Annotated in this window: 47 protein-coding genes and 1 pseudogene (1 of these 48 cut by a window edge); 18 read left to right on the forward strand and 30 right to left on the reverse strand. The window is 63.3% G+C overall.

Going from position 1 to position 57309, the window contains the following annotated elements:
• Positions 1–1786, forward strand: the 3' portion of a protein-coding gene (locus tag LOY45_RS24570; RefSeq protein WP_258578498.1) for a malate synthase G. The gene continues 392 nt to the left of window position 1, outside the view; only the last 1786 of its 2178 coding nucleotides appear in the window; its start codon lies beyond the left edge, outside the window; the stop codon is at positions 1784–1786.
• Between the two features lie 109 nt (positions 1787–1895).
• Here LOY45_RS24570 and LOY45_RS24575 read toward each other — a convergent pair whose 3' ends face one another.
• Positions 1896–2339: a response regulator gene (locus LOY45_RS24575; RefSeq protein WP_115085005.1), complete on the reverse strand. Its 444-nt coding sequence runs from the start codon at positions 2337–2339 to the stop codon at positions 1896–1898.
• A gap of 234 nt (positions 2340–2573) precedes the next feature.
• Between LOY45_RS24575 and LOY45_RS24580 the strand changes: the two genes are divergently transcribed.
• The 7 genes from LOY45_RS24580 (at position 2574) to LOY45_RS24610 (ending at position 10681) form a co-directional block, all read left to right on the forward strand.
• A complete protein-coding gene (locus LOY45_RS24580) occupies positions 2574–4511 on the forward strand; it encodes a DUF294 nucleotidyltransferase-like domain-containing protein (protein WP_258579324.1) in 1938 nt (645 codons plus the stop codon).
• Entirely contained in the window at positions 4508–5218 is a 711-nt protein-coding gene (locus tag LOY45_RS24585) for a 3'-5' exonuclease (protein ID WP_115084971.1), read from the forward strand. The genes LOY45_RS24580 and LOY45_RS24585 overlap by 4 nt, the downstream gene beginning before the upstream one ends.
• Positions 5219–5313: 95 nt before the next feature.
• Positions 5314–5832 carry an RNA polymerase sigma factor gene (locus LOY45_RS24590; RefSeq protein WP_115084970.1) on the forward strand — a complete coding sequence of 173 codons (519 nt, stop codon included), beginning with the start codon at positions 5314–5316 and terminating at the stop codon, positions 5830–5832.
• Positions 5829–6794 carry a FecR domain-containing protein gene (locus LOY45_RS24595; protein ID WP_233674743.1) on the forward strand — a complete coding sequence of 322 codons (966 nt, stop codon included), beginning with the start codon at positions 5829–5831 and terminating at the stop codon, positions 6792–6794. The genes LOY45_RS24590 and LOY45_RS24595 overlap by 4 nt, the downstream gene beginning before the upstream one ends.
• 148 nt (positions 6795–6942) lie before the next feature.
• Positions 6943–9369: a TonB-dependent siderophore receptor gene (locus LOY45_RS24600; RefSeq protein ID WP_258578499.1), complete on the forward strand. Its 2427-nt coding sequence runs from the start codon at positions 6943–6945 to the stop codon at positions 9367–9369.
• Positions 9370–9377: 8 nt separating this feature from the next.
• Positions 9378–10511, forward strand: coding sequence for a PepSY-associated TM helix domain-containing protein (locus LOY45_RS24605; protein ID WP_258578500.1), 1134 nt, complete (start codon positions 9378–9380; stop codon positions 10509–10511).
• Positions 10508–10681 (forward strand): hypothetical protein, encoded by a 174-nt coding sequence (locus LOY45_RS24610; RefSeq protein ID WP_166675629.1) that lies wholly within the window; start codon positions 10508–10510, stop codon positions 10679–10681. Before LOY45_RS24605 ends, LOY45_RS24610 begins: the two co-directional genes overlap by 4 nt.
• Before the next feature lie 33 nt (positions 10682–10714).
• Here LOY45_RS24610 and LOY45_RS24615 read toward each other — a convergent pair whose 3' ends face one another.
• From LOY45_RS24615 to glnE, 8 genes are all read right to left on the reverse strand, one after another.
• A complete protein-coding gene (locus LOY45_RS24615) occupies positions 10715–12157 on the reverse strand; it encodes a lipopolysaccharide kinase InaA family protein (RefSeq protein WP_010221388.1) in 1443 nt (480 codons plus the stop codon).
• A complete protein-coding gene (locus tag LOY45_RS24620; protein ID WP_115084965.1) occupies positions 12157–12909 on the reverse strand; it encodes a lipopolysaccharide kinase InaA family protein in 753 nt (250 codons plus the stop codon). The genes LOY45_RS24615 and LOY45_RS24620 overlap by 1 nt, the downstream gene beginning before the upstream one ends.
• On the reverse strand, positions 12906–13640 hold the full coding sequence (locus tag LOY45_RS24625) for a lipopolysaccharide kinase InaA family protein (protein ID WP_115084964.1): 735 nt from the start codon (positions 13638–13640) through the stop codon (positions 12906–12908). The genes LOY45_RS24620 and LOY45_RS24625 overlap by 4 nt, the downstream gene beginning before the upstream one ends.
• Positions 13640–14446, reverse strand: a complete 807-nt coding sequence (gene rfaP / locus LOY45_RS24630) for a lipopolysaccharide core heptose(I) kinase RfaP (protein ID WP_115084963.1) — start codon at positions 14444–14446, stop codon at positions 13640–13642. Before rfaP ends, LOY45_RS24625 begins: the two co-directional genes overlap by 1 nt.
• Complete coding sequence (locus LOY45_RS24635) at positions 14443–15567, reverse strand: glycosyltransferase family 4 protein (RefSeq protein ID WP_258578501.1); 1125 nt, start codon at positions 15565–15567, stop codon at positions 14443–14445. The genes rfaP and LOY45_RS24635 overlap by 4 nt, the downstream gene beginning before the upstream one ends.
• Complete coding sequence (gene waaC, locus LOY45_RS24640; RefSeq protein ID WP_115084961.1) at positions 15567–16625, reverse strand: lipopolysaccharide heptosyltransferase I; 1059 nt, start codon at positions 16623–16625, stop codon at positions 15567–15569. Before waaC ends, LOY45_RS24635 begins: the two co-directional genes overlap by 1 nt.
• Complete coding sequence (gene waaF / locus LOY45_RS24645) at positions 16626–17675, reverse strand: lipopolysaccharide heptosyltransferase II (RefSeq protein ID WP_134061244.1); 1050 nt, start codon at positions 17673–17675, stop codon at positions 16626–16628.
• A gap of 156 nt (positions 17676–17831) precedes the next feature.
• Positions 17832–20768 carry a bifunctional [glutamate--ammonia ligase]-adenylyl-L-tyrosine phosphorylase/[glutamate--ammonia-ligase] adenylyltransferase gene (gene glnE / locus LOY45_RS24650; RefSeq protein WP_258578502.1) on the reverse strand — a complete coding sequence of 979 codons (2937 nt, stop codon included), beginning with the start codon at positions 20766–20768 and terminating at the stop codon, positions 17832–17834.
• 434 nt (positions 20769–21202) lie between these two features.
• Here glnE and aceE point away from each other — a divergent pair, with 434 nt between their 5' ends.
• The 5 genes from aceE to LOY45_RS24675 all read left to right on the forward strand — a co-directional run bounded on the left by aceE (position 21203) and on the right by LOY45_RS24675 (position 29900).
• Positions 21203–23848, forward strand: a complete 2646-nt coding sequence (gene aceE, locus LOY45_RS24655) for a pyruvate dehydrogenase (acetyl-transferring), homodimeric type (RefSeq protein ID WP_115084958.1) — start codon at positions 21203–21205, stop codon at positions 23846–23848.
• A gap of 13 nt (positions 23849–23861) precedes the next feature.
• Entirely contained in the window at positions 23862–25490 is a 1629-nt protein-coding gene (gene aceF, locus LOY45_RS24660) for a dihydrolipoyllysine-residue acetyltransferase (RefSeq protein WP_258578503.1), read from the forward strand.
• Positions 25491–25805: 315 nt separating this feature from the next.
• Positions 25806–28499, forward strand: a complete 2694-nt coding sequence (locus tag LOY45_RS24665) for a putative bifunctional diguanylate cyclase/phosphodiesterase (RefSeq protein WP_115084956.1) — start codon at positions 25806–25808, stop codon at positions 28497–28499.
• A gap of 90 nt (positions 28500–28589) precedes the next feature.
• Complete coding sequence (gene msrA / locus LOY45_RS24670) at positions 28590–29258, forward strand: peptide-methionine (S)-S-oxide reductase MsrA (protein WP_115084955.1); 669 nt, start codon at positions 28590–28592, stop codon at positions 29256–29258.
• A gap of 9 nt (positions 29259–29267) precedes the next feature.
• On the forward strand, positions 29268–29900 hold the full coding sequence (locus tag LOY45_RS24675) for a glutathione S-transferase (RefSeq protein ID WP_115084954.1): 633 nt from the start codon (positions 29268–29270) through the stop codon (positions 29898–29900).
• Here the strand turns inward: LOY45_RS24675 and LOY45_RS24680 are convergent.
• The 5 genes from LOY45_RS24680 to rloA2 form a co-directional block, all read right to left on the reverse strand.
• On the reverse strand, positions 29893–30141 hold the full coding sequence (locus LOY45_RS24680) for a hypothetical protein (RefSeq protein WP_115084953.1): 249 nt from the start codon (positions 30139–30141) through the stop codon (positions 29893–29895). The two genes, LOY45_RS24675 and LOY45_RS24680, sit on opposite strands and share 8 nt — an antisense overlap.
• The gene (gene creD / locus LOY45_RS24685) at positions 30138–31472 is read right to left on the reverse strand and encodes a cell envelope integrity protein CreD (protein WP_115084952.1); all 1335 of its coding nucleotides are present in this window, start codon (positions 31470–31472) and stop codon (positions 30138–30140) included. The genes LOY45_RS24680 and creD overlap by 4 nt, the downstream gene beginning before the upstream one ends.
• 95 nt (positions 31473–31567) lie before the next feature.
• Entirely contained in the window at positions 31568–33001 is a 1434-nt protein-coding gene (gene creC / locus LOY45_RS24690; RefSeq protein ID WP_115084951.1) for a two-component system sensor histidine kinase CreC, read from the reverse strand.
• Positions 33001–33684, reverse strand: coding sequence for a two-component system response regulator CreB (creB, locus tag LOY45_RS24695; protein WP_115084950.1), 684 nt, complete (start codon positions 33682–33684; stop codon positions 33001–33003). The genes creC and creB overlap by 1 nt, the downstream gene beginning before the upstream one ends.
• Positions 33685–33827: 143 nt before the next feature.
• Positions 33828–34331 carry a retropepsin-like aspartic peptidase RloA2 gene (rloA2, locus tag LOY45_RS24700; protein WP_115084949.1) on the reverse strand — a complete coding sequence of 168 codons (504 nt, stop codon included), beginning with the start codon at positions 34329–34331 and terminating at the stop codon, positions 33828–33830.
• A gap of 180 nt (positions 34332–34511) precedes the next feature.
• On the opposite strand from rloA2, the gene LOY45_RS24705 reads away from it, so the two are divergent.
• Positions 34512–35399 (forward strand): acyltransferase, encoded by an 888-nt coding sequence (locus LOY45_RS24705; protein WP_115084948.1) that lies wholly within the window; start codon positions 34512–34514, stop codon positions 35397–35399.
• Here LOY45_RS24705 and LOY45_RS24710 read toward each other — a convergent pair whose 3' ends face one another.
• The 4 genes from LOY45_RS24710 to LOY45_RS24725 form a co-directional block, all read right to left on the reverse strand.
• Positions 35400–36557, reverse strand: coding sequence for a glutathionylspermidine synthase family protein (locus tag LOY45_RS24710; protein ID WP_115084947.1), 1158 nt, complete (start codon positions 36555–36557; stop codon positions 35400–35402). It lies immediately after the preceding gene.
• A gap of 9 nt (positions 36558–36566) precedes the next feature.
• Positions 36567–37331, reverse strand: a complete 765-nt coding sequence (locus LOY45_RS24715; RefSeq protein WP_233674751.1) for a DUF1190 domain-containing protein — start codon at positions 37329–37331, stop codon at positions 36567–36569.
• Positions 37332–37347: 16 nt separating this feature from the next.
• Positions 37348–37776: a DUF350 domain-containing protein gene (locus LOY45_RS24720; protein ID WP_233674752.1), complete on the reverse strand. Its 429-nt coding sequence runs from the start codon at positions 37774–37776 to the stop codon at positions 37348–37350.
• Between the two features lie 71 nt (positions 37777–37847).
• The gene (locus LOY45_RS24725) at positions 37848–38414 is read right to left on the reverse strand and encodes a DUF2780 domain-containing protein (protein ID WP_258578504.1); all 567 of its coding nucleotides are present in this window, start codon (positions 38412–38414) and stop codon (positions 37848–37850) included.
• A 239-nt stretch (positions 38415–38653) separates the two neighbouring features.
• Here LOY45_RS24725 and LOY45_RS24730 point away from each other — a divergent pair, with 239 nt between their 5' ends.
• Positions 38654–39109: an REP-associated tyrosine transposase gene (locus tag LOY45_RS24730; RefSeq protein ID WP_134061238.1), complete on the forward strand. Its 456-nt coding sequence runs from the start codon at positions 38654–38656 to the stop codon at positions 39107–39109.
• 65 nt (positions 39110–39174) lie between these two features.
• Here the strand turns inward: LOY45_RS24730 and fdhA are convergent, their stop codons facing one another.
• The 7 genes from fdhA to glyA all read right to left on the reverse strand — a co-directional run bounded on the left by fdhA (position 39175) and on the right by glyA (position 48093).
• Positions 39175–40374 carry a formaldehyde dehydrogenase, glutathione-independent gene (fdhA, locus tag LOY45_RS24735; protein ID WP_038998331.1) on the reverse strand — a complete coding sequence of 400 codons (1200 nt, stop codon included), beginning with the start codon at positions 40372–40374 and terminating at the stop codon, positions 39175–39177.
• Positions 40375–40552: 178 nt separating this feature from the next.
• Positions 40553–41410, reverse strand: a complete 858-nt coding sequence (purU, locus tag LOY45_RS24740) for a formyltetrahydrofolate deformylase (protein ID WP_115084942.1) — start codon at positions 41408–41410, stop codon at positions 40553–40555.
• A gap of 11 nt (positions 41411–41421) precedes the next feature.
• Complete coding sequence (locus LOY45_RS24745) at positions 41422–42054, reverse strand: sarcosine oxidase subunit gamma (protein WP_115084941.1); 633 nt, start codon at positions 42052–42054, stop codon at positions 41422–41424.
• 156 nt (positions 42055–42210) lie between these two features.
• The gene (locus LOY45_RS24750) at positions 42211–45228 is read right to left on the reverse strand and encodes a sarcosine oxidase subunit alpha (RefSeq protein WP_115084940.1); all 3018 of its coding nucleotides are present in this window, start codon (positions 45226–45228) and stop codon (positions 42211–42213) included.
• A complete protein-coding gene (locus LOY45_RS24755) occupies positions 45225–45554 on the reverse strand; it encodes a sarcosine oxidase subunit delta (RefSeq protein WP_038998327.1) in 330 nt (109 codons plus the stop codon). The genes LOY45_RS24750 and LOY45_RS24755 overlap by 4 nt, the downstream gene beginning before the upstream one ends.
• A gap of 14 nt (positions 45555–45568) precedes the next feature.
• Entirely contained in the window at positions 45569–46819 is a 1251-nt protein-coding gene (locus tag LOY45_RS24760; protein ID WP_038998326.1) for a sarcosine oxidase subunit beta family protein, read from the reverse strand.
• Positions 46820–46839: 20 nt separating this feature from the next.
• Entirely contained in the window at positions 46840–48093 is a 1254-nt protein-coding gene (gene glyA / locus LOY45_RS24765; protein WP_115084939.1) for a serine hydroxymethyltransferase, read from the reverse strand.
• 254 nt (positions 48094–48347) lie between these two features.
• On the opposite strand from glyA, the gene LOY45_RS24770 reads away from it, so the two are divergent.
• Positions 48348–49388 (forward strand): threonine aldolase family protein, encoded by a 1041-nt coding sequence (locus tag LOY45_RS24770; protein WP_115084938.1) that lies wholly within the window; start codon positions 48348–48350, stop codon positions 49386–49388.
• A 90-nt stretch (positions 49389–49478) separates the two neighbouring features.
• On the opposite strand, the gene LOY45_RS27095 is transcribed toward LOY45_RS24770, so the two are convergent.
• From LOY45_RS27095 to LOY45_RS24785, 4 genes and pseudogenes are all read right to left on the reverse strand, one after another.
• Positions 49479–50216 (reverse strand): methyl-accepting chemotaxis protein, encoded by a 738-nt coding sequence (locus tag LOY45_RS27095; RefSeq protein ID WP_420832730.1) that lies wholly within the window; start codon positions 50214–50216, stop codon positions 49479–49481.
• 123 nt (positions 50217–50339) lie between these two features.
• Positions 50340–51416, reverse strand: a pseudogene (locus tag LOY45_RS27100) (cache domain-containing protein); the annotation flags it as partial.
• Positions 51417–51563: 147 nt separating this feature from the next.
• On the reverse strand, positions 51564–51866 hold the full coding sequence (locus tag LOY45_RS24780; RefSeq protein WP_038998322.1) for a cell division protein ZapA: 303 nt from the start codon (positions 51864–51866) through the stop codon (positions 51564–51566).
• The gene (locus LOY45_RS24785) at positions 51863–52093 is read right to left on the reverse strand and encodes a hypothetical protein (RefSeq protein ID WP_010221350.1); all 231 of its coding nucleotides are present in this window, start codon (positions 52091–52093) and stop codon (positions 51863–51865) included. Before LOY45_RS24785 ends, LOY45_RS24780 begins: the two co-directional genes overlap by 4 nt.
• 274 nt (positions 52094–52367) lie before the next feature.
• On the opposite strand from LOY45_RS24785, the gene LOY45_RS24790 reads away from it, so the two are divergent.
• Positions 52368–53993, forward strand: a complete 1626-nt coding sequence (locus LOY45_RS24790; protein WP_115084936.1) for a methyl-accepting chemotaxis protein — start codon at positions 52368–52370, stop codon at positions 53991–53993.
• Positions 53994–54022: 29 nt separating this feature from the next.
• Here LOY45_RS24790 and gbcB read toward each other — a convergent pair whose 3' ends face one another.
• Positions 54023–55123, reverse strand: a complete 1101-nt coding sequence (gbcB, locus tag LOY45_RS24795; RefSeq protein WP_134061234.1) for a glycine-betaine demethylase subunit GbcB — start codon at positions 55121–55123, stop codon at positions 54023–54025.
• 286 nt (positions 55124–55409) lie between these two features.
• Here gbcB and gbcA point away from each other — a divergent pair, with 286 nt between their 5' ends.
• Positions 55410–56702 (forward strand): glycine-betaine demethylase subunit GbcA, encoded by a 1293-nt coding sequence (gene gbcA / locus LOY45_RS24800; RefSeq protein ID WP_258578505.1) that lies wholly within the window; start codon positions 55410–55412, stop codon positions 56700–56702.
• Positions 56703–57309 lie beyond the last annotated feature (607 nt).

A 57309-nucleotide genomic window follows, 5' to 3' on the forward strand; every position in this document is an offset into this window, starting at 1 on the left:
CAACGCCCGTTGGGGTTCGCTGTACGACGCGCTGTATGGCACCGACGCCATCAGCGAAGCCGGCGGCGCGGAGAAAGGCAAAGGCTACAACAAGGTTCGCGGCGACAAGGTAATTGCCTTCGCCCGTGCCTTCCTCGACGAATCGGCGCCACTGGCTGCTGGTTCCCATGTCGATTCCAGCGCTTACCGCATCGAAGGCGGCAAGCTGGTGGTCGCCCTCAAGGGTGGCAGCAACAGCGGCCTGCGCGATGACGCCCAGCTGATCGGTTACCAGGGCGACGCCTCGGCGCCGACCGCGATCCTGCTCAAGCACAACGGCCTGCACTTCGAAATCCAGATCGACGCCAGCACCCCGGTCGGCCAGACCGATGCCGCCGGTGTCAAAGACGTGCTGATGGAAGCCGCCCTGACCACCATCATGGACTGCGAAGACTCGGTCGCTGCCGTCGATGCCGACGACAAAGTGGTGATCTACCGCAACTGGCTGGGCCTGATGAAAGGCGACCTGGCCGAAAGCGTCAGCAAAGGTGGCCAGACCTTCACCCGGACCATGAACCCGGACCGCGAGTACACCGCGCCAAACGGTGGCTCGGTCAGCCTGCACGGCCGTTCGCTGCTGTTCGTGCGCAACGTCGGTCACCTGATGACCATCGATGCCATCCTCGACAAGGACGGCAACGAAGTGCCGGAAGGTATCCTCGATGGCCTGGTCACCAGCCTGGCTTCGATCCACAACCTCAACGGCAATACCAGCCGCAAGAACAGCCGCACCGGCTCCATGTACATCGTCAAACCGAAGATGCATGGCCCGGAAGAAGCAGCGTTCACCAACGAACTGTTCGGCCGTATCGAAGATGCCCTGGGCCTCAAGCGCAACACCCTGAAGGTCGGCATCATGGACGAGGAGCGCCGCACCACGGTCAACCTCAAGGCCTGCATCAAGGCTGCCAGTGAGCGCGTGGTGTTCATCAACACCGGCTTCCTCGACCGTACCGGTGACGAGATCCATACCTCCATGGAAGCCGGCGCGGTGGTGCGCAAGGGTGCCATGAAGACCCAGAAGTGGATCGGCGCCTACGAGAACTCCAACGTCGACATCGGCCTGGCCACCGGCCTGCAAGGCCGCGCCCAGATCGGTAAAGGCATGTGGGCCATGCCGGACCTGATGGCCGACATGCTCGAGCAGAAGATCGCTCACCCGCTGGCCGGTGCCAACACCGCCTGGGTGCCATCGCCGACGGCCGCAGCGCTGCACGCCCTGCACTACCACAAGGTTGACGTGTTCGCCCGTCAGGCGGAACTGGCCAAGCGCGCACCGGCTTCGGTCGATGACATCCTGACCATCCCGCTGGCGGCCGACACGAACTGGTCGGACGAAGAAAAACGCAACGAGCTGGACAACAACGCCCAGGGCATCCTTGGTTATGTCGTGCGCTGGATCGACCAGGGTGTCGGTTGCTCGAAAGTGCCGGACATCAACGATGTCGGCCTGATGGAAGACCGCGCCACCCTGCGGATTTCCGCGCAGTTGCTGGCCAACTGGCTGCGTCACGGCGTGGTCAGCGAAGCGCAGATCCTCGAAAGCCTCAAGCGCATGGCGCCGGTGGTCGACAAGCAGAACGCCAACGACCCGCTGTACCGCCCGCTGGCACCGGACTTCGACAACAACATCGCCTTCCAGGCGGCGGTCGAACTGGTCGTCGAAGGCACCAAGCAACCGAACGGTTATACCGAGCCGGTGCTGCATCGTCGTCGCCGTGAGTTCAAGGCCAGGAACGGCCTGTAGCATCCTCGGGGGCTGCTTTGCAGCCCCATCGCTGGCAAGCCAGCACCCACAGGGTCGGTGAATGCAGTACCTGTGGGAGCTGGCTTGCCAGCGATGAGGCCAGACCTGCCTAAGAAATCCCCAGTTCCCTGCGCACCAACTCCACCAGTTTGTCCAGATCGATCGGCTTGAGCAGAAAGTCGACAACGCTCAAGTGCATCGCCTCGATGGCGTCCTGCACATCCGCAGCCCCTGACACGATGATGATCGGCATCGCCGCGCGCTCCGATTCGCGTATGTGTCGAATCAGCTCAAGACCACCGAAAGCGCCCATGCGCAGGTCGGTGATCACCAGGCCAATACCCCGCTCCTTGACCAGGCACTCCAGCGCCTGCTTGCCGCTGCTCGCGGTCAGGCACTTGATACGCTTGGAGCTCAGGTACCTGGCCAGGGCTTCGCGGGCCACACGGTTGTCATCAACGATCAATACCTTCAGCGGCGCAGCCGGTGGCGCCGTTACCGATGCCAGCGCCTCACGCTCGTCCTCGCTCAGTATGTCTTCATGGTCGGACATGGCTGCCTCATCATCAATGACCTGCAAAATGTCCTGTGAATCAGTTCAGACTGCATTCAGATTACTTGCAAACTGCCTTTCGTCGGGTAATTGACACATGACGCACTGCTTCAACACCCTGACGCGGTTTATAGACTTACGTCCAATGGGCACTGAGCACCCCGCGACCGACCATGAAGGTCGAAAACAACAAGGTCGATGATCACAGCTCGACACAAAGACGCGGTAATGCTCATGAGCAAAATGGACGCCTTCGCCCAGGCAGGAAAATCTGCAGTGATGCAGAACATCCAGGGGACCATGCAATTCTTGCAACGCTTTCCACCCTTCAATCAGATGGAGAATGCCCACCTGGCGTTTCTCGTCGAACAGTGCCAGCTGCGCTTCTATGCGGCCAATGACAGCATCATCAAGCCCGCTGACGGCCCGATCGAGCACTTCTACATCGTCAAGCAAGGCCGTGTGGTCGGTGAGCGTCAGCACGTGACCCGCCCGGGCACCGAAACCACCTTCGAGATCACCAGCGGCGAGTGTTTCCCCCTCGCCGCCTTGCTCGGCGAACGGGCTACCCGCACCGAACACCTGGCAGGCGAAGACACCTTCTGCCTGCAATTGAACAAGGCCGCGTTCATCCGCCTGTTCACCCTCTCCGAAGCCTTCCGTGACTTCGCCCTGCGCGGGGTCAGCAGCCTGCTCGACCAGGTCAACCAGCAGGTCCAGCGTCGCGCCGTGGAAACCCTCGGCAACCAGTATTCGCTGAACACCCGCCTGGGTGAGCTGGCCATGCGTCATCCGGTGGTCTGCGATCCGGCTACGCCGCTGCGTGAAGCGGTGCGCCTGATGCACGAGCAGCAGGTCGGCAGCATTGTCATTGTCGACGAGCAGCGCTTTCCCATCGGCATCTTCACCCTGCGCGACCTGCGCCAGGTGGTGGCCGATGCCAGCGCCGACTTCGCCCAGCCGATCAGCCGGCACATGACCGCCTCACCCTTCTACCTGAGCCCGCAAGCCAGTGCCTTCGATGCCGCCATCGCCATGACCGAGCGGCATATTGCCCACGTCTGCCTGGTCGAAGAGCGGCGCTTGTGTGGCGTGGTGTCGGAGCGAGACCTGTTCTCCCTGCAACGGGTTGACCTGGTGCACCTGGCGCGCACCATCCGCCACGCCAGCCGGGTCGAAAACCTGGTGTCATTGCGCGGCGAAATCAGCCAGTTGGTCGAGCGCATGCTGGCCCATGGCGCCTCGTCGACACAGATTACCCAGATCATTACCCTGCTCAACGACCACACCGTGTGCCGGGTGATCGAGCTGGCCATCGAAGACAAGGGCGACCCGGGCGTGCCGTTCAGCTGGCTGTGCTTCGGCAGTGAAGGCCGGCGTGAACAGACCCTGCACACCGACCAGGACAACGGCATCATTTTCGAAGCCCGCGATGCCGCCCATGCCGCCGAGATTCGCGGCCGCCTGCTGCCGCTGGCCCAGCACATCAACCAGGGCCTGGCGCAATGCGGCTTCAGCCTGTGCAAGGGCAACATCATGGCCGGCAACCCCGAGCTGTGCCTGTCCCGCGCCGAATGGGCAAGGCGCTTTGCCGCCTTCATTCGTGAAGCCACGCCGGAGAACCTGCTGGCTTCGAGCATCTACTTCGACCTGCGGGTGGTCTGGGGCGATGAGCAGGCCTGTGAACAACTGCGCCAGAGCATCCTTGAGCAGGTGGCCGACAACCGCCTGTTCCAGCGCATGATGGCTGACAACGCCCTGCGCCAGCGCCCGCCGGTGGGCCGTTTCCGAGAATTCGTGCTGACCCGCCAGGGTAACGACAAGGCCGCCACCCTCGATCTCAAGGTCCAGGGCCTGACGCCGTTCGTCGATGGCGCACGCTTGCTGGCCCTGGCCAACGGCATCGGCGCCAACAACACCCTGGAGCGCCTGCGCCAACTGGTGGCCAGGGAAGTGATCGACCCGCTCGACGGCGCCGCCTATGAAGAGGCCTACCACTTCATTCAGCAAACCCGTATGCAGCAACATCAACTGCAGAGCCGGCAAAATCTGCCCTACTCCAACCGGGTCGACCCTGACAGCCTCAACCACTTGGACCGGCGCATTTTGCGCGAGTCCCTGCGCCAGGCGCAGCGCCTGCAAAGCAGCCTGGCCCTGCGGTACCAGCTATGAGCCTGTTTGCCTGGCTGCGCCCCAGCCCACCACGGCTCGACGAGCAGTTGCGCCAGCGCGTGCAACAGCTGACTGCCCCGGCGCCGCTGGCCGAACATAGCCTGCGCCAGCAGCGCTGGGTGGTGCTCGACCTGGAAACCAGCGGCCTGAACCTCAACCGTGACCACGTGCTGTCGATTGGCGCGGTGGTGATCGAAGACGGTGCCATCGACTTCCGCCAGCAGTTCGAACGTACCCTGCACCAGCGCGACCACAAGCTCACCTCCAGTGTGCTGATCCACGGCCTGGGGCCCAGCGCCATCGCTGCTGGCTGTGACCCGGCCCAAGCCCTGCTTGAGCTGATGGACTTTATCGGCGACAGCCCGTTACTGGCCTTCCATGCGCCGTTCGATCAACGCATGCTCAGCCGCGCTTTGAAGGACCATCTCGGTTATCGCCTGCAGCACCCGTTCTTCGATGTCGCGGAACTGGCACCCCTGCTCAACCCGCAGATCACCCTGCGCGAAGCCGGGCTGGATGACTGGACCGCTTACTTCAACCTGGAAGCCGCCGAGCGCCACAACGCCAGTGCCGATGCCCTGGTCACCGCCGAGCTGGCGCTGATCCTGTTCAGCCAGGCCCGGCGCCAGCAACTGGACAGTCCGGCTCTGCTTGACCAACAGTTGCATCGCCTGCGCAGGCGTCGGCAACAAAGTCATGGCTTTTAAGCATCATCCGATGAGCGTGAATTGCGTCTGATGGGGAGCTTCTGCGACAATCGCGAATAATTCTCGTTAGTTAACGCATCTTTTCGGGGAACGCCTTGTCGTCTGTGCAAAGCCCACACACTGAGCTGGTCGGTACGCTGTACCGTGACCATCGCAGTTGGCTGCTCGCCTGGCTGCGACGCAATATCGCCTGCGCCGAGCGCGCCGAAGACCTGAGCCAGGACACCTTCGTGCGCCTGCTCGGGCGCGAGCAATTGCCTGCGCCACGCGAACCCCGGGCGTTCCTGCTGGCCATTGCCAGGGGCCTGCTGTTCGACCACTTTCGCCGCGCCGCACTGGAGCAGGCGTATCTGGCCGAGCTGATGCTGATCCCCGAAGCCGAGCAGCCCTCCCCCGAAGAACAACACTTGATCCTCGAAGACCTCAAGGCCATCGACCGCCTGCTTGGCAAGCTGTCGAGCAAGGCCCGGGCAGCATTCCTGTATAACCGCCTGGACGGCCTGGGCCATGCCGAGATCGCCGAACGCCTGGGCGTTTCCGTATCGCGGGTGCGCCAGTACCTGGCCCAGGGCATGCGCCAGTGCTACGTGGCGCTGTACGGTGAACCGACATGAATAACAAGCCGGTTTCGGCGCGGGTGCTGGATGCCGCGATCGCCTGGCAGCTGTGCCTGGACTCGGGCAGTGGCAGCACCGACGAACGCGCCGAGTTCGCCCGCTGGCATGCCGCCAACGAAGAACACGCGCGCGCCTGGATGCAACTGGGCATGCTCGACCAGCGCTTCAGCGCCGCGGCCGGCCCTGCGCGCCAGGCCCTGCTGCAATCACGCGCCGGTCTGCGCCAACGGGTACGCAAGCTGGGCAGCGGCCTGGCCAGCCTGGTGCTGGTGGTGGGTCTGCTGAGCTGGGTCAGTGCCCATCAGACGCTGGGCTACTGGCTGGCCGATCAACGCACCGGCACGGGTGAGCAGCGTACCTTGCGCCTCACCGATGGCACCCTGATCAGCCTCAACACCCATTCGGCAGTGGATATCCGCTTCGACGAGCAAGAGCGCCTGATCGTGTTGCACGAAGGTGAAATCTCTATCGAGACCGGCCACAAGGACGATCGCCCGTTTGTAGTCACTACCGAGGACGGCCGCATGCGCGCACTGGGTACGCGCTTCCTGGTCAGGCTCGAAGACCAGGGCACGCGCCTGAGCGTGCTGCAGTCGGCGGTGGCTGCCCGGCCGCAGAACAGCGGCGACGAGCAAATCTTCAAAGAAGGCCAGCAAGTGCTAATGAGCCACGACCGCTTGGGCCGGGCTGACGGCCTGGCCGCCGGTGCCGATGCCTGGACCCGCGGCATGCTGGTGGTCGACAACGTGCGCCTGGCCGATCTGGTCAACGAGCTGGGACGTTACCGCAGCGGGCATCTCGGGGTTGCTGCGGATGTAGCGGACCTGCGCATTACCGGCAGCTTCCCGCTCAACGATACCGACCTGGCGCTGACCTCGTTGCTGCCGACCTTGCCGGTGCAGATCGAACAGCGCACACCGTGGTGGGTGACGGTGGTAGCTAAACGCGATACGCACTGAGGGCCCGATGCGGGCCCTGTGGGAGCGGGCTTGCCCCGCGATAGGCATGAAATAGAAATCGAAATTATTTCCACTACCCCCTGACACTTTTCCCAACTCACTCGGCAAGGAAGCTAGTTAGCACTTACTTCCGTCGAGGAGCCGCTGTATGTCCCGCGCTTTTGAGAACTTCCTGCGTCCCAGCCTGCTGGCCGTGGCCATTGCCCTGACAGCGCCTCTGGCGAGTAGCCCGCTGATCGCCGCCGAGCAATCGGGCAACCTGCGCAGCTACAACCTGCCCGCAGCCCCGCTGTCCACCACGCTCAACCAGATCGCCAGCCAGGCCGGCATCGCCCTGGCCCTGGACCCAAGCCTGGCCAGCGGCCGCACCTCGGCGCCGGTCAGCGGCCAGTACGACGGCGTCGGCGCCCTGCAGGCGGCCCTGCGCGGCACCGGCCTGCAACTGCAACAGAGCAGCGCCGGCACCTATAGCCTGGTTGCGGCACCCGAAGGCACCCTGGCCCTGCCGGAAACCAGCGTCAATGCACGCAGCGACTATGAAAGCGCCTGGGGCCCGGCCACCGGCTTCACCGCCACCCGCACCGCAGCCGGGACCAAAACCGACACTCCGATCGTTGAAGTGCCGCGCTCGATGAGCGTGATCACCCGTGAGCAGCTGGACGACCGCCAGGTCCTCAACCTCAACGACGCCCTGCGCTACACCGCCGGCGTACAAAGCAGCGGTTACGGCTCCGACACCCGCGCCGACTGGCTGCGCGTGCGGGGTTTCGACCCGACCCAGTTCCTCGACGGCCTGCCGCTGCCGAAGGGCTCGTTCGCCAACCCGAAAGTCGAGCCGTGGAACCTGGAGCGCATCGCCGTGCTGCGTGGCCCGGCATCGTCGGTTTATGGCCAGACCCCACCCGGCGGCATGCTCGACATGGTCAGCCGTCGCCCCCAGGCTGAAAGCGCCCACCAGATCGAAGCTCAGGTCGGCAGCAACAACCACCGCCAGATCAACTTCGACAGCACCGGCAAGATCGATGACCAAGGCCAGTTCCTGTACCGTGTCAGCGGTGTCGTACGCGACAGTGGCGCGCCGACCGATCATGTTCCGGACAAGCGCTACAACCTCGCGCCAAGCCTGACCTGGAACATGGATGAAGACACCAGCCTGACCTTCATCACCCAGTTCACCCGTGACGATACCGGGATCAGCGGCCAGTTCCTGCCGCTGCAGGGCACCAAGCTGGGCTCGCCGGCCGGTGATATCTCCCACCACAAGAACCTCGGCGACCCGGACTGGGAATTCTACGACCGCACCTATTACGCCCTGGGCTATGCCTTCGAACACCGTCTGAACGATGTCTGGCAGTTCCGCCAGAACCTGCGCTACACCAAGAGCGACCTGTCGTTCCAGGGTATCAACGTCGCGACCATGAACAACGACACGATCCAGCCTGACGGCACCGTTCCTCGCGAGACCGGCATCGTCAACGAAGACATCAGCCAGTTCGCCGTCGACAACAACTTCCAGGCCGACTTCCAGACCGGCGCCCTGAGCCATACCCTGCTGATCGGCCTCGACCACCAGCGCTCGAACACCAACTACCGCTGGGACTACGGCCTGAGCCCGAGCGTGCCGCCAGGCAACGTGATCAACCCGCCGTACGGCCAGGACTTTTCCAAGGTGGATTACTTCACCATGTACGACTACGGCCAGAAAATCCGTCAGACCGGCTTCTACGTGCAAGACCAGATCGCCCTCGACAACTGGCGCCTGACCCTGGGCGGGCGTGAAGACTGGGTGCACACCGGCACCACCTTCCACAACCAGAACGATGCGACCAGCACCGAGCGCGACAAGGCCTTCACCGGCAACGTCGGCCTGAGCTACGTGTTCGACAACGGCGTGACCCCGTACATCTCCTACACCGAGTCGTTCCAGCCGACTACCGGCGCCGCCGTCGCCTCCACCGATTCGTTCAAACCGACCGAAGGCCGCCAATACGAAGTCGGCATCAAGTACCAGCCGGTTGGCAGCAAGAACCTCTACACCGCAGCCGTGTATGACCTGCGCCAGGACAACGTGAAAGTCACCGAAGGCAACATCACCCAGCAGGTTGGCCAGTTGCAGGTTCGCGGCCTTGAGCTGGAGGCCACCACACAGGTGACCGAAAACCTCAAGCTGATCGGTTCCTACAGCTACACCGATACCGAGATCCTCAAGGGTGCGGCCAACGAGCAAGGTAACCGCATGGCGCTGATCCCGCGCAACCAGGCGACCCTGTGGGCCGACTACACCTGGCACAGCGGCCTGCTCGACGGCTTCGGCGTCGGCGGTGGCGTGCGTTATGTCGGTGACAACTACGGCAACACCACCAACACCGATCTCGGTTATGTCGGCTCCTACACCGTCTACGACGCGTCGGTGCATTACGATCTGGGCCGCAAGGTCAGCACGCTCAAGGGCATGACCGTCGCCGTCGAAGCCAAGAACCTGTTCAACAAGGACTACCTGGCCAACTGCGACGGTTACTGGTGCTACTACGGTGACGAGCGCAATGTGGTCGCCAGCGTCAATTACAAGTTCTAAGGCCGCGGATGAAAAGCCGAACCATCCGTCGCTGGTCCTTCGTTCACACCTGGACCAGCCTGATCTGCACCCTGTTCCTGCTGATGCTGGCAGTCACCGGCTTGCCGTTGATCTTTCATCACGAGATCGACCACCTGCTGGGCGATGCCCCCGAGCTCAAGCAGATGCCGGCCGACACACCCAAGCTCGATTTGCAGGAACTGGTGCTCAAGGCCCAGGCCCATCGCCCTGGCGAGGTGATGCAGTACTTCGGCTGGGATGAGGACGACAGCAACGGCGTGATCGCAATCATGGCCGCCACCGCAGGCACCGAACCGAATTCGTCGCACACGTTCATGCTCGATGCACGCAGCGGCGAAGCGGTGGAAATGCCTTCGGCCAACGGCGGCTTCATGATGACCATGCTGCGCCTGCATGTGGACATGTTCGCCGGGCTGCCCGGCAAGCTGCTGCTGGCGTTCATGGGGCTGTTGTTCGTGGTGGCGATCATCTCCGGCGTGGTGCTCTATGCGCCGTTCATACGCCGGCTGAAGTTCGCTACCGTGCGCAACGACAAGTCCACGCGCCTGCGCTGGCTCGACCTGCACAACCTGATCGGCATCGTCACCCTGACCTGGGCGCTGGTGGTTGGGGTTACCGGGGTCATCAGCGCCCTGTCGGATCTGGTCATCGCGGCGTGGCGCAACGAAAGCCTGACGGCGATGGTCGCGCCCTACCGCGATGCACCGCCGCTAACGGAGCTTGCGCCGGTCAGCCGCGTGCTGGATATCGCCGCCGACGCCGCACCGGGCATGCAGCCGGACTTCATCGCTTTCCCCGGCACGCGTTTCTCCAGCGAGCATCACTATGCGGTGTTCATGAAGGGCAGCACACACCTGACCGCACACCTGCTGACCCCGGTGCTGATCGACGCCAGTAACCTTGAAGTCACCGCCATCGGTGACCGGCCCTGGTACATGGACGCCATGGGCCTGTCGCAGCCACTGCACTTCGGTGACTACGGCGGCCGGCCGATGCAAGTTCTCTGGGCAGTGCTGGATGTGCTGACCATCATCGTGCTGGGTAGCGGGGTGTACCTGTGGCTAGTGCGCCGGCGGGCCAGCAAGCCGGTGGCGGTGGCACAAGCGGAGACGGTGCAATGAAGCGCAAGTCGTCAGGTTTCTGGAGCGTGTTCGGCATGCCAGTGGCGATAGCACTGGTGGGCACGCTGGGGCTGTTTGCCGCCTTGCTTGGCGATGGCTGGTGGGATGCGCTGGCCTGGGCGGGGTTGGGCTTGCCAGCGCTGTACAGCTTGCGCGGCTTGGCTCGATAGCAATCGCGGGGCAAGCCCCGCGATGCGGCTCTATCAGTCCGCCAGCTTCGGCAGGCACTCATCCAGGCGCTTGTACAGCGCACTGCCAGCGGGCCAGTTGCGCAACAACCGCGCCCGGTCACGGGCAAAGGCCTGGGCAAAGCTCATCTGGGTAGCGTGATGACACATGGCATCCAGATCGATCAGCGACCATTGGCCGTCCTGCCAGAACAGGTTGTGGCCCTTCATGTCGCCGTGGCTGATGCGCTCGTGGATCAACTGAGCGAGCAGGTGCTGCAAGGCCTGCAGTTGCTCCTCGGGCACCTCGCCGGATTCGACATACGGCGCGAAACAAGCCAACAGATCCGGGCCATCAGCGTACTCGGTGACCAGATAGGCGCGGCTGCGCAAGCCCATGAAGCGCAGCTCCTGCACCGCCAGCGGCTTGGGCGTGGCAATGCCGAGAAACTCCAGGCGATGCCCTTCGATCCACGAATGCCAGGCCCGGCTCGGGCGCCAGAAGCGCTTGAACCAATGGGCGGTGTTCTTGATGTTGTAGCGCTTGAGCACCAGTGGTCGGCCATTGACCTCGACCTTGGCCACGCTGGCGGCGCCGCCGGTCTTGTACAGGTGGCCCTGGTCGATCAGGGTATCGGCCTGCTCCAGCACCGGCAGCATGGCGACCACTTCGTTGCGACGAATGGAACGCAGGCCCGACGCGCCGCGCTCGACGCTGAACAGCGTGCACTCGCGCCCGGCCTTGTCGAGGTAGTCCTTCAGGCGCCAGCTGCGCACCTTGTCGATCTGCTTCTGCAGGGCTTCCAGCGGCAGCGCGTGCTCGGCGTTGGCCAGCAGGTAATGCACCAGCAGCTCTTCGATAAAGGGCTCCAGACGCTTGGGCAACTGGGCGAACAGTACCCCGAGGTTCTGCAACACCTGTTGGCGCGACAGCGGCTGGCCAAGGGTTTCGGCCTTGATCCCGGCGCCATCGATCAAATACAGCTGGCCGTTATGGCGCAGCAGGTTGTCCAGGTGCAGGTCGTCCTGCCACAGGCCCTTGGCGTGCATCTGCGCCACCGCCGTCAGGGCTTCGCCGAGCACCAGGTGCTGTTCATCGGCCAGCGGCGGCAGGGCTTCGACTTCAGCCCAGGCATCGGCCAGGCTCACGGCGTTTTCGAGAAACTCGAACAGCAGCCAACCGCCCTCGCCTTCGCGCAAACCATCGGCCAGCAGCAACGGCGTGGTCAGGCCCTGGGCGGCCAGCAGCCGCGCACCCTCCAGCTCACGCTGAAAATGCCGGGCAGCACTGCTGCCGACCAGCAATTTGGCCAGCACCGGCTTGCCGCGCCAGATCCCGGCGCCAACATAACGCTGGCCCGGCAGCACCCGCAGCAGGCTGAGCAACTGCAGCTCGGCACTGCCGGCGGCGTCGGCCAGGCTGATGTTCAGGGGCAGATCCGGGCTGCGCCCGGCATCCTTGAGTTCAGACAAACGCATCAGCGAGCCTCTTTCTCACGGCGGCGGCGCGTCAGGCGCTGCAGCCAGGTATCCACCAGCGGGCTGTCGGTGGGCTGGTCCAGGTAGGACGAGAGCATCACCCGCACTTCAGCTTCGCTCCAGATCGGTGCCCGGCGCAACAGCGGCTCAAGGTCCTTGAGCCGGTCACGCATGCCCAGCAGCAGCGGCCGGGTTTTCTCCAGGTCGATCAGTTGCGCCAGCCAGCCATCGCTACGGGTACGCAGGAAGATATGCTTGGGGTAAAAGCAGCCATGCACCTGATTGGCAGCGTGCAGGGTACGCGCAAGCTGCCCGCAGGCGCGCAGGATGCCCTGGCGCTGGCCAATGTCCAGCTGCGGCCACTGCGCCAGCAGGCTGTCGAGGTCGCTCCAGTCATCCAGGGCACGGGTCATGAGGATCGCCCGACGCTCGCCTTCGACCTTTCGCTCGCCGTAATACACCGCCTGCAAAGCGGGAATCCCGAGCTTCTGGTAGCGGCTGATATTGCGAAATTCGCGAGCGAAGGTCGGCTCGCCGAACGGCCGGTGCAGGGTGCGGGTCAGGTAATCGCTCTGGCGCTTGAGGTAGTAGCCTTTGCCTTCAAGCTCCAGGCGATAGACGCTGCTCCAGCCGCCACGACCGGTATTGGGCTCATCCACCGCATCGAGCTGCAGGGCCCAGAGCTGGTCGAAACCGTTGAGGCCATGGCGCTCAAGCAGTGCCACATCGGCACTGGCAAGAAAGTCAGTCATTCGCGTCCCTCGAAAAACGTCACCACATGGCGAATGCGGCGTTTGTCCGATTCATTCAGACGCTCGCGCCCGCGGTACTGCAGGTAGAAGCGCAGACGCTGGGTGTTCGACAAGTGATACTTGGCCACTTTGTCCAGGCACGCCAGGTCTTTGGTGATGCGGTAACGCAGCATGAAGCCCCACCAGAAATCGCCGGTCGGGCAGTCGATGAAGAATAGCGTGGCCTGGTCATCCACCAGCAGGTTGCGCCACTTCAGATCGTTATGGGTGAAGTGGTGGTCATGCATGATTCGCGTATGCCGGGCCAGCTGACGGCTGATGTGGTCAACCCAGCCGCGATCGGCCAGGCGCGCATCGTTGCGCTCGGCCAGGGCCGACAGATCTTCGGTGCGCGGCAGCTCGCGGGTGATCATCGCCCCGCGACCAAAGGCCAGGCCATTACGCTCAAGGCCAAAGGCGACCACTTCGGCGGTGGGGATGTCCCACTTGGCGAACTGCTTGAGGTTCTGCCATTCGGCCTTGATCCGCGGGCGCCCCAAATACCGGCGCAGGCCTTTGCCTGCGCCGGTATAGCGTTTGACGTAATAGTTGACCCCGTCGCGCTCGACACGGATCACTTCGCTCAGCGGGTCGTGGGTCAGGCGCTCGCCCTTGAGGGCGAACACCGCGTCGATGCTGCCAAAATCCGTCGCCAGGGCCTGGTAGGCAGGCTCCAGTTTCCAACCCGCCATCAGAGCGCGTCTCCGTACCGTTGTTTACGCTCGTAGAGCTTCTGCGCCTTGCCTTCCAGCCAGGCCAGCAGCCCGGCTTCCTCGGCGAGGATCTGCCGTAGCGGCTGCTGGAAGTAGCCACGCAAGAAGCGTAACTTGTCGCGCCGGGTCAGGCCGATGTCCAGTGCCGAGAAGTACAGCGCGGCCAGGTCCTTGTCACGCCAGCGGCGGGAGATTTTCGCCCGGGTCTGGGCGCGGTGCAGGTCGATAACCGACAACTTGAAGTCATCGGCGGTCACCGCCCGGTCGGTGTGCAGCAAGAAATGGCAGATGTAGCAGTCGCGGTGGTTGACCCCGGCGCGGTGCATCATGCCGGTCATGCGCGCTACTTCGGCGATCAGCGCACGCTTGAGGCGCGGCGCGGGTGGCTGCTTGACCCAGTCGATGCTGAAGTCTTCGAGGCTGACGGTCGGTGCCAGTTCTTCAGTGACGATGAACGAATGCTGGGCAGCCGGATTATCACCGCGCTCACCATAGGCCACCGCAGTCATGGTCGGCACGCCCACTTCGTGCAGGCGCTGGATGGCCTGCCATTCCTGGCCGGCGCCGAGCACCGGCAGCTTGGCGGTGAACAGGTTCTTGAAGATCTCGCCCCAGCCGATGCCACGGTGGATCTTGACGAAATAGCCACGGCCTTCGACTTCGGTGCGCAGGGTACGGCGGCCTTCCAGCTCGCGGTACACCTCGCCTTGCAGGGCCTCGACGGCCTCGAAGGCATCGCGCCCGGCCCACAGGCGCTTGAACGGCTCAGCCAGTATCAGTTTCATGCGCGCTCCTGCGCCAGGATCACGTCGGCGGCATGCTCGGGCATGCTGTAGAGGTCGGCGCTGTCGGCAAACGCCAGGCCATTGCGCGCCCACTCGGCGCGTGCCTGGCCGTCTTCGAGCATGCGCTGCAGGTAGCGGTTGAGCTGCTCCTGTTCGAACGGCTCATCGAGCACCAGGCCGCTGTCGGCTTCGGCGATGTAATGGGCATAGCCGCACACGGCCGAAACCAGTACCGGCAGCCCGGCGACCAGCGCTTCGAGCAGCACGGTGCCAGTGTTTTCGTTGTAGGCCGGGTGGATCAGCAGGTCGGCGCCGAGCAGAAAGCGCGGGATATCGCTGCGGCCCTTGAGGAACTGCACCTGGTCGCTCAGCCCGAGGGTTGCGCTTTGCAGCTGGAACACCTTGGGGTCGTCCTGGCCGATGACCATCAAGCGCGTGCGCTTGCGCAAGGACGACGGCAAGGCGGCCAGGGCCTTGAGGCTGCGGTCGACACCCTTGGTCTTGAAGCCGGAGCCAATCTGCACCATCAGCAGTTGATCATCCTCAAGGCCGAACTCACGACGGAATTCGGCGCGGATCTCGGCGGCATTGGCCGGCGCGCGGCGGTCCTGGCTGATGCCAGGTGGCAGCAAATGGAAGCGCTCGATCGGTGTCTGGTAATGCTTGATGAACAGCGGCTGCTGGACTTCGGAGATCATCAGGATCTCGGTCTTGGCATCCTTGGCGAACACCGCCCGCTCGTACTCGGCAAAGTGCCGGTAGCGGCCCCAGCGCCGGTACAGCGAGTTGCGCAGGTTCTGCGCCTTGTCTTCGAAGCAGCCGTCGGCGGCGTAGTAAACGTCCAGCCCGGGCATCTTGTTGAAGCCGATCAGGCGGTCAACCGGGCGCTTGGCCAGGTCCGCTTCCATCCAGGCACTGAGTTTCTCGTTGCGCCGATGGTTGAACAGCGCCTTGACCGGTGCCACCAGCACTTCGAAGCCCTCGGGCACATCGCCTTCCCAGATCAGCGTGTAGACGCGGATCTGGTGACCGCGACGCTGACACTCCAGGGCAATGCGCATGAAGTCACGCTGCAGGCCGCCGAAGGGAAAATACTTGTATAGAACAAAAGCCAGTTGCATCAACGAACATCCTCAGCCAGCAGCAACGCGCGCAATTGGCTCGCCACACGCTCGGGATTCAGGCGAGTGAAGCACAGTGGCCACTCGCGTTTGAGATCGAACCGGCGCTGGTCATCAGCGCTCGGCTTGTAGGTACATTTTTTTTGCAGGCACGGCGCGCAGGCAAAATCGCTGGCGATATGCACCTGGGACTTGCCATAGGCACCGGTGAGGCCCGGGTTGGTCGGGCCGAACAGTGACAGGGTCGGTACATCCAGTGCTGCCGCCAGGTGACCGAGGCCGGTATCCACGGCAATGCAGGCCTTGGCTGCGGCCAGTACGCGGGCGACTCCGACCAGGTTCAACTTGGGCAACACCTGGCAGTTGCTCAGGCCCTTGGCAATGCGCTCGGCTCGCGCCTGCTCGGCCGGGTTGCCCCACGGCAGGCGTACCTGCAGGCCTTGCTGGCCGAGGCGTTCGGCCAACTGACGCCAGTAGGCTTCCGGCCAGTGCTTGGTCGCCCAGGTGGTGCCGTGCAGGAACACCACGAACGGCGCCGCCGGCGGCAACTGCAGGCGGTTGAGGTCCAGGCCGTAATCGCCCAGACCAGCCGGCAGGTTGTAGCCCAGAGCGAGGGCGAACAGCTGGCGCACCCGCTCCACCGCATGCTGGCCGCGCTCCACCGACAAACGCCGGTCGTAGAAGCGGCTCGCCAGCCCTTCACGGGCCGAGTAACGGTCCATGCCGGCCACCGGCGCCTTGACGTAACGGGTCAGCCAGGCGGATTTGACCAGGCCCTGGGCGTCGATCACCAGGTCGTACTTGCTCTCGCGCAGACGCTGCTTGAACTGGCGCCATTCGCCGCTCTTGAAGGTCTGCCAGAGGTTCTTGCGCCAGCGACGAATGGCCACCGGGATGATCTTGTCCACCGCTGGATGCCAGCTGGGGATCTCGGCAAAGCCTTCTTCGACCACCCAGTCGAAGCGGATGCCGGGGATTGCCCGGGCGGCGTCGGTCAGCGCCGGCAGCGCGTGGATCACATCGCCCAGGGACGAGGTCTTGATCAGCAGTACCCGCACTTAGTCGACCTCGGCCATGACGTCGATCAGGTTCGGGCCGTTCAGGCGCTGCAGCGCAGCCTCCACGGCTTCCGGCTCCAGTTGACGCAAGCAGTTGTAATGGCCGAATCGGCAGGTACGGTCGAAACAGGGGCTGCAGTCCAGGCCCAGGCGCACCACCTCGACCTGATCGGCCAGGGGCGGAGTGAAGCCCGGCGAGGTCGAGCCGTAGACCGCCACCAGTGGACGGTTCAGCGCGGCGGCCACATGCATCAGCCCGGAGTCGTTGGACACCACCGCATTGCTGCACGACAGCAGGTCGATGGCTTCGGCCAGCGAGGTCTCGCCGCTGAGGTTGCTGGCTTCTTCGCGCAGCCCCGGAATCAAGCGGGCACGAATGGCCTCGCCGACGGCGTGGTCGTTCTTCGAGCCGAACAGCCAGACTTGCCAGCCTTCGCGGATCTTGGTCTCGGCAACCTTGGCGTAATGCTCCGACGGCCAGCGTTTGGCTTCACCGAACTCGGCACCGGGGCACAGCGCCAATACCGGGCGGTCCAGGCTCAGGCCGAACTTGGCCAGGGCGGCGTCGCGGCTCTGCGCTTGAATCTGCAGGCTCGGGCGCGGGTACGGCTTCGGCAGCTCGGCACCAGCCGGGTAGGCCAGGGCCATGAAGCGCTCGATCATCAGCGGGTACTTGGCCTTGTCGAGCTTGCGCACGTCGTTGAGCAGGCCGAAACGCAGCTCGCCGCGCCAGCCGGTGCGCTTGGGGATGCCGGCAAAGAACGGCACCAGCGCCGATTTCAGCGAGTTGGGCAGCAGGATCGCCTGGTCGTACTGGCCGGCCAGGGATTTGCCGATACGCCGACGCGTAGCCAGTTCGAGCGCGCCGTGGCCGAGCGGGAAGCTCAAGGCCTGACGCACTTCGGGCATGCGCTCGAGGATCGGCCGGCTCCACTCGGGTGCCAGCACATCGATCACACATTCCGGGTGACGCTGCTTCAGGCACTGGAACAAAGTCTGCGCCATTACCATGTCGCCCACCCAGCTGGGGCCAATGATCAAAATTCTCATGCTTTATCCAGAAACGATCAGGGAGGCTGCAAACTGTCCGCAAACAGCCTGGCCTCCCCTCTTTATATTCAGGCTATATGTCGACCAGTGTACGCCACTCGGGCTGTACTGTGGTCGTGGCAGGCGTCCTGATGCCTGAACCGCCTGGCCGATGTATCAACTCAAGCCCAGCTCCGACCAGATCCGCCGCACCTCCTGGCGCTCCTGAACGAACTGTCCGGCATCGATCACCCCGGCCTGCTTCTGCAGGGCCTGGCGGTGCGCGGCGGAACGGAACGCCTTGTACACCTCGCGCAGCAGCACGGCATCGCTGGCGGGCATCAGCCCGGCCTGCTCGAGCTCTTCGAGGATGCGGATATTGTCGGTCCAGCGCAGCAGCGCCGGATGGTCGTGAGACCAGGCCAAAGCGGCGTATTGCACCATAAATTCGATATCGACGATACCACCGGCATCCTGCTTGATATCGAAGGGCACACCGGCATCGAAGGCGTTGGCCGCCGTCCCGGCGGCGCTGAGCTTGGTGCCGAGGTTGTCGCGCATCTTGGCGCGCATCTCGCTGACCTCGGCCTGCAGCTTGGGCAGGTCGCGCGCCTGGCCGAGAATGCGTGCACGCACGGTCTCGAACGCCGAACCCACCTGCGGGCAACCGACCAGCACCCGGGCGCGAACCAGGGCCTGATGCTCCCAGGTCCAGGCTTCGTTTTGCTGGTAACGCTCAAAGGCGCCCAGCGAGCTGACCAACAAACCTGAGGCACCCGAGGGGCGCAGGCGCATATCAACGTCGTAGAGCTGGCCGGAGTTGGTCTGGGTGGTCAGCAGGTGAATAATGCGCTGGCCCAGGCGGGTGAAGAACTGCGCGCTGTCGATCGGCTTGGCACCGTCGGTTTCGGCCTGCGGGTCACCGTCGTGGATGAATACCAGGTCCAGGTCCGAGCCGTGGCCCAGCTCGATGCCACCCACCTTGCCGTAGCCAACAATAATGAAGCCCGGGTCGCACAGGCTGCCGTCGCTGCGCTTGGGCTGGCCGTGACGGCTCACGGTCTGGCGCCAGGCCAGGGCCAGCACCTGGTTGAGGATGGCTTCGGCCAGCCAGGTCAGGTAGTCGCTGACTTTCATCAACGGCAGGTTGCCGGCGATTTCCGAAGCGGCCACGCGCAGGCTGTGGGCCAGCTTGAAGTGGCGCAGGGCTTCCATTTGCTGTTCAAGGTCGTCTTCGGGGATGCGTGTCAGCCGCTCGCGCAACTCGGCGGCCAGTTCCGGGGCCTGCGGCGGGCTGAACAGGCGGCCTTCGTTGAGCAGCTCGTCGAGCAGCAGCGGGAAACGGGTGATCTGTTCGGCGATCCACGGGCTGGCGGCGCACAGGGTCAGCAGGCGGCGCAGCGCCCCGGGGTTTTCGGTGAGCAGCACCAGGTAGGCCGAACGCCGGGCTACGGCTTCGACCAGCGGCAACACCCGCTCCAGCACCAGGTCCGGGTCGGCGTGCTCCACCGCCTGGGCCAGCAAACGTGGGATAAAGGCATCCAGACGCTCACGCCCCAGGCGCTGCATGGCCCGCAACTGCGGGCTGACGCGCAGGCCGGCAAGCTGCTTGAGGGCTTTTTCCGGGTCGGCGAAACCGGCGTCCTGCAACTGACGGCAGGCGGCCTCTTCATTCTGGGCTTCTTCCCACAGCGGCAGCCATTCGCCGCCGACGATCACTTCACCTTCTTCATTCTCGTCTTCGTCCGGGTCGGCAATCACCTGACGGAAGTGCCAGTCGATCCGCCCACGCCAGTGCATCAGCTGGGCATGGAAGCTCGGCCAGTCGGCAAAGCCGAGCATGAAGGCGATGCGCGCGCGGTCCAGTTCGTCGTCCGGGAGCATCTGGGTCTGGCGGTCGGCAATCGCCTGGATCGCGTGTTCGGTGTAACGCAGGAACTCATAGCCTTCACGCAGCTCGGCAATCACCGCCGCTGGCAGGTAGCCCTGCCCTTCGAGGGTCGACAGCACCTTGAGCAACGGCCGTTGTTGCAGGCTCAGGTCGCGCCCGCCGTGAATCAGCTGGAAGGCCTGGGCGATAAACTCGACTTCGCGGATGCCGCCGGCACCCAGCTTGATGTTCTCGGCCATGCCCTTGCGCCGCACTTCCTGCTGGATCAGTTGCTTCATGGTGCGCAGCGCTTCGATCGCCGAGAAGTCCAGGTACCGCCGGTAGACGAAGGGCCGCAGCATATCCAGCAGTTGCGCACCGGCGACCTGGTCGCCAGCCACCACCCGCGCCTTGATCATCGCGTAGCGTTCCCAATCGCGGCCCTGGTCCTGGTAATACTGCTCCAGGGCATTGAAGCTGAGCACCAGGGCGCCGGCCGAACCGTAAGGGCGCAGGCGCATGTCGACACGGAACACAAAACCGTCGACGGTGATCGGGTCCAGGGCCTTGATCAAGCGCTGGCCCAGGCGGGTGAAGAACTCCTGGTTATCCAGCGAGCGCTTGACCCCTTCAGTCTCGCCGCCTTCAGGGAAGGCGAAGATCAGGTCGATGTCCGACGACAGGTTCAGTTCCACCGCGCCGAGCTTGCCCATGCCCAGCACCACCATGTGCTGCGGCTGGCCGCTGCGGTGGCCGATCGGCGTGCCGAACTGCTGGCAATGGCGCGGGTACAGCCAGTTGTAGGCCTGGTCGATAGAAGCGTCGGCAAGGTCGGACAGGTCGCGGCAGGTCTGCACCAGGTCGGCCTGGCGGGTCAGGTCGCGCCAGATGATCCGCACCTGCTGGCGGCTGCGCTGGCGGCGCAGGTTGCGCGCCAGTTCGTCTTCGCTCTCGGCAGCCTGGGTGGCGGCAGCGATCTGCGCGCACAGCGCACCCGGGGCAAATGCCCGGTCGAGCTCGCCACTGGCGGCCAGATCGACCAGCATCACCGGGTCGCGCAGCACCTGTTCAAGGACGAAATCACTGGCCGCAGTCACCCGGGCGAACTGCGCCCAGCGCTCGGCGTTCCAGCCTTCAACAGACAATTCGGGGAGCTGGGCGACAGCCGCACGAAACGATTGCTCGTTACGGCTGACCAAGGCAGTGAGGGTGGCCGGCAGTTCGGCCAGCAAAGGCAGGCTCATGGTCTATCCTTGATCGGCGAGAAAAGATTGGCGAGTGGGAGCGGGCTTGCCCCGCGATTGGGCTTTTTCAGGAAAATCGCTTCGCGGGGCAAGCCCGCTCCTACCGACCACTGCTGGACTGTCGTACAAAAGTTAGAAATAGCTGTAAAAACTGATTTTCTGGCAGAAACCATCGCAGCAAACCTTTTCTTAACTTGTTTTTAACCACCGGTATCGATTTTTCCCACAACCCGAACAGCGGCCACGAGCCATTTTTGTGTAGTTTTACTACTGCCCGATCACCTCAAAAGCATGAAATGGTGATTCATTTGTAGTAAAACTACACAACGCCGGTACACTCTCCGGTAATCCAAGAATTTCATGTCGTCTGCCCAAAAGGCCAGTCGCAAACTCAGGCAACCGATTCTGGAAGCCTTTCCGCCCTGGAGCAAGCCATGCAAGACCTCGATCCCGTCGAAACCCAGGAATGGCTGGACGCCCTGGAGTCGGTTCTCGACAAAGAAGGCGAAGACCGCGCTCACTACCTGATGACCCGTATGGGCGAGCTGGCCACCCGTAGTGGCTCTCAGCTGCCATATGCCATCACCACGCCATACCGCAACACCATCCCCGTAACCCACGAAGCACGCATGCCTGGCGACCTGTTCATGGAACGCCGCATTCGCTCGTTGGTACGTTGGAACGCGCTGGCCATGGTGATGCGCACCAACCTGAAAGACTCGGATCTGGGCGGCCACATCTCCAGCTTCGCCTCCAGCGCCACCCTGTATGACATCGGCTTCAACTACTTCTTCCAGGCCCCGACCGACGAGCACGGCGGCGACCTGATCTACTTCCAGGGTCACGCTTCGCCAGGCGTCTACGCCCGTGCGTTCATGGAAGGCCGGATCACCGAAGACCAAATGAACAACTTCCGTCAGGAAGTCGATGGCAAGGGCCTGTCGTCCTACCCACACCCATGGCTGATGCCTGACTTCTGGCAGTTCCCGACCGTTTCCATGGGTCTGGGCCCGATCCAGGCGATCTACCAGGCGCGTTTCATGAAGTACATGGAAAGCCGTGGCTACATCCCTGCCGGCAAGCAGAAGATCTGGTGCTTCATGGGCGACGGCGAGTGTGACGAGCCGGAATCCCTGGGCGCAATCTCGCTGGCTGGCCGCGAGAAGCTGGACAACCTGATCTTCGTCATCAACTGCAACCTGCAGCGCCTCGACGGCCCGGTTCGCGGCAACGGCAAGATCATCCAGGAACTCGAAGGTGTGTTCCGTGGCGGTGGCTGGAACGTCAACAAAGTGGTCTGGGGCCGTTTCTGGGACCCGCTGCTGGCCAAGGACGTCGACGGCATCCTGCAACGCCGCATGGACGAAGTCATCGACGGCGAGTACCAGAACTACAAGGCCAAGGACGGCGCGTTCGTCCGTGAGCACTTCTTCAACACTCCAGAGCTCAAGGCCATGGTCGAAGACCTGTCCGACGACGAGATCTGGAAGCTCAACCGTGGTGGTCACGACCCGTACAAGGTCTATGCGGCCTACCACCAGGCGGTCAACCACAAAGACCAGCCGACCGTCATCCTGGCCAAGACCATCAAGGGTTACGGCACCGGTGCTGGCGAAGCCAAGAACACCGCGCACAACACCAAGAAGGTCGACGTCGACAGCCTGCGTCACTTCCGCGATCGTTTCGACATCCCGGTCAAGGACGAAGAGCTGGAAAACCTGCCGTTCTTCAAACCTGAAGAAGGCAGCGCCGAGGCCCGTTACCTGGCCGAGCGCCGCAGCGCCCTGGGTGGCTTCGTCCCGCAGCGCCGCGCGAAGAGCTTCAGCATCCCGACGCCGCCACTGGAAACCCTGAAGGCGATCCTCGACGGCTCGGGCGACCGTGAAATCTCCACCACCATGGCCTTCGTGCGGATCCTCGCGCAACTGGTCAAGGACAAGGAAATCGGCCAGCGCATCGTCCCGATCATCCCGGACGAAGCCCGCACCTTCGGTATGGAAGGCATGTTCCGCCAGCTGGGCATCTACTCGTCCGTCGGCCAGCTCTACGAGCCAGTCGACAAAGACCAGGTGATGTTCTACCGCGAAGACAAGAAGGGCCAGATCCTCGAAGAAGGCATCAACGAAGCGGGCGCCATGTCCTCCTTCATCGCTGCCGGTACTTCGTACTCGAACCACAACCAGCCGATGCTGCCGTTCTACATCTTCTACTCGATGTTCGGCTTCCAGCGTATCGGCGACCTGGCCTGGGCCGCTGGCGACAGCCGCACCCGTGGCTTCCTGATCGGCGGTACCGCCGGCCGTACCACCCTCAACGGTGAAGGCCTGCAGCACGAAGACGGTCACAGCCACATGCTGGCCGCGACCATCCCGAACTGCCGCACCTATGATCCGACCTACGGCTACGAGCTGGCGGTGATCATCCAGGACGGCATGAAGAAGATGACCGAAGAGCAACAGGACGTCTTCTACTACATCACCGTGATGAACGAGTCCTACCAGCAGCCAGCCATCCCGGCCGGTGTCGAGGAAGGCATCATCAAGGGTATGTACCTGCTCGAGGAAGACACCCGCGAAGCTGCACACCACGTTCAGTTGCTGGGCTCCGGCACCATCCTGCGTGAAGTGCGCGAAGCGGCGAAGATCCTGCGTGAAGAGTTCAACGTTGGCGCCGACGTCTGGAGCGTTACCAGCTTCAACGAACTGCGTCGCGACGGCCTGGCCGTAGAGCGCAGCAACCGCCTCAAGCCTGGTCAGAAACCTCAGGTTACCTACGTCGAAGAGTGCCTGGCTGGCCGCAAGGGCCCGGTCATCGCCTCCACCGACTACATGAAGCTGTTCGCCGAACAGATTCGCCAGTGGGTACCGAGCAAAGAGTTCAAAGTCCTGGGTACCGATGGCTTCGGTCGCAGTGACAGCCGCAAGAAGCTGCGTCACTTCTTCGAAGTCGACCGTCACTTCGTGGTGCTGGCTGCCCTGGAAGCCTTGGCTGACCGTGGCGATATCGAACCTAAGGTCGTGGCTGAAGCCATCACCAAGTTCGGCATCGACCCGGACAAACGCAACCCACTGGACTGCTGAGGAGTATTTTTAAGTGAGCGAACTCATTCGCGTACCTGACATCGGCAGCGGTGAAGGTGAAGTCATCGAGCTGTTCGTCAAAGTTGGCGACCGTATCGAAGCCGACCAGAGCATCCTGACCCTGGAATCGGACAAGGCGAGCATGGAAATCCCTGCTCCCAAGGCCGGTGTGGTCAAGAGCCTGAAGGTCAAGCTGGGCGACCGCCTGAAAGAAGGCGACGAACTGCTGGAACTGGAAGTCGAGGGCGCCGCTGCTGCGGCCCCTGCGGCTGCCCCTGCCGCAGCACCTGCTGCCGCGGAAAAACCTGCTGCTGCCGAGGCCCCTGCGGCCCCGGCCGCTGCACCGGCGGCTGCCACTGTCCAGGACATTCATGTTCCGGACATCGGCTCCTCGGGCAAGGCCAAGATCATCGAGCTGCTGGTCAAGGTTGGCGACACGGTCGAAGCCGACCAGTCGCTGATCACCCTGGAATCCGACAAGGCCTCGATGGAAATCCCGTCGCCGGCTGCCGGCGTGGTGGAAAGCATCGGCGTCAAGCTGGAAGACGAAGTCGGCACTGGCGACTTCATCCTCAAGCTCAAGGTCCAGGGCGCCGCCGCGCCAGCAGCAGCGCCTGCCGCTGCGGCTCCGGCCAAGGCTGAAGCTGCGCCCGCCGCAGCCGCCCCTGCGCCAGCTGCCAAAGCCGAGACCGCACCTGCTCCTGCTGTTGCCCCTGCGGCAAACGGTGCCAAGGTGCATGCCGGCCCTGCCGTGCGTCAGCTGGCCCGTGAATTCGGCGTCGAGCTGAGCGCCGTCGCTGCCAGCGGCCCGCACGGTCGTGTGCTCAAGGAAGACGTACAGGTTTACGTCAAGGCCATGATGCAGAAGGCCAAGGCAGCTCCAGCCGCCGGTGCAACCGGTGGTGCTGGTATTCCGCCGATCCCGGAAGTCGATTTCAGCCGTTTCGGCGAAATCGAAGAAGTGCCGATGACCCGCCTGATGCAAGTTGGCGCCACCAACCTGCACCGCAGCTGGCTGAACGTGCCGCACGTGACCCAGTTCGACAGCGCCGACATCACCGAGCTGGAAGCTTTCCGCGTAGCCCAGAAGGCCGTGGCCGAGAAGGCTGGCGTCAAGCTGACCGTGCTGCCCCTGCTGCTCAAGGCCTGCGCCCACCTGCTCAAGGAACTGCCGGACTTCAACAGCTCGCTGGCCCCTAGCGGCAAGGCGATCATCCGCAAGAAGTACGTCAACATCGGCTTCGCGGTTGATACCCCGGACGGCCTGCTGGTCCCTGTGATCAAGAACGTCGACCAGAAGAGCCTGCTGCAACTGGCTGGCGAAGCTGCTGCCCTGGCGGAAAAAGCCCGGACCAAGAAGCTCTCGGCCGACGACATGCAAGGCGCCTGCTTCACCATCTCCAGCCTCGGCCACATTGGCGGCACCGGCTTCACGCCGATCGTCAACGCGCCGGAAGTGGCGATCCTCGGTGTGTCCAAGGCGACCATCCAGCCAGTCTGGGACGGCAAAGCCTTCCAGCCGAAGCTGATGCTGCCACTGTCGCTGTCCTACGATCACCGCGTGATCAACGGTGCAGCTGCTGCGCGCTTCACCAAGCGCCTGGGCGACCTGCTGACCGACATCCGCACCATGCTCCTGTAATTGCTGTTTCCTGTCTCCCCTGCCGGGGAGACAGGCTCCCTTTTCGAGCTGCCACGCTCGTACCTCAACCCCGTCATTTTGGCGGGGCTTTTTTTATCTGCTGGAATGGTCCCCCTGTGGGCGCGGCGATGCGGCGGTCCGACTTGCCCCGCGATGGGCAGCGTCTGACTTAAGATTCCTACGCCAATGCCGACACAGTTAGTACGGAGGTCTCTGTATCGCTTGTCAGCCTCAAGCGCATGATGCAACCTTGCCGACACGCGTAGTAGCAGATTGCTCTATTTGCGCGAACAGCCTTCTTGAAGCGAGCTCTCGATGAAAAGCCAACCTGATGCCGCCAGCCGTATGGTGGCCGAGGTCGTGACGCAGTTGCCCGTGCCCTCGCGGCTCGGGATGCTGCGTTTCGAGCGGCTGAACGAGGCGAGCTGGGCGCTGCTCTATCTTGATCCTGGTTGTGAACGGCAATTTGGCCTGGCCGCAGTGGAACTCTGTGCACTGGTCGGCTCGCCCTACGCCAGCCTGATGGAGCCCGAAGCGCGCTACAAACTGCACGATGCCATTCAGTTGCAACTGGCCCAGCGCCCCCATTACCTGGTGCGCTATACCCTGCACACCGCCCAGGGCCCGCTGCACCTGCTGGAGCTGGGCGAAGCCTACAAGCAGCACAACCGCCAGTTGCTGCGCGGTTACCTGATGGTCCTCGACAGCCAGCCGGGTGACACGCCAGACCTGTCGGCCGCCGACCTCGAAACCCGCAACAGCCGCCTGCAGATCGCGTTGCAGCTCAACCAGCGGGCCCAGCAGGAACAGCTCGAGCACCTGGAGCGGGTACGTGCCCAGCAGGACCTGATCCTGCACCTGGCCCGCCATCGCTACAGCGCCAGCAATTCGCTGCTCGAAGCCGCCGAACTGATCACCCGCAGTGCCTGCGAGATCTACAAGATCGACTGCGCGAGCATCTGGTACCTGGAAGACCAGCACCTGCAACCAATCTCGGCGTTCTACCGAGACACCCAGGAATACCGCCTGCCCGAGCCGATCGACGCCAGTCGCTTTCCCGACTACCTCGAAGCCCTGCACACCAGCCGCGCCATCGACGCCCACAACGCCACCCACGACCCGCGCACCCGGGAAATGGCCGAGAGCCTGCGCCCGCGCGACATCAACGCCATGCTCGACGCCAGTATCCGCATCGATGGCCAGGTGGTCGGGGTATTGTGCCTGGAGCAAACCGGCTCGGCGCGCGCCTGGCAAACCGATGAAATTGCCTTTGCCGGCGAGCTGGCCGACCAGTTCGCCCAGGTCATCAACAACCACAACCGGCGCACCGCGACCAACGCCCTGCACCTGTTCCAGCGCGCCGTCGAGCAAAGCGCCAACGCCTTTTTGCTGGTCAACCGCGACGGCGTGGTCGAGTACGTCAACCCAAGCTTTACCGCCATCACCCAGTACAGCACCGATGAAGTCCACGGCCACCGCCTGTCGGAACTGCCGGCGCTGGAAAACTTGAGCGAACTGCTGTTCGACGCGCCGTCCAGCCTGGCCATGGGCAACAGTTGGCAGGGCGAATTCAAGAGCCGGCGCAAGAACCTCGAGCCCTACTGGGGCCAGCTGTCGATTTCCAAGGTGTTCGGCGACAACCGCGAACTGACCCATTACATCGGCATCTACGAAGACATCACCCAGAGCAAGCTGGCCCAGCAGCGCATCGAGCGCCTGGCCTATACCGACAATCTGACCAGCCTGGGCAATCGCCCGGCGTTCATCCGCAACCTCGACGAGCGCTTCGCCCGCGACAGCGACAGCCCGATCAGCCTGCTGCTGGTGGACATCGACAACTTCAAGCGGATCAACGACAGCCTCGGCCACCAGACCGGCGACAAGCTGCTGATCAGCCTGGCCCGGCGCCTGCGCAACAGCCTGAGCCCCGGCGGCAGCCTGGCGCGCTTTGCCAGCAACGAATTCGCCGTGCTGCTCGAAGACACCGACCTGGAGGGCGGCCAGCAGGTTGCCCAGCAACTGCTGCGCACCCTCGACAAGCCGATGTTCGTCGACAACCAGCTGATCAACGTCACCGGCTCCGTGGGCCTTGCCTGCGCGCCGCTGCATGGCCGCGACCCGCAGACCCTGATGAAAAACGCAGGCCTGGCCCTGCACAAGGCCAAGGCCAACGGCAAGCACCAGGTCCAGGTGTTCACCGAGGCGCTGAATGCCGAAGCCAGCTACAAGCTGTTCGTCGAGAACAACCTGCGCCGCGCCCTGACCCAGAACGAACTGGACGTGTTCTACCAGCCCAAGCTGTGCCTGCGCAGTGGCCGCCTGCTGGGCCTGGAAGCGCTGCTGCGCTGGAACCATCCGGAAAAGGGCATGATCCGCCCCGACCAGTTCATCAGCGTCGCCGAAGAGACCGGGCTGATCATCCCTATCGGCAAGTGGATCGCCCGCCAGGCCTGCCGCATGAGCCAGAAGCTGCGCACCGAAGGCCTGGGTAACCTGCAGGTGGCGATCAACCTCTCGCCCAAGCAGTTTTCCGACCCCGACCTGGTCGCTTCGATCGCCAACATCCTCAAGGAGGAAGCCCTGCCCCCGCACTTGCTGGAGCTGGAGCTGACCGAGGGCCTGCTGCTGGAAGCCACCGAAGACACCCACCGCCAGCTCGACCAGCTCAAGCAACTGGGCCTGACCCTGGCCATGGACGACTTCGGCACCGGCTATTCGTCGCTGAGCTACCTGAAGAAATTCCCGATCGACATCATCAAGATCGATCGCAGCTTCATCCACGAAATCCCCGACAACCAGGACGACATGGAGATCACCTCGGCGGTGGTGGCCATGGCCCACAACCTCAAGCTCAAAGTGGTTGCCGAAGGCATCGAGACCGCCGAGCAGCTGGCATTCCTGCGTCGTCACCGCTGCGATGTCGGCCAGGGCTACCTGTTCGACCGGCCGATTCCAGGCAGTGAGCTGATCGATAAGCTCAAACGCTATCCGCGTGGCCCTATCGCCTGACAGCGGCGTTTCTCTCGGGCAATATAGAGTTCATTCAGGCCCCTTCGCGGGGCAAGCCCGCTCCTACCTTTTATCAGCAGAGGAACGATCATGGTCCTGCGCTCGGAGATTCTGGTGAACAAAAACGCCCTGCCCACTGCGGAACAGGCCCTGCCTGGCCGCGAAACGCCGATGACCCTGCCCGAGAAGCATTTCGTCTTCAAGGACACCCCGCTGCTCGGCCCGTTCTTCGAAGGCGCCATCGACTTTGCGATCTTTGGCCTGGGCTGCTTCTGGGGTGCCGAGCGGCGCTTCTGGCAACGTGAAGGCGTGGTCAGCACCGTGGTCGGCTATGCCGGCGGCTTCACCCCCAACCCGACCTACGAAGAAGTCTGCTCGGGCCTGACCGGCCACACCGAAGTGGTGCTGGTGGTGTTCGACAAGGACAAGGTCAGCTACAAAGAGCTGCTGGCGATGTTCTGGGAACTGCACAACCCGACCCAGGGCATGCGCCAGGGCAACGACGTCGGCACCCAGTACCGCTCGGTGATCTACTGCACCAGTCCCCAGCAACTGGACGAGGCTCTGGCCAGCAAGCAGGCCTACCAGGCCGAACTGAGCAAGGCCGGCTTCGGCGAAATCACCACCGAGATCGACCAGGCGCCGACCGTGTACTTCGCCGAAGCCTACCACCAGCAGTACCTGGCCAAGAACCCAGAAGGCTACTGCGGCATCGGTGGTACCGGTGTCTGCCTGCCACCGAGCCTGCAAGGCAACTGAGGGATCGACATGTCCGCACCGAGCATGACCCTGTTCCATTCGCCGGCCTCGCCGTTCGTGCGCAAGGTCCTGGTGGTGTTGCACGAAACCGGGCAGACCGACCGCGTGGCCCTGCACGCCGTCAACCTCACTCCGGTCAACCCGGTAGCCGAGCTCAACCAGGGCAACCCGGCGGGCAAGATCCCGGCCCTGCGCCTGGCCGACGGTAGCGTGCTGCACGACAGCCGGGTGATCTGCGAGTACCTCGACCTGCAGCATGTCGGTAACCCGCTGATCCCCCGTGAAGGCTGGCCGCGCTGGCACCGCCTGACCCTCGCCTCGCTGGCCGATGCGATCATGGATGCCGCGGTGCTGACGCGCTACGAGACTTTCCTGCGGCCCAAGGACAAACAATGGGACGCCTGGATCGAAGCGCAACAGGACAAGATCCGTCGTGGCCTGAGCAACCTTGAGCAGGAACACTTCGCCGAACTGGCCTCGGTGTTCGACATCGCCGCCATCGGCGTGGCCTGTGCCCTGGGTTACCTCGACCTGCGCTTCCCGGACTTCGGCTGGCGTGAGCAACAGCCGCAGCTGGCGGGGTGGTATGCGCAAGTCAGTCAGCGTGAGTCGATGCAGGCGACTGATCCTTCGGCTACCTGACATTGCCAGGGGCTGCTGTGCAGCCCATCGCCGGCAAGGCCGGCTCCCACAGTGCATCGGTGTACCGCTGACTGTGTGGGAGCTGGCTTTGCCAGCGATGCAGGCGCCGCGCATTACCAGACAGCAGAGCAATCTCATCCCCGACAAGGCCGGCGCCGACAATCACTTCTGCTGTCCACAGGCCGGCGATGTGGGTCGCCAGCACTGCACCCAATACCCTCTCCTCGCGCAAGCCACTCATGACAGTTTCACCTGGCCAACCCGATACCAGTCCAGGCGACGGGTCAGGACCATGAACACACCCAGCAGGCCGAACAGCAGCAGCGAGCCCATCAGCAGCGCGTAATCCTCGGCCGTCAGCAGGCCGTAGAGCATGCCGTAGAGCAGCGCCAGGCCCAGGGCAAAGCCCATGCCGCGAAACACGCTGTGCAGCACGTGGCACAGGTAGAAGCCGATCAGCAACACACAGCCCCCCGCCGACAACGCATAGGCCTTGGCAAAGCCCAGGTGCTCGGACAACGACAGCAACAGCAGGTAGAAGAACGCCAGGGCCACGCCCACCAGGCCGTACTGGATCGGGTGCACGCTGAGGCCCTTGAGCACTTCGAAGAGGAAAAAGCCGGCAAAGGTCAGGGCAATGAACAGCAATGCATATTTGATTGCCCGTTCGCTTTTGAGGTACTGGTCCACCGGGTCGACGAAGCTGACGCCGAAGGCACGCCCATTGAAATCATTGCACTGCTCGTTGACCACGCACTGGGTCAAGGCGTCTTCGAGGTTGGTGGAGAAGAACGAGGTTTGCCAGCGCGCCGAAAAACCACCGGCATCGACCTTGCGGCTGCTTGGCAGGTAGTTACCGTCGAAGCTTGGGTGCGGCCAGTTGGCGGCCATGCTTACCGTAGTGCTGCGGCCCATCGGCAGCACGTGCAGCTGTCCGGTGCCTTGCAGGCTGAGGTCGAACGCGTAATTGAGCACGGCCTCGGCCTTGCCATCGATGCCCGGCAACAGCGCATGGACGCCACCGCTCATCCAGCTCAGCTTGGTACCGGCGGCAAAGTCCAGACGCTGCTCGTTGAGCTGCAGTTGCAGGCCTTTTTCGATGCCGCGGATGTCGCTGATGCCCACCACCAGGAACGCCGGATCGAAGCGGTAGTCGGCAAAGTCCTCGGTAATCCCCCAGTTGGCCGGAATCTTGAATTGGCCACTGATGTGATTGTCGGCGTGGAACAGGCGCGCCTCATAGATACCGCGCGAACGCAGTTCGGTGTCGATGCCTGCCTTGAGGTCGAAGGTTTCCGGCAAGAAGTACAGATGGCCGGCGACCTGGCTGGCTTCCTGGTAGCTCTTGCCGTCTTCGGTCTTCCAGCGCCGCTCGATCTTGCGGTATGGCACCACCAGCATCGGCCCGCTGATCTGCTGGGCAAAGCTGGAGCTCTGGGCAATGTCGCGCACCACCTGGTCGCGTTGCTCCTGGCGGTCCTGGATCAAGCCGCCAATCATCAGCAAGGGAATCAGCAACAGTGCGATCAGGATGGCAATGGCACCCAGTTTGTAGCTCAGATTTCGGTTCATGGACGGGACTCCGGTTTCGATGGGCAGAGTCTGCGCAAGCGAAATGGAGCCCTTGGGGAGTTATGTGGAGCCTGTGTGCAGACTCTGTGAAGTTTTCAGCCCAGGCGCTTGGCCGGCAACCACAAACGCACGCGTACGCCGTCCTCGACGTTGGCGACTTCCAGCGCGCCGCCATGCAACTGCATCACCTCTTCGACGAAATTCAGCCCCAGGCCGGTGCTCTTGCGCCCGCTGAACGGTCGCGGCAGCGAGTAGAAACGTTCGCTGAGACGACCCAGGGCATAGTCAGGAATCGCCTCGCCCTGGTTGAACAGGCTCAAGGCCACGCGGCCGTCCCCGTGCTCCAGCTCGAACACCAGCAAACCGCCCGGCGGGGTGAAGTCCAGGGCATTGTCCAGCAGGTTGGCAATGGCCTGGCGCATCAGGAAGGGGTCGCATAACAGCCGCGCAGCGACGGGTACGCGCTGACGCACCTGCAGTTCGCCGCTTTCGATCCGCGCGCCCTGAGCCAGCAGCAGCTCGTCGACCAGCGCCGCCAGCGGCACCTGCTGCTGTTCTTCCAGCTCCTGCATCTGCTCGACCTGGGCCAGGTTGAGCAGGCGCTCGATCAACTGCTGCATGCGCGCACTTTCGCTTTCGATATTGCCGGCAAAGCGCTGGCGCTGCTCGTCGCTCATCGGCCCCTGGAGCAGTTCGGAGGCACCGCGGATCGCCGCCAACGGGCTTTTCAGCTCGTGGGTCAGGGTGTGCACGTAACGTTCGACGTAGTCCTTGCCTTCGAGCTGGGTACGCATGCGCTCCACCGCTGCCGCCAGTTGCCACAGCTCACCGCCCCGGTAATGCGGCAGCGCCGTGCGCTCACCCTCACTGACCGCCTGGGCATAACGGGTCAGCCTGCGCAGCGAGCGCGCCAGCCACCACGACAGCGCCGCGCCCACCAGCAGGCCAAGGCCGATCAGGCCCAGGCCGAGGTACAGCAGGCGCCGCTCGGAGCGGTCGATATAGGGTTGCAGCGACTTGTTCGGCTTGGCCACGGTGACCACGCCGATAATCCTGCCTTCATCGAGAATCGGTGCCGCCACGTGCATCACCGACGACTCCGGATCCTCCGGGTTGCTGCGGGTCGAGCGTGCACCGTACTGGCCGCGCAAGGTCAGGTAGACGTCGTTCCAGCGCGAATAGTCCTCGCCCACCGCCACACCTGCGGAGTCGAGCAACACCTTGCCCTGGGCATCGGTGACGTAGATGCGGTGGTTGACTTGGTTCTTCGACAAGCCCCAGATATCGGCCTTGGGCTGGCGCTGGCCGTAGGCACGCAGCAGTATCGGCAAGCGGCTCTGGCCAAGGGTGCCGGCCTTGACGTCGTCGTGGAGGATTTCCGCCAGCAGGTTGGCGGTGTCGACCAGGGTTTCTTCGGTGGACTGGCGCACACCCGGGCGAATCTGCTCGCGCACGGTGCTGAGGATGAAATAGCCGGTCAGCCCGACGAACAGGAAATACACCAGGAAAATCCGTATTCCCAGGCGCATCAGCTGTGGCTCGGGCTGTAGCTGTAACCGAGGCCCCGGTGGGTCTGGATCGGCTCGGCGTCGGCGGCCACCGCGCGCAGCTTGGCGCGCAGGCTCTTGATATGGCTGTCGATGCTGCGCTCGTAGCCGACATCGGCGGCAACGCCGACGGCATCCAGCAGCTGCTCGCGGCTGAATACTCGCTCGGGTTGTTCCAGCAGGCTTTGCAGCAGGCGAAATTCGTGGCGGGTCAGGCTCAGGGCCTGGCCGTGGTAGTGGATCTGCATGCGCAGGGTATCGACCTGGAACAGCTCCGGGGCGCTGGCAAGCGGTTCGGCGCGCGGCGCCATGCGCTTGAGGATCGCCCGCACCCGTGCCGCGACTTCGCGGGGGCTGAAGGGTTTGACCACATAATCGTCGGCACCGATTTCCAGGCCCACCACCCGGTCGATTTCACCGTCGCGGGCGCTGAGGAACATCACCGGCACTTCACTGAAACGGCGCAGTTGCCGGCAGGTTTCGAAGCCGCTGATATCCGGCAGGCCGATGTCGAGGATGATCAGGTCGGCCGGGCGCTGGCGTTGCTGCTCCAGCGCGGCGCTGCCGAGGGTCACCCACTCGGTGCTGTGGCCGTCGCCTTGCAGGGCGAAAATCAGCGTATCGGCAATGGCCGCTTCGTCTTCGACAATCAATATATGCGGCATGGCATCCGGGCCTGGCGGTGGAAATGCTGCACTTGTAGGAGATTATGCGGCGCCTGGCAAGGCCTCATCGCTGGCAAGCCAGCTCCCACAAGGTCTACACCAACCCTGTGGGAGCTGGCTTGCCAGCGATGCTTTTCATTCCATCAGCAGTCCGGCTTGTCTGCAGTAAACCTGCGCGCCGGGTTCACCGCCGCCTTGAACTCGCGCAACGCCTTGGCGCCAATCAGCAATGGATAGTTGAAGCTGCTGCGGTCGGTCAGGTTGACCTCGACGGTACGCTTGACGTCGCCCAGGCACAGTTCCAGGTCAACCACCGGCCGCTTGCTGATCTCGGCGCCCTCGCCATCTTCGTCTTCATCGGCGCGGTTCTTGATCTTGCTGATGCGTGCCAGCTTGTGTTCGTAGACTTTGCCATCGGCATCCTTGGTTGCGACACGAAAGCGCACCCAATCCTCACCATCACGGGTGAAGCGTTCGATGTCCTTGGCCGACAGCGAGGCGGTCAGCGCGCCGGTATCCATCTTGGCCTTGAAGGTCTGGCCACCGACTTCCGGCAGTTTGATGTATTCGTAGCGGCCGTACAGGGTCGGCTCGGCGGCCATGACCGGCAGGGCCAACAGGGACAGCAGTGCAAGTACCGATTTCACAGGATCCGCTTCCTTGAGATAAGACAGTGTTTAGACTGCGAAGGCAGGATAGGTTCGCGGCAATAGCTTATTCAACACAATGTGAAACATTTGTCCGGCAGGAGCAGACCAGAGCATTTGGCGTACGCCGACAGGGTGCTTATCATTGCCGACCGCTTACTTGAATATAAGAGTTTTCTTATGCGCCGCTTGCTGACGGGCATTCTTGTGACCTTGCTGTTGCTGCTCAACACCCTGGTCCTGATCGGCCCGCTGATGGTCTTTGCCCTGCTCAAACTGGTCCTGCCCGGCCGTTACCGCGACTATGCCTCGTGGGGGGTAATGTGGATCGCCGAAACCTGGGCCGAAATCGACAAACTGATCTTCCGCCTGTGCATCCCGACCATTTGGGACGTGCGCGGCGCCGCCGACCTGCGCCTCGACACCTCGTACCTGGCAGTCAGCAACCACCAGAGTTGGGTCGATATCCCGGCGCTGATCCAGGTACTCAACCGGCGCATTCCATTCTTCAAGTTCTTCCTGAAAAAAGAGCTGATCTGGGTACCGCTGCTGGGCCTGGCCTGGTGGGCGCTGGACTACCCGTTCATGAAGCGCTACAGCAAGGCCTTCCTCGACAAGCACCCAGAACTCAAGGGCCAGGACCTGGAAATCACCAAGGCTGCCTGCGAGCTGTTCAAGCGCCAGCCGGTGACCGTGGTCAACTACCTCGAAGGCACGCGTTTCACCGAAGCCAAGCGCGCCGCCCAGCATTCACCGTTCAAGCATCTGCTCAAGCCCAAGGCCGGTGGCGTGGCCTTCGTGCTGGCGGCGCTGGGCGAACAGCTCGACGCCCTGCTCGACGTCACCATCGTCTACCCTGGCGACCGGGCGCCGGGTTTCTGGGACCTGCTCAGCGGTAACCTGGCTAAAGTGATCATCGACATCCAGGTGCATGAACTGGATCCGGCGCTGTGGGATGGTGACTACGAGAACGACCCGGCCTTGCGCCAGACCGTGCAGGACTGGGTCAACCAGCTCTGGCACGCCAAGGACGCCCGCATCGAGGCCCTGCGCGCCGAGCTGCGCTGATCAGCCGATGATCGCGTGGGGCAAAAAGCGGCTGCTGTCCTTGGTGATCAGCGAGTTGTCTTCGCGGATACCGATGCCCGCCGGCAGGTCGCCGACCACCCAACTGCCGATCACCGTGTAGCTGTCGCCAAAGCGCGGCAGCGCCTGAAACTGCTGGACAATGCTCGGCCCGCCGCCATACGGGCCGTCCTCGACCACACGCTGGCCACTGCCGGTGTGGATCTCGATATTTGCGCCCTCGCGGGAGAAGAAGGGTTTGCGCACCCAGCCCTTCTCCAGAGTCGCGCCCGACGTTTGCTCAATGAACGCCGGCAGCAGGTTCGGGTGGCCCGGGTGGCGCTCCCACAGCAGCGCCAGCATGCCCTTGTTGGAGAGGATTGCCTTCCACGGCGGCTCGACGAACAAGGTGCCGCTGTTGGCAATCGCCGGGCCGTACGGGTCGTGGAAAATGTCTTCCCAGGGGTAGAGCTTGAACAGGCTCGGGATTGGCGCGCCAACGTCATCGACAAAGCGCCCGCCGCGACTCAAGCCGATATCTTCCATATCCACCAGGCGCGCATCCAGCCCGGCACCCATGGCGATATCGCGCAGGTATTCGACGGTGCCGCGATCTTCGATCGAGTCTTTTACCGAGGCAAAGTAGAACGGCGTGGCAAAGGTATGGGCGCTCATCACCTGAGTGAGTTTGTCTTCCAGGCTGTTGAACTGATCAGCACCGGCCGGCAGCCCGCCGCGCTGCATCTGCTGCTCCAGCCACAGGTACTGGAAGAAGCTGGCCTCGTACAGTGACGTCGGCGTGTCGTAGTTGGCCTCCAGCAGCTTGGCCGGGCCCTTGCCGTCGTAGCACAGGTCCATGCGCCCGTAGAAATGCGGGTGGCCATCGCGCCACGAGCGGCGGATCAGGTCGAAGTACTGCGCGGGAATCGCCAGGCGCTCGAGCAGCGCTTCACTGTCGACCACCTCGGCCACCAGTGCCATGCACAGTTCGTGCAGCTCGCGGGTCGGCTCTTCGAGGTCGTCTTCGATCTGCCGCAGGCTGAACTGGTAGTAGGCCGACTCGTCCCAGTAGGGCTCGTCGCCAAAGGTGTGGAAGTTGAAACCGAAGTGCTCGGCGGTGGCGCGCCAGTCCGGGCGCGGGGCGATGGAAATTCGCTTCATTGCCAGGCCTCAGGACGCAAAGCCGCCACGCCCCGAAGCGCGCGAGACAAAGCCGTTGTGGGTGCCAACCGCGAACGGCCGCGCCGAGCTGATCAGCTTGTTCGGCTGGGCCATGGGGATGACCGTTGGATGGGCGCTGCTCACGTGCGCCGGATCGCTGCTGGCACCCGTGCCCCCGCCACCACTCATGACCGCATGCTGCGCGGCTTCGCTGAACGGTTGCGAAGCCGGGTGCGACGTATCCAGGCCGGTGTAGTAGTTGTGGTGTGCCACCTGCTCGGTCAGGGTGCTGACCTTGAACGCGTTGCGTCCGTCTCGCTCGTGGTAGATCGCCTCGGACGAATAGCGCGGGTCGGTATCGGTGTACTCGTAGTAGCCACGGCCGCCGCCGGAGCCGCCGCTCGACGATGAACTATTGGTGGACGAGCTGCTGTCTTCATCGTCATCGGCATACACCTGGCGTTCGGTGGTCAGGGCGAAGCCTTCCATCGGCGGGATGTAGTTGTTGGCATAGCGCCGGTAGTCGCACTTGAAATAGGCCGCTTCGCAGCCCTCGGCAGTGACGAAGCGCGGCACGTTGGCGGCATGGTGGTTCTGTGCCGCGACCCAGGCCTGCTGGCACACCTGACGCGGCTTGCCGTCCATGACGCAATAGTCGACGTCCTGATAGCGCTTGGTTTCGCTGATGATCTTGGTTGGCCGGTCGCCGCAGGCGGACAGCACCAGGGGCAGACTGCCCAGGGCGACCAGGCGAATGCGTTTGCTGCGTTTCATTGTCGATCGTCCCTGATCAGGCGGCGGGGGTCATGCAGGCGGCGTTGAGCAGGCCGATCCCGATGGATACGGCGGCCAGCAGTATTGCCGAGGCGGTCTCCTGGCGGGCCATCCGTTCAGCCATGCCTTTGACGCAGCGGTTGACCACCACGAACGCCAGCAACTGCACCACGGCAGCGATCAGCGCCCAGACCAGGAAGTCGAGCAGGGAAATCGAATGGGAAATGGCACTGGCCACCGGAATTGCAAAGCCGATCAAGGCACCGGCCAGGGCAATGGCCGCGGCATTGTTGCCTTCGCGGATCAGGCGCAATTCGTTGTACGGGGTCAGGCGGGTGTAGATGAATGCGTAGAGGGCGAACAGCACGGCGGCGCCGAGCATGTAGACCACAAAGCCGAGCACGGCGTCGGCAGGCAAAGACATCTTCAGGGCGTCCATGAACATGGCGAATCACACTTCCTTGTAAAACGGGGCGGGACATATAGCACACCGCCCCGCCCGAGCAAATACCTGCCTTAAACGGAAGGTACGCTGCCACCGGTGCCCCACAGGCTGCCCAGGTTCTGCAACAGCGAACCGCCGACGCCTTGCTGGCCGAGGTACTGCAGAATCAACGGCGCGAACTGGCCGATCATCCCGGTGTCCATGCCCAGCGCGCTGAAGGCGTTGTTCAGGTCGTTGCTGTCTTTGACATTGCCCAGGGCATTGCTCAGGGCCGAGGACTTGTCGCTCTTGCCGAGCAGCGCACCCAAGCCATTCAAGCCGCCCAGGGCTTGCTCGCCAGAAAGCAGGTCGAGGCCCGGTACGGCTTTGCTCAATTGCTCGTAATCGCCGCTGCTGAGCTGGTTCCTGGCCAGGCCCAGCAGTGCGCCGGTGCCGCCAATGGCTTGTTCGGGGGTGACCTTGAGTTCGCTGCCGAGGGTATTGAGCAGGTTCGCCGAAGCGGCTGGTGCCTGCACGGCGGCATCGCCGGTGTTGCCCTTGGCGGCATTGTAGACGTTGGCCGCGTCGTTGAGGCTGAAGCCTGCGAAGACCGGGCTGGCAGCCAGGGTCATCAGGGTGACCAATGCGAAACGTTTCATCGAAATACCTCGTCAGCCGTAAAAGGCAGGGAAACGAGGGTTGGACCCTGGGGACGGGGGATTGTTCCCTTGTACCAGGTGGGAGCGGGCTTGCCCCGCGATGCGATGTGACTGACAGACCTCTATCGCGGGGCAAGCCCGCTCCCACAAAGGTCCTGGCAACATCAAGATTCAATCGGGCCAACTGTCGCCACCGTCCGGCATCTACCTTGAATATTCACCAACCAAGGAGCCAAGACATGGACAGTCCCGCTTCCCATCGCCTGCGCCGCGGTCGTTTCTCCGAACCCGGCCGTATGTACCTGCTGACCAGCATTACTCGCGACCGAGTGCCAATATTCGACAATTTCCACGCCGCCCGCTGCATCCCCAAGCAGTTTCGCCAGGCACAACTTGAAGGCGCCGCTCGTACCTTGGCCTGGGTGGTGATGCCCGATCATGTGCACTGGCTGATCGAACTGCGGCAGGGCTCATTGGCCTGCCTGATGCGCCGCTTCAAGTCACGCAGCCGCTGTGCGCTGTACAAGCTCGGCGCACTGCAAGGCGGGCTGTGGCAGCCTGGGTACCATGACCATGGGTTGCGTCGGGAAGAGAATGTATGCGCGGTGGCGCGCTATGTGGTGGCCAACCCGCTGCGGGCCGGGCTGGTGAAGAGGCTGGGAGATTATCCGCATTGGGATGCGGTTTGGCTGTGAAACCCAATCGCGGGGCAAGCCCGCTCCCACAGGTACAGTGGGAGCGGGCTTGCCCCGCGATGTTTTTAGGCGGCGCTGAACAGCTTGTGCGGATCGATCACGAATTTCTTCGGCACACCGGCATCGAACTCGCCATAGCCTTCCGGCGCCTGGTCCAGGCTGATCACCTGTACGCCCACCACTTCAGCAATGTTGATGCGGTCCCACATGATCGCCTGCATCAGTTGGCGGTTGTACTTCATTACCGGCGTCTGCCCGGTGTGGAAGCTGTGCGACTTGGCCCAGCCGAGGCCAAAGCGGATGCTCAGGCTGCCGATCTTCGCTGCCGCATCCACCGCGCCCGGGTCTTCGGTAACGTACAGGCCAGGGATACCGATCTTGCCCGCTACGCGCACCACGCCCATCAACGAGTTGAGCACGGTGGCCGGGGCTTCGTGCTTGGCGCCGGCATGGCCGTGGCCACGAGCTTCGAAGCCCACGGCATCGACCGCGCAGTCGACTTCCGGTTCGCCCAGCAGGTTGGCAATCTGTTCGTGCAGCGGAGTGTCCTGGGACAGGTCGGCGATTTCAAAACCCTGGGCCTTGGCGTGGGCCAGGCGCACCGGGTTGACGTCACCGACGATAACCACCGCCGCCCCCAGCAGGCGCGCCGAGGCAGCCGCTGCCAGGCCCACTGGACCGGCACCGGCGATGTACACCGAGCTGCCCGGGCCCACGCCGGCGGTCACCGCACCGTGGTAACCGGTGGGGAGGATATCCGACAGGCAGGTCAGGTCGCGGATTTTCTCCATGGCCTTGTCGCGGTTCGGCAGTTTCAGCAGGTTGAAGTCGGCGTACGGCACCAGCACGTACTCGGCCTGGCCACCGGTCCAGTCACCCATGTCGACATAACCGTAGGCACCACCGGCGCGGGCCGGGTTGACGGTCAGGCAGACGCCGGTGTGTTGCTCTTTGCACGAGCGGCAGCGGCCACAGGCGACGTTGAAGGGCACCGACACCAGGTCACCGATCTGCAGGTTCTCGACGTCCCTGCCCTTCTCGATGACCTCGCCGGTGATTTCATGGCCCAGGACCAGGCCGACCTGGGCAGTGGTACGGCCACGGACCATGTGCTGGTCGGAGCCACAGATGTTGGTGGAGACCACCCGCAGGATCACCCCGTGCTCGATCTTGCGACCGCGCGGGTCCTGCATTTTCGGGTAGTCAATCTTCTGCACCTCGACCTTGCCGCCGCCGAGATACACCACACCACGATTACCAGACATGCTTTCACCTCGCTAAAGTTTGTTGTTATGTAGCGGTGTAAAGTGCGCTGCCCGGGGGCGGCGCTGTGTTACTGGAATCTTTGTTCCGACTCGAGGGCCTCATCGCTGGCAAGCCAGCTCCCACAGGTCCGGTGTATGCAGTACCTGTGGGAGCGGGCTTGCCCCGCGATGGCGGCCGTCAGAGCACTACCGTCCTGTTGGCGTTGAGGAACACCCGCCGCTCGATGTGATACCCCACCGCCCGCGCCAGGGTCAGGCACTCGATATCGCGCCCCTTGGCAATCAGGTCTTCCGGGTAATGGCTGTGGTCCACCGCCTCGACGCCCTGGGCGATGATCGGCCCTTCGTCGAGGTCGTTGTTGATGTAGTGCGCCGTGGCGCCGACCAGTTTCACCCCCTTGTTGTAGGCCTGGTGATACGGCTTGGCGCCCTTGAAACCGGGCAGCAGCGAGTGATGGATGTTGATCGCCCAGCCGTCGAGCTTGCGGCACAGTTCGGGCGACAGCACCTGCATGTAGCGGGCAAGGATCACCAACTCGGCGCCGGACTCCTCGATCACCTGCAGCACCTTGCGCTCTTGCGCCGGCTTGTCATGCGGGTCGAGGGCAAAGTGGTAATAGGGAATGCGGTGCCAGTGGGCCAGGGGCTCGAGGTCCGGGTGGTTGGAAATCACCGCCACCACCTCCATGCTCAACTGGCCGATGCGCTGGCGATAGAGCAGGTCGTTGAGGCAGTGATCGGCCTTGGACACCATGATCACCACTTTCGGCCGGTGCTTGGGCGCGGTCAGCTCGAACAGCATGCCGAACGCATCGCCCCGCTCGGCCAGCCCTGCGCGAAAGCTGGCCTCGTCGAAGTCATCCGGCTGGCGGAATTCCACGCGAATGAAGAAGCGTCCGGACAGCCGGTCATCGAACGAATGGTGCTCAGTGACGTAGCAGTGCTGTTCGAACAGGTAACGCGTCACCACATCCACCGTACCCAGCAGGCTCGGGCAATCGGCGGTGAGAATCCAGGTGTCCGGGGCACGACTCATGGCATTGCTCCTTAAGCCTGAATGCTCAGGCCGTATTCGGCGGAGGCGTCCTGCAGCCACAGCCACCAGTAGTCGGAGAAGCTGCGGCGGATCAGCAGCTCCCAGGTTTCTTCACCGGTACGGCGGATCACCAGTTGCGACTTGGCGAACACCGTGCCAACCGCCTTGCCCACCGGGAAGTTGTTTGGATGGACATCATAGCTGGTGGATTTCATCAGCACGTCGCGCACATTGGGGCCGCTCAGTTCCAGCAGGGTTTGCCCGCCGCTGACGTTGACGATTTGAATGTGCAGGCCATCGAGGGCATCGCGCAGTTTTTGCTCGACGGCAAATTCCTCGCCGCCGGGAACGATCAGCAGCCACTCGTCCGGGCCCAGCCATTGCAGCGATGTCTCGCCGTTGGCGACCACGGTCAGGGCCACCGGCAGCTCCAGGCCCAGGGCCTTGAACACACCGCCGGCGAAGGCCGGATCCTTGCCATCACCACGAATGGTCAGGTGGCCAAGGAGTTTTTTCTCGCGCAGGGAGACCCCGGCGTTCTTGCGGCCCTTGCCGACCAGGCTGGGCAAGTCGGCGTGGTGCAGTGGCGTTTCAGCCTTGGCATCGTTGCCGGGGCGTTGCTGGTAGACGTTGATCGTGCTCATTACACACCTGCCTTGAATTCGCGTTCGGTAGGGCAAGTAACGTGTGGGAGCCGGCCTTGCCGGCGATGCAAGGCGCAGCCTTGCCAAAATCGGGGCCGCTACGCGCCCCATCGCCGGCAAGGCCGGCTCCCACAGGTCATCTGGCCAACAAGTCGATTAGATGTTCTGCCGCTCGCCCTTCGGATCGAAGAACACCGAAGAACAGATCTCCGCCTCGATCACGCTGCCATCGGCCTGGGGCGAGTAGACCCGCTCGCCGATGCGCTTGAGCCCGCCCTTGACCACGCCCATGGCAAACGAATAACCCAGGGAGTTGCTGGCGTAGCTGGAAGTAACGTGACCGACCATGTCCATCGGGATCGGTTGTTTCGGGTCAAACACCAGTTGCGCGCCTTCGGGCAGCCATTTGTTCGGGTCGACCGGCTTGAGCCCGACCAGTTGCTTGCGGTTCTCGCGCACGCAATCTTCGCGGTTCATCCCGCGCCAGCCGATCCACGAGAACGGTTTGGTACGGCCAACACACCAGCCCATGTTGAGGTCGTCCGGGGTCATCGAGCCGTCAGTGTCCTGGCCGACGATGATGAAGCCCTTCTCGGCCCGCAGTACGTGCATGGTTTCGGTGCCGTACGGGGTCAGGTTGTATTGCTTGCCGGCAGCGACGATTTTCTCCAGCACGCCCATGGCGTAGTTGGCCTGGACGTTGACTTCGTACGACAGCTCGCCAGTGAACGAAATGCGGAACACCCGCGCCGGCACACCGCCGACCAGGCCTTCCTTCCAGGTCATGAACGGGAAGGCGTCCTTGTCCAGGTCGATATCGGTCACTTCACTGAGCAGCTTGCGGCTGTTGGGGCCCGACAGGGTCAGGGTCGCCCAGTGGTCGGTGACCGAGGTGAAGTACACCTTAAGCTCCGGCCATTCGGTCTGCTGGTAGATCTCCAGCCACTGCAGCACCCGTGCCGCGCCACCGGTGGTGGTGGTCATGATGAAGTGGTTGTCGCCGACGCAGGCGGTGACGCCGTCGTCAAAGACCATGCCGTCTTCCTTGCACATCAGGCCGTAGCGGGCCTTGCCGACGTCAAGCTTGGTCCAGGCGTTGGTGTAGATGCGGTTGAGAAATTCGCGCGCGTCCGGGCCCTGGATGTCGATCTTGCCCAGGGTCGAGGCGTCGAGCAGTCCGACGCTGTCACGCACCGCCTTGCACTCGCGAGCCACGGCGGCATGAATGTCTTCGCCGTTGCGCGGGAAGTACCAGGGGCGCTTCCATTGGCCGACGTCTTCGAACTCGGCGCCGTTCTTCACATGCCAGGCATGCAGGGCGGTGAAGCGTACCGGCTCGAAAAGGTGCCCGCAGTGCCGGCCCGCCACCGCGCCGAAGGTGATCGGCGTGTAGTTGGGGCGGAACATGGTGGTGCCCATTTCCGGGATGGTGATGCCCATGGAGCGGGCGGCAATCGCCAGGCCGTTGATGTTGCCGAGCTTGCCCTGGTCGGTACCAAAGCCCAGGGCGGTGTAGCGTTTGACGTGTTCGACCGACTCGAAGCCTTCGCGGGTGGCCAGTTCGATGGCGGCGGCGGTGACGTCGTTCTGCTGGTCGACGAACTGCTTCGGCGCCCGCGCAGTGTTCTTGTCGTGGGGCACCTGGAACAGCGCCACGGTGGGTTCTTCCTGACGCGCCAGGACTTTCGGGATCACCCCAAGCACGGCCTTGAAGCCGGCTTCGGTGGCGGCACGCACGCCGCCTTCAAAGCCATCGGCGAGGGTGTCGCCGAGGGCGAACACACCGTTGATGCCGCCCACGCACACGCGTTTTTGCGGTGCTTCGCCGGGCACGAAACCGAGAATGTCTTCACGCCAGACCGGCTTGCCGCCCAGGTGCGAAGCCAGGTGCACGACCGGGCTGTAGCCGCCGGAAGTCGCGACCAGGTCGCAATCCAGCCACTCGCCGGGGCTGCTGACTTTATGGGCTTTGACGTCGATGGCGGCAACGCGGGCTGCGCTTACATGCTTGCTGCCACGGGTCTCGATCACCGCGCTGGAGGTGAGGATGCGGATGCCTTTGGCTCGCGCTTCTTCCACCAGCGAACCGCGCGGGTTGTGGCGGGCGTCGGCGATGGCGACCACGTTCAGGCCGGCGTCGTGCCAGTCCAGGGCCACGCGGTAGGCGTGGTCGTTGTTGGTCGACAGCACCAGCTTGCGGCCCGGCGCCACGCCGTAACGGCGCACGTAGGTCGATACCGCACCGGCGAGCATGTTGCCCGGCACATCGTTGTTGCCGTACACCAATGGTCGCTCGTGGGCGCCGGTGGCCAGCACCACGCGCTTGGCGCGCACCCGGTGCATGCGCTGACGCACCTGGCCGATCGGCGCGTGATCACCGAGGTGGTCGGTCAGGCGCTCGTGAATGGTGAGGAAGTTGTGGTCGTGGTAGCCGTTGACCGTTGCCCGTGGCAACAGGATGACTTCCGGCAGTTCCTTGAGCTCGGCCACTACTGCCGCAACCCAGTCGGCGGCCGGTTTGCCGTCGAGGGTTTCACGGCTGTCGAGCAGGCTGCCGCCGAACTCTTCCTGCTCATCGGCGAGGATCACCCGCGCGCCGCTGCGACCCGCTGCCAGGGCGGCTGCCAGGCCGGCGGGGCCGGCGCCGACCACCAGCACGTCGCAGTGGTGGCTCATGTAGTCGTAGCTGTCCGGGTCGTTTTCCAGCGGCGCACGGCCAAGGCCCGCGGCTTTGCGGATGTACTTCTCGTAGGTCATCCAGAACGACTGCGGGTACATGAACGTCTTGTAGTAGAAACCCGGCGGCATCAGCTTGCCGCCGACCTTGCCGAGAATGCCCATGACGTCGTTGTTCACATTCGGCCAGCCGTTGGTGCTGGTGGCGACCAGGCCGCTGTACAGCGCCTGCTGGGTGGCGCGCACGTTAGGCACCTGGGTGGCTTCGGTGGCGCCGATCTGCAGGATGGCGTTGGGCTCTTCGGAGCCTGCGGCGATGATCCCGCGGGGGCGCGAGTACTTGAAGCTGCGCCCGACGATGTCGACGCCATTGGCCAGCAGCGCGGCGGCCAGGGTGTCACCGGCAAATCCCTGGTAGGTCTGGCCGTTGAAGGTGAAGCTCAAGACTTTGCTGCGGTCGATGCGACCACCGTTGGACAGGCGATAGACCTGGCTCATACCTTTTCTCCCTGACCACTGACTGCCAACTGCGGGCTGGTGCTTTTGCCGGTGACCTGCGGCTTGGCGCCGATCGGATAGGTTTCCAGAATTTCGTAGGTCAGCGTGTCACGCGTGGCGTTGAAGTACTGACGGCAACCGGCGGCGTGAATCCACAGCTCGTGGTGCAGGCCGCGCGGGTTGTCGCGAAAGAACATGTAATCGCCCCACTCCTCGTCGGAACAGGCGTTGGGGTCCAGCGGCCGGGGAATGTGCGCCTGGCCTGCGGCGTGGAACTCCTCTTCGGAGCGCAGCTCGCCGCAGTGGGGACAGAAGATATGCAACATGGGGATTTCTCCTGTTAGTGGGCGACAGCGGCGGCGCCGTGTTCGTCGATCAGTGCACCGTTGTGGAAACGGTCGATGGAAAAGGGTTTGGCCAGCGGGTGCATTTCGCCCTTGGCCAGGCTGGCGGCGAAGACGTTGCCCGAACCGGGGGTGGCCTTGAAGCCGCCGGTGCCCCAGCCGCAGTTGAAGAACATGTTCTTCACCGGGGTCTTGGAGATGATCGGGCAGGCGTCCGGCGTGGTGTCGACGATGCCGCCCCACTGGCGGTTCATGCGTACCCGCGAGAGGATCGGGAACATTTCGACGATGGCCTGCAGGGTGTGCTCGATCACCGGGTACGAACCGCGCTGGCCGTAGCCGACCCAGCCGTCGATGCCGGCGCCGATGACCAGGTCGCCCTTGTCCGACTGGCTGATGTAGCCGTGCACGGCGTTGGACATGATCACGCTGTCGATGATCGGCTTGAGCGGCTCGGACACCAGCGCCTGCAGCGGATGCGATTCGATCGGCAGGCGGAAACCGGCAAGCTTGGCCATATGCCCGGAGTTACCGGCAGTGACCACGCCGACGCGCTTGGCACCGATGAAGCCCTTGTTGGTCTCGACACCGATGACCACGCCGTTTTCCTTGCGAAAGCCGATCACTTCGGTCTGCTGGATCAGGTCGACGCCCAGGGCGTCGGCGGCACGGGCAAAGCCCCAGGCCACGGCGTCGTGACGGGCGACGCCGCCACGCCGTTGCACGGTGGCGCCGATGATCGGGTAGCGGGTGTTCTTCGAGCAGTCCAGGTACGGAATCTCTTCGGCCACCTGTTGGGCATTGAGCAGCTCGCCGTCGACACCATTGAGGCGGTTGGCGCTGACCCGGCGCTCGGAATCACGCATGTCCTGCAGGGTGTGGCAGAGGTTGTAGACGCCGCGCTGGGAGAACATCACGTTGTAGTTGATGTCTTGCGACAGCCCTTCCCAGAGCTTCATCGCGTGCTCATACAAGTGCGCCGACTCGTCCCACAGGTAGTTGGAGCGGACGATGGTGGTGTTGCGCGCGGTGTTACCGCCGCCCAGCCAGCCCTTCTCGACCACCGCCACGTTGGTGATGCCATGCTCCTTGGCCAGGTAGTAGGCGGTGGCCAGGCCGTGCCCGCCACCGCCGACGATGACCACGTCGTAGACTTTTTTCGGGGTTGGCGTGCGCCACATGCGCTGCCAGTTTTCGTGGTGGCTGAGTGAGTGCTTGAAGAGGCCGAAGCCTGAGTAACGTTGCATAGTCTTTACTCCTGGACCACTCAGCGATAAACCGGAAAATCTGCACAAAGTGCCGACACGTTCTTCGCAACATCGGCCTCGACATCGGCATCGCCGAGGTTATCGAGGATGTCGCAGATCCAGCCGGCCAGCTCCACGCACTGGCTGACCTTGAAGCCGCGGCTGGTGACCGCCGGGGTGCCGATACGCAGGCCGGAGGTGACGAACGGCGACTGCGGGTCGTTGGGTACGGCGTTCTTGTTGACGGTAATGTGGGCGCGGCCCAGGGCGGCGTCGGCATCTTTGCCGGTCAGGCCCTGGCGGATCAGGCTGACCAGGAACAGGTGGTTATCGGTACCACCGGAGACCACGTCATAGCCGCGCTTGATGAACACCTCGGCCATGGCCTGGGCGTTGTCGATCACCTGCTGCTGATAGGTCTTGAAGCCAGGCTCCAGCGCTTCCTTGAAGCACACCGCCTTGGCGGCGATCACATGCATCAACGGGCCGCCCTGGGCGCCGGGGAACACTGCGGCGTTGAGCTTTTTCTCGATCTCTTCGTTGCTGCGCGCCAGGATCAGGCCGCCACGCGGACCGCGCAGGGTCTTGTGGGTGGTAGTGGTGACCACGTCGGCGTACGGCAGCGGGTTCGGGTACAGCCCGGCGGCGACCAGACCGGCGACGTGGGCCATGTCGACGAACAGGTAGGCACCGACCTTGTCGGCGATCTGACGGAAGCGTGGGAAATCGAGGGTTTTCGAGTAGGCCGAGAACCCGGCGACGATCATCTTCGGTTTGCTCTCCACCGCCAGGCGCTCGACTTCGTCGTAATCGATCAGGCCCGTCTTGGTGTCGATGCCGTACTGCACGGCGTTGTACAGCTTGCCCGAGGACGACACCTTGGCGCCGTGGGTCAGGTGCCCGCCGTGGGCCAGGCTCATGCCCAGAATGGTGTCGCCGGCCTGCAACAGGGCCAGGTACACGGCGCTGTTGGCCGAGGAGCCGGAGTGTGGCTGGACGTTGGCGTAATCGGCGCCGAACAGCTGCTTGGCGCGGTCGATGGCCAGTTGCTCGACTTTATCCACATGCTCGCAACCGCCGTAGTAGCGCTTGCCGGGGTAGCCCTCGGCGTATTTGTTGGTCAGGCCGCTGCCCTGGGCCTGCATGACACGCTTGCTGGTGTAGTTTTCCGAGGCGATCAGCTCGATGTGATCTTCCTGGCGTTGCTCTTCGGCATTGATCGCCGCCAGCAGTGCATCGTCGTAACCCTGGATCTGGTCTTGCTTGCTGAACATCGCAGTTTCTCCCGGCAGCGGCATCGGTTCTTGTCGGGCAATTGCCCTTTTCAGCGATGGTATGACCGACGCAGACAGCCCAGATGCCTACGGACGCCACACAAAGGTGCGTTTACGACATGGGGGCCGATGTCGCCTGCATCGCTGGCAAGCCGGCTCCCACACGGTCACTGTGGGAGCTGGCTTGCCAGCGATAGGCGGCCACCCGGAACTTGGTTTAGAGTGCTCACCTGCGTCGTTCACAGGACAGTGTCATGCCAGATAAAAGCCAGCAATTCGCCAGCGACAACTATTCAGGTATCTGCCCGGAAGCCTGGGCCGCCATGGAAAAAGCCAACCAGGGCCATGAGCGCGCCTACGGCGACGACCAATGGACGGCACGCGCCTCGGAGTATTTCCGCAAACTGTTTGAAACCGACTGCGAAGTGTTCTTCGCCTTCAACGGCACCGCGGCCAACTCGCTGGCGCTGTCGTCCCTGTGCCAGAGCTATCACAGCGTGATCTGCTCGGAGACCGCCCACGTCGAAACAGACGAATGCGGCGCCCCGGAGTTCTTCTCCAACGGCTCCAAGTTGCTCACCGCGCGCAGCGAAGCCGGTAAGCTGACCCCCGAGTCGATCCGCGAAGTGGCGCTCAAGCGCCAGGACATCCACTATCCCAAGCCGCGCGTGGTGACCATCACCCAGGCCACCGAGGTCGGCAGCGTCTACCGTCCGGAAGAGCTCAAGGCCATCAGCGCCACCTGCAAGGAGTTGGGCCTGAACCTGCACATGGACGGCGCGCGCTTCAGCAACGCCTGCGCGTACCTTGGCTGCAGCCCGGCCGAGCTGACCTGGAAAGCCGGGGTCGATGTGCTGTGCTTTGGCGGCACCAAGAACGGCATGGCGGTGGGCGAGGCGATCCTGTTCTTCAACCGCCAGCTGGCCGAAGACTTCGACTACCGTTGCAAGCAGGCCGGGCAACTGGCGTCGAAGATGCGCTTCCTGTCGGCGCCCTGGGTCGGCCTGCTGGAAGACGGCGCCTGGCTGCGCCATGGCGTGCATGCCAACCGCTGCGCGCAATTGCTCTGCGAGCTGGTGCGCGATGTGCCAGGAGTTGAGCTGATGTTCCCGGTGGAGGCCAACGGGGTGTTCCTGCAGATGTCGGAACCGGCGCTGGAAGCCTTGCGCAACAAGGGCTGGCGTTTCTATACCTTTATCGGTAGCGGTGGCGCGCGGTTCATGTGCTCGTGGGACACCGAAGAAGCGCGGGTACGTGAGCTGGCGGCGGATATCCGGGCGGCAATGGGCGCCTGATGACGCCATCGCCGGCAAGCCGGCTCCCACAGGTACTGCATGCACCTTACTTGTGGGAGCTGGCTTGCCAGCGATGAACTCACCCCCGATTTAAAGTCTGAACCCACCCATCTGCCGCGCCAGATCATCGGCCAAGCCGCGTAACGCCTGACACTCCTGCCGACAGCCCTGCACATCCACTGCCGTTTCCCGCGCCAGGTCGGAAATCCCCTGCACGGTGCGATTGATCTCCTCCGTCACCGCCGACTGCTGTTCGGTCGCCGTCGCCACCTGATGGTTCATGTCACTGATGTGTTCGACCTGATCGGTGATCGTGCCCAGCGAAGCGCCGGTCTGCTGGCTCGACTCCACGCCCGTGCCGGTTGCCGCCTGGCCGGCCTGCATCGATGCGACCGCACTGCCCGCGCCATGCTTGAGGCGCAGGATCATCTGCTGCACTTGATCGGTGGACACCTGGGTGCGCCGCGCCAGGGTCCGTACTTCATCGGCGACCACGGCAAAGCCACGGCCCATCTCACCCGCCCGCGCCGCCTCGATGGCGGCGTTGAGCGCCAGCAGGTTGGTCTGCTCGGAGATGCTGCGGATCACCGCCAGCACTTCGTCGATCGACGCCACTTCCGTGGCCAGCTCACCCACTGCACTCGCCGCCTGGCCAATCTCGCTGGACATGCCCTCGATATGGGCAATCGAGCGGCGCACCACTTCGCGGGCCTGCAGCGCTTCGGTGCGCGCGGTTTCCGACGCCACGGCAGCGTTACCGGCGTTCTGCGCAATGTCCTGCACGGTCAGGCCCATCTCATGCACGGCAGTGGCGACCATTTCGGTCATTTCCTGCTGGCGGTCGGAACGTTCGGCGGTGTTCTCTACCACTTGCGTCACTTGCGCTACCGACGCGCGCAAGCGTTCGCTGGTGTTCAGCACTTCGCCAATCAGGTCACGCTGGCTGTCGAGAAAGCGGTTGAAGCCACGGGCCAGGTCGCCCAGCTCGTCTGCGCGGTTTTCGTCCAGGCGCTGGGTCAGGTCGCCGCCGCCATTGCCGATGGCCATCAAGGCCCCCGTCACACGCCGGATGGGGCGGACGATGCCGCGGGCCAGCAGCACCACCAGCAACAGCGATACCAGCGCGACCGCTGCACCAATCAGGCTGGTCAGCCAGACGGTCTCACGTACCTGGGCATAGATCTGTGCTTCTGGCACCTCGGCGACCAGGGTCCAGTTGAGGTCACGCAGCGGTAGGCTGAGGGCCAGGTAGCCCTCGCCATCGCGCTCGAAGCGGCTGCTGTGCAGGCCCTGTTCACGGCTCAGGACCACCTTGGCAGCCTCGCCGCCGATCTGCTCGGCGAGCTGCTGCTTACCGCTGAACGCCGACTGCGGATGCACCTGGATCAAACCGTCGCCGCGCACCAGCATCACCCGCCCACGTTCGCCGAAGCTGAAGTTGTGGATCAATTCGGAGAGTTCGGTCATACGCAGGCCAAGCCCGGCGATACCCACCAGTTGCCCGGCTTTCTCCACCCGATAGTCGATGAACAGTGCCAGTTCGCCGGTGCTGCCGTCGGTGTCGATGTTCAGCAGGCGCGGGTTGCCACTGTCGATAAAGCCGAAAAACCACTTGTCCGCCGGGTTGCTGCGGCTGAGGGTGCGGTCCAGGCCTTTCTCGTTGTAATAGTGGTTGCTCGCTGTAGCGGCAAACAACGCGGTAAAGGCATGGTTCTGTTTGCGCAGGGCTTCGAGGTACTCGATAAATTGCGGCGCCTGGGCGCTGTCTTCCCCTGCCGCCAGCCAATCGCGCAGCAACGTGTTGTTGGCAATGTCGGCCGCCGCCGTCAACGGTCGGCCAAGCATGCGCTCGATGTCGTTACGAATCGCCTCAATGCTCGCCGGCAAGGCGGTGTCGACCAGGTAACGCTCGGTCAGGCGATTGACCGCCACGCTATAGATGCCGACCACGATCAGAATGCTCAGCAACAGCGCTGCGCCCATGCTTGCGATCAATTGCCACTGGATACTGCGCCGCCAGAACTGCATGTATTTCCCCTGGGTAAATAAGCCCTGTAGTGCAAGAGACAGGCCAATTGTATACAACAGGAAATACAATCTGATCCACAGCAAAGCCGGCCCACCCTCCCGAAGGTGGTGAGCTGGCAAAAGGATGTAGCGGGGGCTTGGACGCGTTCAGCTGTTGCTGATGGTCCGGGCAATCACATCGACCGTGGCGTTGACTTGCTCTTGGTAACGGTCGAGGGCCTGCTGGTGCTGCTGTTGCAGTTCGATCTGCTGCGAGCACAGGTTGAGGGCTGCCAGTACCAGCAGCTTGTCACCGATCAGGGTCGGGTACTTACGCTTGGTATCGGCCAGCGAGGCGTTGAGCATCTGCACCGCTTGCGCCAGCGCTTGCTCCTGGCCTTCGGGGGCCTTGATCGAATAATCGCTGCCGAGGATCGACACGACATTGATCGGCTGCGCTGAGGTTTTCATGCGTTCACGGTACCAACGCTGGCACGCTCAACCAGGGCCTGGATGCGCGCGGCGGTGGCGCCCTGTTTTTCTTCCTGCTCCAGCAGGCTCAGTTGCAGGCTGTCGTTTTCATCTTTGGCCTGGGCCAGTTCGGCACTGATCTGCGCGTTGCGCTCGGTCAGTTCCTGATTCTTCTGCACCAGGTCGCTGACCAGTTGCTCCAGTTGACTAAGGGAAGTTTCCAACATGATTGCCTTCTCGGGGTGTTTCAGGGGGCGCACACGATAAAGAAAAGTCCGCGTGCTCGCCAGGGATATCGGGTTTAGACGCTTCGGCCTGGTGCAGATTGACCCACCGATAGCCCTGCGGTTCCCCGTTTTGTCTACCACCGGTCAGGAAAAAAGTTAGCTGCCTCACAATTTCATCTTCGCCCGCTCAAGTCTTTTCCCGGCCGACCGATAGGCATGGCAGTCCTGAATCTGCCGCACGGATAACGTGCCCTTTCCCCTCCTGGATACCACCATGTCCCTACGCAACATGAATATCGCCCCGCGCGCGCTTCTGGGCTTTGCTCTGATCGGTGCGCTGATGCTGGCCCTGGGTCTGTTTGCCCTGAACCAGATGAGCAAGATTCGCCAGGCCGGCGAAACCATCGAAACCTCGACGGTGCCGAGCATCACCAACCTCGACCAGTTGACCCAGCTGACCCTGCGCCTGCGCACCTTGTCGTACCGCCTGCTGCTCAACCGCGAAGCCGGCACCCTGCAGGCCACCCTCAAGCTGATCGACCAGCGCAACCAGCAGATCGACGAAGCGCGCCGGGTGTACGAGCCGCTGATCTCCGGCAACCAGGAGCGCTCTGCCTACAACCAGTACGTGCAGCTGCTGGGCCAGTACCGCCAGCTGGAAAACCGCATGCGCCTGGCGTCGCAGAACAATGACCTGGAGACCCTGCGCAACCTGATCAACCGCGACATGCTCGACAGCTCCGAGCAGATCAACAGCGTCATGGATCAATTGATCAGCATCAACACCGAGCAAACCAGCGAGATCAACCGCACCGCCGCCGACCAGTATTCCAACGCTGTTGCCCTGGTGATCGGCTTGCTGCTGGCTGCCACTGCCCTGACCCTGATCTGTGCCCTGCTGCTGACCCGCAGCATCGTCAAGCCGATCGACGAAGCCCTGCAGGCGGCCGAACGCATCGCCGAGGGCGACCTGACCCGCAGCATCCAGGCCGAAGGCCAGGACGAAGCCGCGCGCCTGCTCAAGGCCATGGCCAAGATGCAGAACAAGCTGCGCGATACCCTGCAGCAGATTTCCGGCTCCGCCACCCAGCTGGCGTCGGCGGCTGAAGAGCTGAACAGCGTCACCGACGAAAGCGCCCGTGGCCTGCAGCAGCAGAACAACGAAATCGAACAGGCCGCCACCGCCGTCACCGAGATGACCAGCGCCGTGGAAGAAGTGGCACGCAATGCCGTGAGCACCTCGGAAGCCTCCAAGGAAGCCACCCGCTCGGCCGGTGACGGCCGTGACCTGGTGATGGAAACCGTCAGCGCCATCGAGCGCATGAGCACCGACGTGCAAGGCACCGCCGAACTGATCGGCAATCTGGCGGAAGAGTCGCGCGATATCGGCAAGGTGCTCGACGTGATTCGCGGCCTGGCCGACCAGACCAACCTGCTGGCCCTGAACGCCGCCATCGAAGCGGCCCGTGCCGGTGAAGCCGGCCGTGGCTTTGCCGTGGTGGCCGACGAAGTGCGTGCCCTGGCCCACCGTACCCAGCAGTCGACCAGCGAAATCGAACGGATGATCGGCAGCATCCAGGGCGGCACCGAGCAGGCGGTCAACTCCATGCGCAACAGCACCGAACGCGCCGAGTCGACCCTGAACATCGCCCGTGGCGCCGGCCTGGCGCTGGAAACCATCACCGGTGCGGTCGCCGAAATCAACGAGCGCAACCTGGTGATCGCCAGCGCGGCCGAAGAGCAGGCCCAGGTCGCCCGCGAAGTGGACCGCAACCTGGTCAACATCAACGACCTGTCGGTGCAGTCGGCCACCGGCGCCCACCAGACCAGCGCGGCCAGCGCCGAACTGTCGCGCCTGGCGGTGGACCTGAGCGGGCTGGTGGCACGTTTCAGCGTGTAACGCAAACGCATCGCGGGTCAAGTCGCTACTCAGTACTCGATCCGCACATCCCCTTTCGGTACGCTGCAGCACGAAAGGATATAGCCTTCGGCGACGTCTTCATCGGTGATGCCGCCGTTGTGCTCCATCTCCACTTCCCCGCCCAGCTTGAGCACCTTGCAGGTGCCGCAGATGCCCATGCCACAAGCCTTGGGGATCATCAGCCCGAGCTTGGCCGCCGCCGCGTGCACAGTCTCGCCCGGGGCCACGCGGATACTCTTGCCGGTAGCGGTGAATTCCACCTGGTGCAGGTCGCCGGCGTCCACCTCGGCGGCTTCGGCGGCCTGTTCGGCGTGTTCCACAGCATCGGCCTTGACCTCGGCCGGGGTCGCGCCGAACGACTCCTCATGGTAGCGGCTCATGTCGTAGCCGCTGCTTTCCAGCAGGCGCTTGACCGCGTTCATGTACGGCGTCGGGCCGCAGCAGAAGATCTCCCGCTCCATGTAGTCGGGGGCGATCAACTCCATCAGCTTCTGGTTCAGGTAGCCGCGGTAGCCCGCCCAGGGCTCGCCCAGGCCATGCTTCTCGCAAATGATGTGCAGGCTGAAGTTGTCGATCCGCGAGGCCATGTGCTCCAACTCGCGGTGATAGATGATGTCTTTCGGTGAGCGCGCACTGTGGACGAAGACCATGTCGACATTGCCGTTGGTGTCGTAGAACCAGCGGGCCATGGACATCACCGGGGTGATACCGACGCCGCCACTCAGGTACAGCACCTTGGGGCTGGGGAAATCCATGGCGTTGAACAGCCCCACCGGGCCGTGCACCGCCAGCTCCTGGCCTTCGTGCAGGGTGTCGTGCAGCCAGTTGGAGACCTTGCCGCCGGGCACGCGCTTGATGGTCACCGAGAAGCTGTAGGGCACCGACGGAGAGCTGGAGATGGTGTAGGAGCGCATGATCGGCTCGCCGTCGATCTCCAGCTCCAGGGTGACGAACTGCCCGGGCTTGAAGAAGAACATGATCGGCTGGTCGGCCATGAAGCAGAAGGTGCGCACATCCCAGGTTTCCTGGATCACCTTGACGCAACGGACGATGTGGCGGCCGTTGGCCCAGGTCTGGGTGCTGACCGGATTGAGGAAGCTGTTGGACATGCTCGTCTCCACGGCCGACTGCGGCCTGATGGCTGCGATTCTGCTTAAGCCGCGCAGGCAACACTTACCCATCCGCGACATTGGCGTGCTTATCGCGACCAGCCCCCGGCTACAGGGGCTGGCGCGTCGGAAACGGATCTGATCATGTCGCCCATGGATATGGTTCAAGCGCTCTTCGAACGCACACTCCATCGCAAATGATCCTGCTGTATTTGTGCCTTGCGTCGCCATAACAACGATTAGCCACTTTCACCGGCCACAAGCACTGGCCATGAGGACCTACACGATGGACGTCACCGCAACTTTGAGTCTGGGCGATCCACTGGAACCTGCACGCAAGGCCACCGCCGAGATGCTGCAGAGCCGCGAGCGGACCTTCTCGCTGCCACAGCCGTTCTACTGCGACGAGCGCCTGTTCCAGATCGACATGGAAGAAATTTTCCAGAAGGAATGGCTGATCGCCGGGATGACCTGCGAAATCCCGACCAAGGGCAACTTCATCACCCTGCAGATCGGCAAGAACCCGATCCTGGTGGTGCGCGGTGCCGAAGGCCAGGTGCATGCCTTCCACAACGTCTGCCGCCATCGCGGTTCGCGCCTGTGCACCAGCGACAAGGGCAAGGTCGCCAAGCTGGTCTGCCATTACCACCAGTGGACCTACGAGCTGGACGGGCGCCTGCTGTTCGCCGGTACCGAGATGGGCGCCGACTTCGACATGAAGCAGTACGGGCTCAAGCCTGTGAACGTGAAGACCGCCGGTGGCTACATTTTCATCAGCCTGGCCGAGAACCCGCCAGCCATCGATGACTTCCTCGCCACCCTGACCCACTACATGGAACCCTACGACATGGAGAACACCAAGGTGGCGGTGCAAACCACCTTGATGGAAAAGGCAAACTGGAAGCTGGTGCTGGAAAACAACCGCGAGTGCTACCACTGCAGCGGTTCGCACCCTGAATTGCTGAAAACCCTCCTGGAGTGGGACGACGTCACCGACCCGCGCGCCGACCAGGCGTTCAAGGACCACGTCGCCGCCTCGGCCGCCGCCTGGGACGCCGAGAAGATCCCCTACGCCCACGCCAGTTTCGGCCTGCGCAACCGCATCGTGCGCATGCCGCTGCTCAAGGGCACGGTGTCGATGACCCTGGACGGCAAGCAGGGCTGCCAGAAGCTCATGGGCCGGATCAAGAACCCGGACCTGGGCTCGATGCGCATCCTGCACCTGCCGCACTCCTGGAACCACTGCATGGGCGATCACATCATCGTCTTCACCGTGTGGCCAATCAGTGCGCAAGAGACCATGGTCACGACCAAGTGGCTGGTGCACAAGGATGCGGTTGAAGGTGTCGACTACGACCCGGCGCGCATGCGCCAGGTGTGGGATGCCACCAACGACCAGGACCGGCGCCTGGCGGAAGAGAACCAGCGCGGGATCAACTCGACGGCGTACCAGCCGGGGCCTTATTCGAAGACCTACGAGTTTGGTGTGGTGAACTTTGTCGATTGGTACAGCGAGCGGATACTGAGCAACCTGGGGGCGGCACCGGCGCCTTACCTCAAGGGTGTGGCTGCGCAGTAAAGCGGGGCCGCTTTGCGGCCCATCGCCGGCAAGGCCGGCTCCCACAGGTGGTGTGTATACCTGCAAACCCTGTGGGAGCTGGCCTTGCCAGCGATGGGGCCGTACCAGCCTGTACAAAATTTGACCACCTACCGCAATCCCCCGGCCCCACTGGGCCCGTCAACACAGCAAACACTTTATCCACAGGACAGCCCACAGCTAATGTGGGCAAGTCGTTGTTTTTCCCGCTAAATTTTATTGGTCAATATTTGATCAATTCTCTGCGCGCCTTTAAATACAAGGCTCACAGCGGAAGGCGAACACCTTATCCACAGAGACGCCAACAGACTTTGTGTGCAAAAGTCCAAGCCCCGAAAAACCCTTGTGGATAACGCTTCGAGAAGCCGAAACACTGGGCCTGTACAAGTAAAAATGACACAATTGAGTGTTTTTTGATCAACCGTGCGCAGCCCTTGCCCCACGGGCCTCTCAGCCATGGGCGAACATATTATCCACAGACCCGCCAACAGCGATTGTGGGCAAACTCATCGCCGGCCAGGGAAGAAAACCTCGAAAAATCCGCAACTTAGCCTGATCATTTTTTGACCATAACGCCGAAGGGCACGCA

Origin of the sequence: Pseudomonas wadenswilerensis, from assembly GCF_024749185.1 — a bacterium.
Classification (GTDB): domain Bacteria; phylum Pseudomonadota; class Gammaproteobacteria; order Pseudomonadales; family Pseudomonadaceae; genus Aquipseudomonas; species Aquipseudomonas wadenswilerensis.

What these genes read in the sequence shown, in the direction of transcription:
- creD (WP_115084952.1), bottom strand. Translation starts at nt 31,472, where the DNA reads ATGAACCGAAATCTGAGCTACAAACTGGGTGCCATTGCCATCCTGATC.
- LOY45_RS24750 (WP_115084940.1), bottom strand. Translation starts at nt 45,228, where the DNA reads ATGAGCCAGGTCTATCGCCTGTCCAACGGTGGTCGCATCGACCGCAGC.
- creB (WP_115084950.1), bottom strand. Translation starts at nt 33,684, where the DNA reads ATGCCGCATATATTGATTGTCGAAGACGAAGCGGCCATTGCCGATACG.
- LOY45_RS24730 (WP_134061238.1), top strand. Translation starts at nt 38,654, where the DNA reads ATGGACAGTCCCGCTTCCCATCGCCTGCGCCGCGGTCGTTTCTCCGAA.
- LOY45_RS24600 (WP_258578499.1), top strand. Translation starts at nt 6,943, where the DNA reads ATGTCCCGCGCTTTTGAGAACTTCCTGCGTCCCAGCCTGCTGGCCGTG.
- LOY45_RS24770 (WP_115084938.1), top strand. Translation starts at nt 48,348, where the DNA reads ATGCCAGATAAAAGCCAGCAATTCGCCAGCGACAACTATTCAGGTATC.
- glnE (WP_258578502.1), bottom strand. Translation starts at nt 20,768, where the DNA reads ATGAGCCTGCCTTTGCTGGCCGAACTGCCGGCCACCCTCACTGCCTTG.
- LOY45_RS24760 (WP_038998326.1), bottom strand. Translation starts at nt 46,819, where the DNA reads ATGCAACGTTACTCAGGCTTCGGCCTCTTCAAGCACTCACTCAGCCAC.
- LOY45_RS24745 (WP_115084941.1), bottom strand. Translation starts at nt 42,054, where the DNA reads ATGAGCACGATCAACGTCTACCAGCAACGCCCCGGCAACGATGCCAAG.
- gbcA (WP_258578505.1), top strand. Translation starts at nt 55,410, where the DNA reads ATGGACGTCACCGCAACTTTGAGTCTGGGCGATCCACTGGAACCTGCA.
- LOY45_RS24620 (WP_115084965.1), bottom strand. Translation starts at nt 12,909, where the DNA reads ATGACTGACTTTCTTGCCAGTGCCGATGTGGCACTGCTTGAGCGCCAT.
- LOY45_RS27095 (WP_420832730.1), bottom strand. Translation starts at nt 50,216, where the DNA reads ATGACCGAAATGGTCGCCACTGCCGTGCATGAGATGGGCCTGACCGTG.
- aceE (WP_115084958.1), top strand. Translation starts at nt 21,203, where the DNA reads ATGCAAGACCTCGATCCCGTCGAAACCCAGGAATGGCTGGACGCCCTG.
- purU (WP_115084942.1), bottom strand. Translation starts at nt 41,410, where the DNA reads ATGAGTCGTGCCCCGGACACCTGGATTCTCACCGCCGATTGCCCGAGC.
- gbcB (WP_134061234.1), bottom strand. Translation starts at nt 55,123, where the DNA reads ATGTCCAACAGCTTCCTCAATCCGGTCAGCACCCAGACCTGGGCCAAC.
- LOY45_RS24580 (WP_258579324.1), top strand. Translation starts at nt 2,574, where the DNA reads ATGAGCAAAATGGACGCCTTCGCCCAGGCAGGAAAATCTGCAGTGATG.
- rfaP (WP_115084963.1), bottom strand. Translation starts at nt 14,446, where the DNA reads ATGAAACTGATACTGGCTGAGCCGTTCAAGCGCCTGTGGGCCGGGCGC.
- LOY45_RS24675 (WP_115084954.1), top strand. Translation starts at nt 29,268, where the DNA reads ATGTCCGCACCGAGCATGACCCTGTTCCATTCGCCGGCCTCGCCGTTC.
- LOY45_RS24595 (WP_233674743.1), top strand. Translation starts at nt 5,829, where the DNA reads ATGAATAACAAGCCGGTTTCGGCGCGGGTGCTGGATGCCGCGATCGCC.
- LOY45_RS24610 (WP_166675629.1), top strand. Translation starts at nt 10,508, where the DNA reads ATGAAGCGCAAGTCGTCAGGTTTCTGGAGCGTGTTCGGCATGCCAGTG.
- LOY45_RS24705 (WP_115084948.1), top strand. Translation starts at nt 34,512, where the DNA reads ATGCGCCGCTTGCTGACGGGCATTCTTGTGACCTTGCTGTTGCTGCTC.
- LOY45_RS24680 (WP_115084953.1), bottom strand. Translation starts at nt 30,141, where the DNA reads ATGAGTGGCTTGCGCGAGGAGAGGGTATTGGGTGCAGTGCTGGCGACC.
- creC (WP_115084951.1), bottom strand. Translation starts at nt 33,001, where the DNA reads ATGCGCCTGGGAATACGGATTTTCCTGGTGTATTTCCTGTTCGTCGGG.
- LOY45_RS24715 (WP_233674751.1), bottom strand. Translation starts at nt 37,331, where the DNA reads ATGAAACGCAGCAAACGCATTCGCCTGGTCGCCCTGGGCAGTCTGCCC.
- LOY45_RS24780 (WP_038998322.1), bottom strand. Translation starts at nt 51,866, where the DNA reads ATGAAAACCTCAGCGCAGCCGATCAATGTCGTGTCGATCCTCGGCAGC.
- LOY45_RS24605 (WP_258578500.1), top strand. Translation starts at nt 9,378, where the DNA reads ATGAAAAGCCGAACCATCCGTCGCTGGTCCTTCGTTCACACCTGGACC.
- LOY45_RS24720 (WP_233674752.1), bottom strand. Translation starts at nt 37,776, where the DNA reads ATGTTCATGGACGCCCTGAAGATGTCTTTGCCTGCCGACGCCGTGCTC.
- LOY45_RS24785 (WP_010221350.1), bottom strand. Translation starts at nt 52,093, where the DNA reads ATGTTGGAAACTTCCCTTAGTCAACTGGAGCAACTGGTCAGCGACCTG.
- LOY45_RS24665 (WP_115084956.1), top strand. Translation starts at nt 25,806, where the DNA reads ATGAAAAGCCAACCTGATGCCGCCAGCCGTATGGTGGCCGAGGTCGTG.
- LOY45_RS24790 (WP_115084936.1), top strand. Translation starts at nt 52,368, where the DNA reads ATGTCCCTACGCAACATGAATATCGCCCCGCGCGCGCTTCTGGGCTTT.
- LOY45_RS24755 (WP_038998327.1), bottom strand. Translation starts at nt 45,554, where the DNA reads ATGTTGCATATCTTCTGTCCCCACTGCGGCGAGCTGCGCTCCGAAGAG.
- glyA (WP_115084939.1), bottom strand. Translation starts at nt 48,093, where the DNA reads ATGTTCAGCAAGCAAGACCAGATCCAGGGTTACGACGATGCACTGCTG.
- fdhA (WP_038998331.1), bottom strand. Translation starts at nt 40,374, where the DNA reads ATGTCTGGTAATCGTGGTGTGGTGTATCTCGGCGGCGGCAAGGTCGAG.
- LOY45_RS24585 (WP_115084971.1), top strand. Translation starts at nt 4,508, where the DNA reads ATGAGCCTGTTTGCCTGGCTGCGCCCCAGCCCACCACGGCTCGACGAG.
- LOY45_RS24635 (WP_258578501.1), bottom strand. Translation starts at nt 15,567, where the DNA reads ATGCAACTGGCTTTTGTTCTATACAAGTATTTTCCCTTCGGCGGCCTG.
- LOY45_RS24725 (WP_258578504.1), bottom strand. Translation starts at nt 38,414, where the DNA reads ATGAAACGTTTCGCATTGGTCACCCTGATGACCCTGGCTGCCAGCCCG.
- LOY45_RS24615 (WP_010221388.1), bottom strand. Translation starts at nt 12,157, where the DNA reads ATGCGTTTGTCTGAACTCAAGGATGCCGGGCGCAGCCCGGATCTGCCC.
- LOY45_RS24575 (WP_115085005.1), bottom strand. Translation starts at nt 2,339, where the DNA reads ATGTCCGACCATGAAGACATACTGAGCGAGGACGAGCGTGAGGCGCTG.
- msrA (WP_115084955.1), top strand. Translation starts at nt 28,590, where the DNA reads ATGGTCCTGCGCTCGGAGATTCTGGTGAACAAAAACGCCCTGCCCACT.
- LOY45_RS24625 (WP_115084964.1), bottom strand. Translation starts at nt 13,640, where the DNA reads ATGGCGGGTTGGAAACTGGAGCCTGCCTACCAGGCCCTGGCGACGGAT.
- LOY45_RS24710 (WP_115084947.1), bottom strand. Translation starts at nt 36,557, where the DNA reads ATGAAGCGAATTTCCATCGCCCCGCGCCCGGACTGGCGCGCCACCGCC.
- waaF (WP_134061244.1), bottom strand. Translation starts at nt 17,675, where the DNA reads ATGAGAATTTTGATCATTGGCCCCAGCTGGGTGGGCGACATGGTAATG.